Origin of the sequence: Schlesneria paludicola DSM 18645 (assembly GCF_000255655.1) — a bacterium.
GTDB classification, from domain to species: Bacteria; Planctomycetota; Planctomycetia; order Planctomycetales; family Planctomycetaceae; genus Schlesneria; species Schlesneria paludicola.
Window position 1 is genome coordinate 157307 of record NZ_JH636436.1, and the last position, 57671, is coordinate 214977.

The 57671-nt window shown below is 56.5% G+C and carries 46 protein-coding genes (1 of these 46 cut by a window edge); 24 read left to right on the forward strand and 22 right to left on the reverse strand.

Going from position 1 to position 57671, the window contains the following annotated elements; all coding sequences use genetic code 11:
• Window positions 1-62 carry the 5' portion of an endonuclease/exonuclease/phosphatase family protein gene (locus tag OSO_RS0133650; protein WP_157605840.1) on the reverse strand. Its footprint begins 814 nt before the window's first position, so 62 of the gene's 876 nt are visible here — the first part of the coding sequence; the start codon lies at window positions 60-62; the stop codon falls past the left edge of the window.
• Window positions 63-838: 776 nt separating this feature from the next.
• On the opposite strand from OSO_RS0133650, the gene OSO_RS0133660 reads away from it, so the two are divergent.
• The 5 genes from OSO_RS0133660 (at window position 839) to OSO_RS46175 (ending at window position 6794) form a co-directional block, all read left to right on the forward strand.
• Window positions 839-1144, forward strand: coding sequence for a hypothetical protein (locus OSO_RS0133660; protein ID WP_010587265.1), 306 nt, complete (start codon window positions 839-841; stop codon window positions 1142-1144).
• 417 nt (window positions 1145-1561) lie between these two features.
• Entirely contained in the window at window positions 1562-2500 is a 939-nt protein-coding gene (locus OSO_RS0133675) for a polyprenyl synthetase family protein (protein WP_010587266.1), read from the forward strand.
• A gap of 155 nt (window positions 2501-2655) precedes the next feature.
• Window positions 2656-4557 carry a 1-deoxy-D-xylulose-5-phosphate synthase gene (gene dxs / locus OSO_RS0133685; protein WP_010587267.1) on the forward strand — a complete coding sequence of 634 codons (1902 nt, stop codon included), beginning with the start codon at window positions 2656-2658 and terminating at the stop codon, window positions 4555-4557.
• A 126-nt stretch (window positions 4558-4683) separates the two neighbouring features.
• Window positions 4684-6033, forward strand: coding sequence for a hypothetical protein (locus OSO_RS0133690; RefSeq protein ID WP_010587268.1), 1350 nt, complete (start codon window positions 4684-4686; stop codon window positions 6031-6033).
• Window positions 6034-6068: 35 nt separating this feature from the next.
• Window positions 6069-6794: an alpha/beta fold hydrolase gene (locus OSO_RS46175; RefSeq protein WP_010587269.1), complete on the forward strand. Its 726-nt coding sequence runs from the start codon at window positions 6069-6071 to the stop codon at window positions 6792-6794.
• Between the two features lie 268 nt (window positions 6795-7062).
• Here OSO_RS46175 and OSO_RS46180 read toward each other — a convergent pair whose 3' ends face one another.
• Together OSO_RS46180 and OSO_RS46185 are read right to left on the reverse strand one after the other, a co-directional pair.
• Entirely contained in the window at window positions 7063-7884 is an 822-nt protein-coding gene (locus OSO_RS46180; protein ID WP_010587270.1) for an SDR family NAD(P)-dependent oxidoreductase, read from the reverse strand.
• Between the two features lie 46 nt (window positions 7885-7930).
• Entirely contained in the window at window positions 7931-8722 is a 792-nt protein-coding gene (locus tag OSO_RS46185; protein ID WP_157605843.1) for a hypothetical protein, read from the reverse strand.
• Between the two features lie 145 nt (window positions 8723-8867).
• Here OSO_RS46185 and OSO_RS0133710 point away from each other — a divergent pair, with 145 nt between their 5' ends.
• Entirely contained in the window at window positions 8868-9290 is a 423-nt protein-coding gene (locus OSO_RS0133710; RefSeq protein ID WP_010587272.1) for a secondary thiamine-phosphate synthase enzyme YjbQ, read from the forward strand.
• Window positions 9291-9455: 165 nt separating this feature from the next.
• Here OSO_RS0133710 and tnpA read toward each other — a convergent pair whose 3' ends face one another.
• Window positions 9456-9905, reverse strand: a complete 450-nt coding sequence (tnpA, locus tag OSO_RS52765; protein WP_010587273.1) for an IS200/IS605 family transposase — start codon at window positions 9903-9905, stop codon at window positions 9456-9458.
• Window positions 9906-10377: 472 nt separating this feature from the next.
• On the opposite strand from tnpA, the gene OSO_RS0133730 reads away from it, so the two are divergent.
• Both OSO_RS0133730 and OSO_RS46190 read left to right on the forward strand, forming a co-directional pair.
• Window positions 10378-11373, forward strand: coding sequence for an adenosine kinase (locus tag OSO_RS0133730; protein ID WP_010587274.1), 996 nt, complete (start codon window positions 10378-10380; stop codon window positions 11371-11373).
• A gap of 493 nt (window positions 11374-11866) precedes the next feature.
• Complete coding sequence (locus OSO_RS46190; protein WP_010587275.1) at window positions 11867-13933, forward strand: fused MFS/spermidine synthase; 2067 nt, start codon at window positions 11867-11869, stop codon at window positions 13931-13933.
• A 280-nt stretch (window positions 13934-14213) separates the two neighbouring features.
• Here the strand turns inward: OSO_RS46190 and mgtA are convergent, their stop codons facing one another.
• Both mgtA and OSO_RS46195 read right to left on the reverse strand, forming a co-directional pair.
• Complete coding sequence (gene mgtA, locus OSO_RS0133745) at window positions 14214-16739, reverse strand: magnesium-translocating P-type ATPase (RefSeq protein WP_010587276.1); 2526 nt, start codon at window positions 16737-16739, stop codon at window positions 14214-14216.
• 33 nt (window positions 16740-16772) lie between these two features.
• The gene (locus OSO_RS46195) at window positions 16773-17699 is read right to left on the reverse strand and encodes a PP2C family protein-serine/threonine phosphatase (RefSeq protein ID WP_010587277.1); all 927 of its coding nucleotides are present in this window, start codon (window positions 17697-17699) and stop codon (window positions 16773-16775) included.
• Between the two features lie 255 nt (window positions 17700-17954).
• On the opposite strand from OSO_RS46195, the gene OSO_RS0133755 reads away from it, so the two are divergent.
• Window positions 17955-18908, forward strand: coding sequence for a phosphotransferase family protein (locus tag OSO_RS0133755; RefSeq protein WP_010587278.1), 954 nt, complete (start codon window positions 17955-17957; stop codon window positions 18906-18908).
• A 10-nt stretch (window positions 18909-18918) separates the two neighbouring features.
• On the opposite strand, the gene OSO_RS50220 is transcribed toward OSO_RS0133755, so the two are convergent.
• Window positions 18919-19113 (reverse strand): YheU family protein, encoded by a 195-nt coding sequence (locus tag OSO_RS50220; protein WP_010587279.1) that lies wholly within the window; start codon window positions 19111-19113, stop codon window positions 18919-18921.
• A gap of 326 nt (window positions 19114-19439) precedes the next feature.
• Here OSO_RS50220 and OSO_RS0133765 point away from each other — a divergent pair, with 326 nt between their 5' ends.
• Window positions 19440-19745 (forward strand): hypothetical protein, encoded by a 306-nt coding sequence (locus OSO_RS0133765; protein WP_029247755.1) that lies wholly within the window; start codon window positions 19440-19442, stop codon window positions 19743-19745.
• 156 nt (window positions 19746-19901) lie between these two features.
• Here OSO_RS0133765 and OSO_RS0133775 read toward each other — a convergent pair whose 3' ends face one another.
• The 4 genes from OSO_RS0133775 to OSO_RS0133790 all read right to left on the reverse strand — a co-directional run bounded on the left by OSO_RS0133775 (window position 19902) and on the right by OSO_RS0133790 (window position 25693).
• Entirely contained in the window at window positions 19902-20840 is a 939-nt protein-coding gene (locus OSO_RS0133775; RefSeq protein ID WP_010587281.1) for a catalase family peroxidase, read from the reverse strand.
• Window positions 20841-21057: 217 nt separating this feature from the next.
• The gene (locus OSO_RS0133780; RefSeq protein WP_010587282.1) at window positions 21058-21654 is read right to left on the reverse strand and encodes a hypothetical protein; all 597 of its coding nucleotides are present in this window, start codon (window positions 21652-21654) and stop codon (window positions 21058-21060) included.
• Window positions 21655-22214: 560 nt separating this feature from the next.
• Window positions 22215-23651: a WD40 repeat domain-containing protein gene (locus OSO_RS0133785; protein WP_010587283.1), complete on the reverse strand. Its 1437-nt coding sequence runs from the start codon at window positions 23649-23651 to the stop codon at window positions 22215-22217.
• Between the two features lie 362 nt (window positions 23652-24013).
• Window positions 24014-25693 carry a GspE/PulE family protein gene (locus OSO_RS0133790; protein WP_010587284.1) on the reverse strand — a complete coding sequence of 560 codons (1680 nt, stop codon included), beginning with the start codon at window positions 25691-25693 and terminating at the stop codon, window positions 24014-24016.
• 444 nt (window positions 25694-26137) lie between these two features.
• On the opposite strand from OSO_RS0133790, the gene OSO_RS0133795 reads away from it, so the two are divergent.
• The 7 genes from OSO_RS0133795 to cysK all read left to right on the forward strand — a co-directional run bounded on the left by OSO_RS0133795 (window position 26138) and on the right by cysK (window position 34929).
• Window positions 26138-27436 carry a Trx7/PDZ domain-containing (seleno)protein gene (locus OSO_RS0133795; RefSeq protein WP_010587285.1) on the forward strand — a complete coding sequence of 433 codons (1299 nt, stop codon included), beginning with the start codon at window positions 26138-26140 and terminating at the stop codon, window positions 27434-27436.
• Between the two features lie 168 nt (window positions 27437-27604).
• Window positions 27605-28144, forward strand: a complete 540-nt coding sequence (locus OSO_RS0133800; RefSeq protein WP_010587286.1) for a nuclear transport factor 2 family protein — start codon at window positions 27605-27607, stop codon at window positions 28142-28144.
• A gap of 103 nt (window positions 28145-28247) precedes the next feature.
• Entirely contained in the window at window positions 28248-29639 is a 1392-nt protein-coding gene (locus OSO_RS0133805; RefSeq protein ID WP_040593560.1) for a hemolysin family protein, read from the forward strand.
• A gap of 133 nt (window positions 29640-29772) precedes the next feature.
• On the forward strand, window positions 29773-30936 hold the full coding sequence (gene truD, locus OSO_RS0133810; protein WP_010587288.1) for a tRNA pseudouridine(13) synthase TruD: 1164 nt from the start codon (window positions 29773-29775) through the stop codon (window positions 30934-30936).
• A 674-nt stretch (window positions 30937-31610) separates the two neighbouring features.
• On the forward strand, window positions 31611-32663 hold the full coding sequence (locus OSO_RS0133825) for a DUF1573 domain-containing protein (RefSeq protein WP_010587289.1): 1053 nt from the start codon (window positions 31611-31613) through the stop codon (window positions 32661-32663).
• A gap of 46 nt (window positions 32664-32709) precedes the next feature.
• Window positions 32710-33801: a DUF1573 domain-containing protein gene (locus tag OSO_RS0133830; protein ID WP_010587290.1), complete on the forward strand. Its 1092-nt coding sequence runs from the start codon at window positions 32710-32712 to the stop codon at window positions 33799-33801.
• A gap of 195 nt (window positions 33802-33996) precedes the next feature.
• Window positions 33997-34929 carry a cysteine synthase A gene (gene cysK, locus OSO_RS0133835; protein WP_010587292.1) on the forward strand — a complete coding sequence of 311 codons (933 nt, stop codon included), beginning with the start codon at window positions 33997-33999 and terminating at the stop codon, window positions 34927-34929.
• Window positions 34930-35105: 176 nt separating this feature from the next.
• Here the strand turns inward: cysK and rpe are convergent, their stop codons facing one another.
• The 3 genes from rpe to ftsY form a co-directional block, all read right to left on the reverse strand.
• Window positions 35106-35783, reverse strand: coding sequence for a ribulose-phosphate 3-epimerase (gene rpe / locus OSO_RS0133840; RefSeq protein WP_010587293.1), 678 nt, complete (start codon window positions 35781-35783; stop codon window positions 35106-35108).
• Window positions 35784-35973: 190 nt separating this feature from the next.
• Window positions 35974-36858, reverse strand: a complete 885-nt coding sequence (locus OSO_RS0133845; RefSeq protein WP_050986294.1) for a metallophosphoesterase — start codon at window positions 36856-36858, stop codon at window positions 35974-35976.
• Window positions 36859-37052: 194 nt separating this feature from the next.
• Window positions 37053-38000 (reverse strand): signal recognition particle-docking protein FtsY, encoded by a 948-nt coding sequence (ftsY, locus tag OSO_RS0133850; RefSeq protein ID WP_010587295.1) that lies wholly within the window; start codon window positions 37998-38000, stop codon window positions 37053-37055.
• 416 nt (window positions 38001-38416) lie between these two features.
• Here ftsY and typA point away from each other — a divergent pair, with 416 nt between their 5' ends.
• The 4 genes from typA (at window position 38417) to OSO_RS0133870 (ending at window position 43858) form a co-directional block, all read left to right on the forward strand.
• Window positions 38417-40252 carry a translational GTPase TypA gene (gene typA, locus OSO_RS0133855; protein ID WP_010587296.1) on the forward strand — a complete coding sequence of 612 codons (1836 nt, stop codon included), beginning with the start codon at window positions 38417-38419 and terminating at the stop codon, window positions 40250-40252.
• Between the two features lie 221 nt (window positions 40253-40473).
• A complete protein-coding gene (locus OSO_RS0133860; RefSeq protein WP_029247759.1) occupies window positions 40474-41394 on the forward strand; it encodes an NAD(P)-dependent oxidoreductase in 921 nt (306 codons plus the stop codon).
• Between the two features lie 177 nt (window positions 41395-41571).
• Window positions 41572-42459 (forward strand): 4-hydroxy-tetrahydrodipicolinate synthase, encoded by an 888-nt coding sequence (dapA, locus tag OSO_RS0133865; RefSeq protein WP_029247760.1) that lies wholly within the window; start codon window positions 41572-41574, stop codon window positions 42457-42459.
• 73 nt (window positions 42460-42532) lie between these two features.
• Window positions 42533-43858, forward strand: coding sequence for a GspE/PulE family protein (locus tag OSO_RS0133870; RefSeq protein ID WP_010587299.1), 1326 nt, complete (start codon window positions 42533-42535; stop codon window positions 43856-43858).
• A gap of 271 nt (window positions 43859-44129) precedes the next feature.
• On the opposite strand, the gene OSO_RS0133875 is transcribed toward OSO_RS0133870, so the two are convergent.
• The 5 genes from OSO_RS0133875 to OSO_RS0133910 form a co-directional block, all read right to left on the reverse strand.
• Entirely contained in the window at window positions 44130-45455 is a 1326-nt protein-coding gene (locus OSO_RS0133875; protein WP_010587300.1) for a nucleotide sugar dehydrogenase, read from the reverse strand.
• Between the two features lie 360 nt (window positions 45456-45815).
• Window positions 45816-46826 carry a 3-oxoacyl-ACP synthase III family protein gene (locus OSO_RS0133880; protein ID WP_010587301.1) on the reverse strand — a complete coding sequence of 337 codons (1011 nt, stop codon included), beginning with the start codon at window positions 46824-46826 and terminating at the stop codon, window positions 45816-45818.
• A gap of 450 nt (window positions 46827-47276) precedes the next feature.
• A complete protein-coding gene (locus OSO_RS46200) occupies window positions 47277-48068 on the reverse strand; it encodes an acetyltransferase (RefSeq protein ID WP_083843050.1) in 792 nt (263 codons plus the stop codon).
• Window positions 48069-48368: 300 nt separating this feature from the next.
• Entirely contained in the window at window positions 48369-48614 is a 246-nt protein-coding gene (locus tag OSO_RS0133900) for an acyl carrier protein (protein WP_010587303.1), read from the reverse strand.
• A 504-nt stretch (window positions 48615-49118) separates the two neighbouring features.
• Window positions 49119-50384, reverse strand: coding sequence for a Gfo/Idh/MocA family protein (locus OSO_RS0133910; RefSeq protein WP_010587304.1), 1266 nt, complete (start codon window positions 50382-50384; stop codon window positions 49119-49121).
• Between the two features lie 413 nt (window positions 50385-50797).
• Between OSO_RS0133910 and OSO_RS48955 the strand changes: the two genes are divergently transcribed.
• Window positions 50798-51808: a cyanophycinase gene (locus OSO_RS48955; protein WP_157605846.1), complete on the forward strand. Its 1011-nt coding sequence runs from the start codon at window positions 50798-50800 to the stop codon at window positions 51806-51808.
• A 258-nt stretch (window positions 51809-52066) separates the two neighbouring features.
• Here OSO_RS48955 and OSO_RS0133925 read toward each other — a convergent pair whose 3' ends face one another.
• Complete coding sequence (locus tag OSO_RS0133925) at window positions 52067-53188, reverse strand: peptidylprolyl isomerase (RefSeq protein ID WP_010587306.1); 1122 nt, start codon at window positions 53186-53188, stop codon at window positions 52067-52069.
• A 551-nt stretch (window positions 53189-53739) separates the two neighbouring features.
• Here OSO_RS0133925 and OSO_RS46210 point away from each other — a divergent pair.
• Together OSO_RS46210 and OSO_RS0133935 are read left to right on the forward strand one after the other, a co-directional pair.
• Window positions 53740-54222, forward strand: a complete 483-nt coding sequence (locus OSO_RS46210; RefSeq protein ID WP_010587307.1) for a hypothetical protein — start codon at window positions 53740-53742, stop codon at window positions 54220-54222.
• Between the two features lie 120 nt (window positions 54223-54342).
• Complete coding sequence (locus OSO_RS0133935) at window positions 54343-55731, forward strand: DUF1598 domain-containing protein (RefSeq protein WP_010587308.1); 1389 nt, start codon at window positions 54343-54345, stop codon at window positions 55729-55731.
• A gap of 34 nt (window positions 55732-55765) precedes the next feature.
• Here OSO_RS0133935 and OSO_RS0133940 read toward each other — a convergent pair whose 3' ends face one another.
• Both OSO_RS0133940 and OSO_RS0133945 read right to left on the reverse strand, forming a co-directional pair.
• Complete coding sequence (locus tag OSO_RS0133940; RefSeq protein WP_237729381.1) at window positions 55766-56485, reverse strand: PTS sugar transporter subunit IIA; 720 nt, start codon at window positions 56483-56485, stop codon at window positions 55766-55768.
• 147 nt (window positions 56486-56632) lie between these two features.
• Window positions 56633-57556 carry a sugar phosphate isomerase/epimerase family protein gene (locus OSO_RS0133945; RefSeq protein WP_010587310.1) on the reverse strand — a complete coding sequence of 308 codons (924 nt, stop codon included), beginning with the start codon at window positions 57554-57556 and terminating at the stop codon, window positions 56633-56635.
• Between the last annotated feature and the right edge of the window lie 115 nt (window positions 57557-57671).

Genomic DNA, 57671 nt, shown 5'->3' on the forward strand with positions numbered 1-57671 from the left:
CAGCGCGGTGAGGTGACAGTCGAGGCGGGTGTCATGGGAGTGTCTCGCATCTCTCGGGCCATCGCGGTTTTCTGTTCCTGTCGATGAACGCCATCGGCAGCGTTGGTTAGTCCAAATTCATTGCGACACGTTCGGTCGGGCACTGTGTCCCAAACTGGTTCTGGCCTGTCAACGTGGGTTGGATCGCCCGTCGTTGCATTGGGCAATCTCTTGCGTCTCGAAGAATGCGATGAGATCCGGTTCAGGTGAATGGTTGGCCTGGCAGGCGTTCACGAAAATTGGCGTGTTCGACCCGGCTCGTCGGGACGCGGAGGCCTTCTGGGGGTTGAGCTGGTGGAACGGCTGGGCCCTTCGGCTCGCAGGAAATACCACGGTTGGCTGACATTGGCATCCCCCGTACTTTCCTCTGACGAGCAGAAATCCGTCACGGCGTTGCTCGAGGGGGGGGAATGCCCGCTTTTGTCGGGTGGTTTCACTGTCGGAATTCCATGTTGCCCAATTGCCGCATCGCCACGGCCGCGGAGGTGCGCTGTAACGGTCTTGTGGGAAATGTTTTGCGTTGATCTGTGTCGCAAGGGCGTTGCGTTCGGGCATCATTGCGGGGCGGTGCGGTCAAGGTGTGTATCGGGCTCTTTACATTTTTCTTTTCGTATCACAAGTCTTTTTATGTCAGTCTGTTGCGTTCTAATTGTTGTTGTTTTCTTGCCCATTTTGTTCAGGTTCCGCAGCTTTGGCATTCAGTCTGCTTTACACCTGATCATCCTGCGAAACACCAAGCAACGACAACAAATAACGCAGACAACAGTTTCACTTGAGTCCTCAGAAAGGAACTCCCGCCATGAACGCACTATTTGTCAGCCTGATGAATGATGAAGCCGGTTTTGTGATCTCGGCCGAACTGGTGATCGTCGCCACGGTCGCGGTGTTGTCGATGATCGTCGGACTGTCGGAAGTCGGCATCAACGTGAATAACGAACTGGAAGACGTCGGGTCGTCGATCGGTGCCATGAATCAGACGTTCAATCTGCAAGGGACGACCGGACATCAGTCGATGGTTGGCGGCAGCATGTTCCAGGATCGTCTGGACTATTGCGATGAATCGTGCGACGTCGTCGCTGGCAGCCACATCGACTACGAACAGTAATCGATCTTGTTGGAACAGAACGGTTTATCTCTCTCTGGCTTTGCACTCAACGGTCTGTCACTGCACCTGACGACGCTTTCTGATCGCTAAGGCCTGCACCCGGCCTGGGGATCGGATCATCGAAAACGCACCGCCTGACCCACGAGGGCGACTGGAACTTTCCGGTCGCCCTCGTGGGCATTTCCTGCCATAAAAATCGAGGTTTGCGTCGCCGTCGACTGTTGGAAAGGGCCGGGACGCATTGAGTTGTGCAAACCCGAGATGCTTAAGAGCTGGACTTTTTTCGGGGTTGACGCTTTGCTGGACCAAGTGTTCTTGGTTAGCATATTCGACATTACAACCGCGCGTGGGGTGCTCGGCGTTCGGCGACAGTTGCATTCAACCCACGTGTTTGTCGCATGGATGCGGATGGACTAGATGTCTGTGCTTGGCCAACAGTTCGAATCAGATCTGGCAACGTTTCGCGATCGTGTGAATGCACGATTGGCAAACTACGTGGCTCCTGAAATCGACAGCCCGAGCAAACTGAGTGAGTCGATGGCGTACAGCCTCCTCGCTGGTGGTAAGCGACTGCGTCCGATTTTGGTTCTGCTGGCATGCGAAGCGTGCGGTGGCGATAGCGACGCGGCGCTTCCGGCCGCTTGTGCCATCGAAATGATCCATACGTATTCCTTGATTCATGACGACTTGCCCGCAATGGACGATGACGACTATCGCCGGGGGCGGCTGACGAATCACAAGGTGTATGGCGAGGCGATGGCAATTCTCGCCGGGGATGCGTTGTTGACGCTGGCCTTCGAAGTGATGGCGCGTGACATTCAGCCGGGGGGGGTTGCAGCGGCCTGTTGTGCCGATCTGGCGTCGGCGGCAGGCTGGTGCGGAATGGTTGGTGGACAGGTTGCGGACCTCGAAGCAGAACAGCAGTCGGCTGATCGACAGTTGGGTAGTGCCACGGACAATTCAGGGGAATCGGCAGGGCTTGCCCAGCTTGAAGCCATTCATCGACGTAAGACGGGGCGGTTGCTGATGTCGGCTGTCACGCTGGGAGCGCGCGTGGCCCAGGCGAAACCCGAACTGGTGAATCGACTGGAAGAGTTCGGAAAACGCGTTGGATTGGCGTTCCAAATTGCGGATGATCTATTAGACGTGACAGGCGACGCGACCAAGCTGGGGAAGAACGTTGGCAAAGATGCCACGCTTGGCAAGATGACGTATCCCGGTTTGTTGGGGATCGATGGAAGTCGCCGGAAGGCGGATGATTTGATTGATGAAGCCTGTCGATTGCTGGAACCGTTGGGTGAACGAGCCGCTCCGCTGATGGAGCTGGCCAGATTCGTGACACGACGAGATCACTGACCCATGGCAAACGAACGATTCATTTCTGGAATCCATAATTTTTGATGTTGGAAGTCGCGTCCGCGGCTCTTTTCCGACGGCCTTTGTTTTCTAATATTGCTCGAATTTTGCGATTCCGACATTTGCATATTTCTCGATCCTGACTGGAGTCGAAGATGAAGTTTGAACTGCTGCCTCGGATTCATTCACCTGCTGAATTGCGTGGTTTGACCGATCAGCAACTGGTGCAGTTGGGCGACGAGATCCGTGAGGCGCTGTGCAACGTGGTCCAGGAGCGATCCGCTCACTTCGCGAGCAACCTGGGCGTTGTGGAACTGTGTCTGGCACTGCACCTGGTTTACGATTTCTCCAAGGATCGCCTGATCTGGGACACCGGACATCAGATCTATCCTCACAAGCTGATTACGGGGCGATTCGATCGATTCTCGACGATTCGCACCAAGGGCGGACTGATGGGTTTCCCGAACCCGAATGAAAGTCCGTTCGACCTGTTCATGACTGGGCATGCGGGCGCCAGCGTTTCGACCGTTCTCGGAATGAAAGCCGGCGATGACTTGCTCGGTCAATCCGGACGGAAATCGGTCGCGGTGATTGGCGACGGGGCGTTGCCCTCGGGCGTGGTGTTCGAAGCGATGAATAACGCCGCCGAGTTGAAGAAAGACTTGCTGGTCATCCTGAACGACAACGAAATGGGCATCTGTCCGCGTGTCGGTGGCTTAGCCAAGTACCTGGATAAGGCGCGCACCGCCCCGTTCTACAATGGCTTGAAACGCGATGTAAACTGGTTGCTGAACAAGCTGCCGGTCGTCGGAAAGCCGTCACGCGACGCCATCGGCCAGATCAAGGACGCACTGAAAGGGTTCTTGCACGGCGGCATGTTGTTCGAGGAAATGGGTTTCCGCTACATCGGTCCGGTCGACGGTCACGATCTGTTTGCCCTGCGAAGCACGCTGGAAATGGTCAAGGAAGTCAGCGGACCTGTCTTGCTGCATGTCTTCACCAAGAAAGGGCATGGCTTCGAGCCGGCCTGCGAAGATCCGGTCATGTTCCATGCACCGCCGCCATTCGTGCGGAATAAGAACAACGAAGTGGTGTCGGTCAGCAAGTCCACATCGCGTGCCTATACGAACACGATGAGCGACGCGATCTATGACGCGATGCACCGTGATTCCAAGGTCTGTGTGCTGACGGCGGCCATGTGCGAAGGAAACAAGCTCGGCCGGGTCCGTCAGGAATTCCCCGATCGTTTCTTCGATACGGGCATCTGCGAAGCGCACACTGTTGCGTTTGCCGGCGGAATGGCGAAGAGTGGTCTGCGGCCGATTGTCAACATTTACAGCACATTCTTGCAACGTAGTTTCGACCACATCTTTCAGGAAGTCGCGCTGCAGAACCTGCCCGTCACGTTCTGTCTCGATCGCGGCGGTCTGGCCGGTCCGGATGGACCGACACATCACGGCGTGTTCGACAACAGCTATATGCGAATCTTCCCGAATATGACGGTGATGGCACCTGGTGACGAACTTGACGTCGCCCCAATGTTGGATTTCGCGCTCGCCCACAACGGGCCGACGTCGATTCGGTATCCCAAGGCCAATGTCGAGCATGTCGAACGACCGGAAGCACCGATCGAGCTCGGTAAAGCCGAAGTCTGGCGCTGGGGCGAAGACGGGATGTTCATTGCCTTCGGTTCAATGTTTACGACCTGTGTCGCCGCCGCCGAGCGTCTGCGAGTCGAAGAGGGGTTGGACGTGGGCGTCATCAATGCCCGCTTTGCCAAGCCGATCGATCGTGCCACAATTTTCCGCGCGATGGAAGAAACGGCATTCCAGATTACCGTCGAAGAAAATACCGTCTGCGGTGGTTTCGGTTCGGCCGTCCTGGAAGCGTGCAATGCGGCAGGCGTCAGCACGGCCAATTTGAAGGTGCTCGGAATTCCCGATCGCTTCATTGAGCACGGTGAACGCGACGAGCTGCTGGCAGACATTGGTTTGGACGTCGATAGCCTGATGGCAACGGCCGTTGCCATGTCCGATCGAGGAACGCTGGTCGAATAAGATGGATCAAGGGATGTTTGAATGGTTGCTGCGTGGGACGCGGCAACTTTCAAGCAAAGTGCCATTCGGACACGGTAGGCTTTGAACGCGTTTTGGTTTGAACAGCGTGCAAAAAGGATGTTGGCCATGTTTCAAGCGTTTCGTTGGCCGTCGATTGTGACAAGCGTGGTGCTGGTGATGGCCTCGGCCGTCGCACAATCCGACGACAAATATAAACTTGAAGAACCGGTCGATGACATCCGCGTGTTTGGTGTCGGCACGCGCGTCGATGTTTCGGGTAAGGTCCAGCCGGTTCCCAAGGGTGTCCAGCTTGCGCAGACCGTTTCCGCCGTGATTTCGTATCGCGAGCGTCGAATGCTGGGGCCAGGCAGCGAAGCGGAAGCCTTTCGCTCGGTTCGCGAGTATGAAACCGCGCAGGCGGATACCGATTTCGACGGCAATAAAAGTCAGATGCGGCTTCCCGATTCCTTGATGTTGATGGTCGCGCAGGGACGCCACGAAGGGGTCGAATTGCGTTCGATTCAAGGTTTGCTGACCTCGGACGAACTGGATTTGATTCGCTCGCCCGCCGACAGCCTGGCATTGATCGCGTTGTTGCCGCCCAACGAAGTTGCGGTCGGCGACAAGTGGACCGTGCCGAGTTGGGCCTTTCAGATGCTGACAGCTCTGGATGCGATCGCCAAAGGTGAGTTGGTTTGTACGCTCGATTCGGTCGACAAGGGAATTGCCAAAATCAAGATGAATGGAACCCTTGAGGGGGCCGCGGTCGCGTCGTCGACCGAAGTCAAAGTCACGGGCTTCTTCAAGTACAACCTCGAAGGCAAATACATCTCGGAAACGGACTTTGTTCAAACCGAACTTCGGGCATTCGGACCGATCAGCCCAGGGCTGGATATCACCGCCCGCGTCCGGCTGCTACGGGTTCCGTCGAAACCTCCAGGCCGACTGGGCGATCAGAAGATCGTCGATCTGGCCTCGCCCGAGCCGACTCCGGCCGCGATGCTGTTGAAGTTCGAATCGCCGTGGAACATCAGCCTGCAGCACAACCGTCACTGGCACTTCTTCCGCGTCGAAGAGGGGGTTGCCAAGTTCCGCCTGCTCGAAGAGGGCAATTTTATCGCGCAGTTCGACATGGCCCCGGTCGCTCAGGCCAAGCCCGGCGAACATAAGTCGATCGAGGTCTTTCAAGCCGATGTCCGCAAGGCGATCGGCGATTTGCTGAAGACGCTGGAGCAGGGGCAGGTGATTCCGTCCACCGATGGAAAGTTCGTCTATCGCGTCACGGCCAAGGGGGCCGTAAAGGATCGGGATATTACCTGGATCTGTTATCTCGTGGCCGACCCGACCGGACGTCAGGCCTCGCTGATGTTCATCGCCGACACACCGCTCGTCGAGAAGATCACGCGCTACGAACGTGAACTGATCGAATCGATCCGGTTCGGCCCGGCACCGCCGCCGCGCGCCGCAAACAAATAAGTCATGATGATCGTTGTCGAAGGGCACTCGCTTCCGTGGAACACACGTCACCGCCGCCTGACGATAGCCACGTTCCCGCCCACCGAGATTCTGCGCCACCGCTGATTTTGTTCCCCGGGTTGGGAGGCGATTCGCGGCTTTTCTCGACACAGCGTGCCGCGTTTCCCGATCTGATCGTTCCAAGCTGGATCGAACCCGAATGGGACGAACCGCTGGTGGACTATGCGGCACGCTTTGCAAAGACCATTGATCCTGGCGTCCCGTGTTTCCTTGGCGGGGTGTCGTTCGGGGGAGTGGTCGCTCTCGAAGTTGCATCGCGCTTGCTGAACTACGAATGCTATCTCATCGGTAGTGTTCGATCGCATTTGCATATCCCGCGGCGCCTGCGTGCCCTGCGTCCCGTGACGGATCTGATTTTCATTCCCAAATGGATTGGTTCTGCCGCGTTGTTCTCGGCCGGCCGCTGGATGCATCCGCTTCGGTGCGGGGCACTGCGTCAACTTCACGAAGCGGATCTGCGATTTTTGCGATGGGCGGCAAAAGCGATCCTGACGTGGATTCCTTCCGCGGGTGTCGAACAAGTGCGAGTGGCTCAGATCCACGGGGAACGTGATCTCATTTTTCCTGCCCGAAACGTGACGGCGGATTTGACGGTGCTGGGAGCCGGTCATCTCGTGTCGTTGACGCATTCATTACAGGTCAATCAGTTCCTGCGTGACCGAATGGAAAACGCTCTCGCCCAAGGCTGGCCGCCAATGTGATGTCGACCGGGATGTGATGTCGATGGGCTACCGAGGGTGGCCGGGGCTGGAGGGCTTTGCGGAAACCCCTGGGCGTCTTTCGTTCCACTCGTCGAGCGCCGGCCGCTTGATCTGTCCTCTTGTTTGCGACCAGGAAAGTATTCGTGACCAGGAAGTGGCTAACAGTCTCTTGAAGGAACGGGGACTGACTCCAGCCAGATTAAGATGCGCTATGACATCGTGAACATCAAGGTGCCCGTTCCCCGAACTTCAACAGGTTGTTCACGTGTCACGACTCGCGGGATGCGGCCAGCTTCAGGTAGCGTCGAGTTGTCGTGCGGACGATCCATTCACCGAGTCTCGGGAATGCCTGGCACAAGGCGAAGACCGGTCGCAATGCGGGGAAATTGACGACCAAGTCTGGTCGGTCCTGTTTGACCGCCTTGATGACGGCACGCGCGACCGCTTCGGCCGAGGTTGATCCCAGATACCACGGTGTGCTTTTTCCCGTTCGCGCTCTGATGACCTCGTAGATGCCGCCATCTCTGGCAAAACCGGGGCAGATGGCCGAGGCACTAACTCCGGTCTTATAGAGCTCACCGCGTAGCGATTGCGTGAACGCGATCATTCCGGATTTGGAGGCCCCGTAGGCGGCTCCATACGCCGGACCATACTTTCCGGCGGTCGACGCCATATTCACGATATGACCGCGACCGGCCTCCAGCATGTGGGGCAGCACGAAGCGTGTCAGCAGCAGGGTTGCGGTCAGGTTCACCTGCAGCGTTTCGATAATGTCGGCCGGTTCGATCAGGTGGAATGGACGGAACGCTTCGATGCCTGCGTTGTTGACCAGCAGATCAATCGTCCCGAATTCCTTCCGAGTCTGATCGACGAGATGTCTGAGATCCGATTCCTTGCTGACATCCGTGGGAATTGTCGTGACCTTAACGCCTAGCGTGCGAAGCTCGGCCGCGACTCGCTCGAGTGTCTCGGCGGAACGCGCGGCGAGCGCGAGATTCATCCCTTCACGTGCCAGAGACCGGGCGATGACCAGCCCCAGACCGCGCGACGCTCCTGTAATCAATGCTGTTCGTTCGCGAAGTTCTTTCACGCTGGTCTATCCTTATGATGTTGCTGATCGCAGCTGGCGATCCTGGTCATGAATGAGCCGCTGTCGAGTCTGGCGATTTCCCATCCGCGGTCGTGATTTGCTGCAGCTCGTCCGCGATCAGGCCGTTGAGTGTTTCTTCAAGTTCGATCAGACAATCGGCAACCGTCGAGCCGTCCATGAGTCGATGATCGTAAGACATCGTCACGCGACATCGATTTCGTTCATCCAGCGGCCCGTATGTCAGATTGCTGGTAAAGTAGGCCGGCGGGTCCTGAATTTCGACGCCTTTGGCGGCCAGTGTCGTGAAGAAGAACGTCCCGACACGCCGCGTGCGATCGCCAAGCGCGACATTCAACGTCCACCACCACAGGACGCGACGTACCAGGGTTGGCAGACCGCTCATCTGCCATTGCCGCCGGAAAATGCGATCGGGCGGATCATTCGTGTAACGATTCAAATCAATCTGCAAGAGCGGCAGCGGCCGCTCTTCTGGTCGTTCGAAGCGGCCATGAAAGACCCAGGGCTCGTCTTGATGAACGCGATGAATGGCCAGCATCGCGACATTGAATTCGTGAGTATAAATATGCGGCCAGGGCCAGGGCTGGTACGTCTGGCGCAGCACAGGTCGACGTGCCGCGACGATTCCGAAGGCTTTAAGGAACAGGATCGACCAGGAAATCCGTGACGGCAGCCGCGATCGAATCTCGGCGAGGCGACTGAGATCGAACCAGCGATCGTGCGCGCACGTATCGACCTTTCGATGGTAGTGCAGCACGTCGATCGCGAGTCGTCGACTACGTGGAATCGCATGGCGGCCGGGCCGATTGACGGAATGCACCTGCGAAATCCCTTTCATCCGTGAGTCTGACCTTGGTTGACTGAATTGATTTCCATCCAGCGGAATCACGGCGCAGAATATCAGCGAACCGCGTAAAGCGGGAGGGTCAGAATCGATACAAGGTGGCCAACGGAAGATTTGAACCATGAAATCGCATACCGAACACCTCACGATGAACGTTCCCGCCCGAATGGGATTCGTGAACATCACGCATCAAGTCGCCCAAGCCGTCGCGAAAAGTGGCATCCAGGAAGGGATGGTGCTGGTGAACGCGATGCACATCACGGCGAGTGTGTTCATCAACGACGATGAAACAGGCCTGCATCAAGACTATGTGCAATGGTTGGAAAAGCTGGCCCCGTTCAACGAGGACCCGACGGTCTACCACCATAACCGGACGGGCGAAGACAATGCCGACGCGCACATGAAGCGGCAGATCATGGGCCGCGAAGTTGTTGTCGCGATCACCAAAGGCGAACTCGACTTCGGCCCATGGGAGCAAATCTTCTACGGCGAGTTCGACGGCCGCCGAGCCAAGAAGGTGCTGATCAAGGTGATTGGAGAGTGATCGACGAGTGCAGTTTCCTCGGCCCCGCTGGGGCCGAAGTGTACCAGCCCAGGGGTGCGAGCGCTTCGATCGCTCCCCTGGGTTATGCGTTCCAGTTTTCCGTGCCCTGTCAGGGCACGCGGAACATCGACATCATGCCCACAAGTCGAAAGGAAAGCTAAAAACTCAGTCCCAGAGATGTTGCTCATCGAACGTCACCTCATGCCGAATCAAGAATTCGCGAAACTCCTCTTGGAACGACTTGTGTCGATGATGAGTCTCCTGCTGTTTGATGTAATCCGTAACAGCCTCAACTGCGGATTGACTGACTGAAAACGCGCCGAATCCTGCTTGCCAAATGCCTCCGTCAATTCGAGTTTGTTCTTTCATCCAGACTGAGGATGCTCGTTTGAGTTCCCTCACAATGTCGGAGAGCGATCTTGTGCGATGAAGATTGAAAAGCACGTGAACGTGATCGGAAACGGAATTCATGGCCATTGCTGGAGACTCCAGATCACGTAGTACCCCACATGCATAGCGATGAAGCTCCTCGCGCAGGTCAGACCGGATGAATGGTTCTCGATTCTTTGTACTGAAGATCAAATGGACCAGATTTCGTGCGAGTGATTGCGACATACTGAAAATCCGAGACAGGCTCTTCGTTCTCCAATTGCCCCTACAGGGCAATTTTCAGAAATCACCATAACCCAGGGGAGCGATCGAAACGATCGCACCCCTGGGCTTGTACACTTCGGCCCCGCTGGGGCCGAGGAAATTCGGATCGACGCAACGTGTCAAAATCGGAGATTTGTGATGCATCGCTCGCGACGCGACAAGAGCGGATCAGGACAATGTGGCACAGCCGCGAGATCAATCCGTTGTCCTGACCACGAAGGTTCTGGGGTATGGCGTTCCCAATGCTGGAAGGCTCCGAATTGCCAGAAGGCCGGGTCGACGCCGACTTTGCCGCTGGCAATGCGTGGCTGGTGGCAAGGTTTGTTGGCGTCTGCTAGATATGTGTTCAACAATGATCCCGGCCAGGCGGCGGAGTTGACGCTCGTCGCTGGTTCAGCGGGCTTATCACGTTTTCTGAGGAAGCGAATCTTTCATGTCCACCAGCTATGACGTCTACGGTGTCGGTAATTCTCTGGTCGATATTCAGGCCCAGATTGATGATTCGGTTCTGGAGACACTGCAGTTTCCCAAGGGGATCATGACGCTGGTGGATGAAGCGACGCAGAAACGCGTGCTTGAGACTATTCGCGGGGCGAAGATCACGCGCTGCGCTGGTGGCTCGGCGGCCAATACCATCGCCGGGCTGGCTGACTTTGGTGGCAAAGGAGCGTATGCCGGCAAGACGGGTGTCGACGAACTGGGCGAATTCTGGCTGAAGGATATGCGAGACCTGGGTGTCACGAACGAGGTTCCTCCCGCCGCGGGCCAGACCGGGGCTTGTGTGGTGCTGATCTCGGACGATGCCCAGCGAACCATGTTGACACACTTGGGCGTGTCCGCGACGCTCGGACCGGACGATATTTCGGAGGCGGAAATTCGCAAGGCGAAGTACGTCTATATCGAAGGCTATCTGTTCGCGGGTGACAGCACGAAGGTCGCCGCGATGAAGGCGATCGAACTGGCAAAGAAAAACAACGTGAAGGTGGCGTTCACCGTTTCTGATCCGTTCCTGATCAACATGCATCGGGACCTGTTCTGGAGCCTGATCCAGGATTCGGTCGATTTGCTGTTCTGTAATCTGGATGAAGCCCGCAGCCTGACCGGGCTCGTCGATCCGGTCGATTGTGCTCAGAAGATTCATCACCATGCCGCGGACGTGGCGCTCACTTTGGGCGCTGATGGTTCGCTGCTGATGACTGGCGGGGCTGCGATTCCCATCGAAGGGGTTACGACGAAAGCGGTCGATACGACGGGGGCCGGTGACATGTATGCCGCCGGTGTTCTGTACGGGATCACCAATGGGTTGACCTGGAAGCAGGCCGGCCATCTGGCTTCGCATGCCGCCGCCCGCGTGGTGGCTCAGTTGGGGGCTCGACTAGCAACTCCCTTCACGCGTGCTGAAGTGGCAAAGTTGATTGAGGGAGTTTGAGCGAGGCTGTGTGCTGGGGTTCGGAGCCTTGGTGGCTCCGCTTCTGCGGCGGTTCCGGTTGACGACGCGCTTTTCTTTGTAAATGATCTGAAGGACCGACCCCTCGATTTTCTGTTGCGAACCAATGCTTCGAAATCGACAGGTTGCCTGCCCATTGGGAATCGAAGTGACGATCCGGTCCTTCAGACCTCCGGATTTTTTGATTGTGGTCTGGTCCGGGGCCTACGGCGAGGACACCTCCGACCCTGGCTAGGAGACGGACCGGCCACGTTGGGCCTGAAGCGTACGACACAACTTGACGGCTTCGCCAGGGCCCAAAATCGAGCACAGCGTTGGGGTGAACGGGGTAGGGTGGTGCTCGCGTTGACTTTTCGCGACATCGCCTTTGTTTGAGAGCTATGTTGGGAATGTCCCCGAGTGCGAAGCGGTATTCCGTCGGAATAATCGGTGTTTTCGCTGTAACCTGAGCGGGGATTCCGACAGGGCGACGACGATGACCCAGCGACATGCCGAACGCGGATTGGCGATCGCCTATGCCGTGACGATCTTTCTGAGTGCATTTCTGCTCTTTCAGGTGCAGCCGCTCATCGGGAAGTACATTCTGCCCTGGTTCGGCGGCGGACCTGCTGTCTGGACGACCTGCATGCTTGTCTTTCAGATGCTGCTGTTTGCAGGTTATGCGTATGCGCATTTAACCAGCCGTTATCTCTCGCCGCGACACCAGGGATATCTGCATATCACGCTCTTGGTCACCGCGTTGGTTTGCTTGCCGATCACGCCTGATCCGTCGTGGAAGCCGACGAATAGCGATTGGCCGGCCTTCAAGATCATGCTGCTGACGGTTTCGAGCGTCGGGCTGCCCTATTTTATTCTGTCATCGACGGGACCATTGCTGCAGGGATGGTTCAGTCGGACACATACCGGACAGTCACCGTATCGGCTGTATTCGCTTTCCAATCTGGGCTCGCTGCTCGCGTTGTTGTCGTATCCCTTTGTCGTGGAACGCACGTTTTCGACTGCGACTCAGTCGATCCTGTGGTCGGTCCTCTTTGCAGGATTTGCGATCCTTTGTTCGGGTAGTGCGGTTGGGATGTGGCAGCGGGCAACGGCGGAATCGCCGGAACCAGTTGCGGCGAACAAATTCGTTGAGGCACCTCGTCCGTCGTGGAGCATGCTCGGAATCTGGTTCGGTCTGGCGATGGTGCCTTCCGTGATGCTGCTGGCGACGACGAATCAGGTCTGTCTGGATGTCGCCGTGATTCCCTTTTTGTGGGTTCTGCCGCTGGCGCTGTACCTGATTTCGTTCATCCTCTGTTTCGACAGTGATCGCTGGTATGTGCGGAAGCCGTATGTCACCGCATCGGCGGTCTTGCTGTTCGGGTCGATTTTGCTGGGCAACCTGGGTTCAAAGACACCGCTGATGTTGCAGGTGGCAATCTATTTTTCCGCGATGTTTTGCGTGTGCATGGTTTGTCATGGGGAACTCGTGGCACTCAAGCCCGCTCCGACGTCACTCACAACGTTCTTTCTGACGATCTCGGCGGGAGGAGCCGCAGGCGGCATCTTCGTCGGACTGATCGCTCCACTCATCTTCGTCTCGTACTACGAGCTGCATTTCGGCATGATCGGATTCATCCTGTTCTATCTCTGCCTGCGGATGCGCGAGGACCGGATGACGTTGCCGCTGCCGACGTGGCTTCAATCGGCACTCGTTCCCTTGGCGCTGCTTGCGTCGGTCGGAATCCTGTCGCAGTCGGGGCGTCACGCCGAAGGATCGGTGGCCGTGGCCCGCAACTTTTATGGCGTCTTGAAGGTCGAGCACCTTCCGAATTCTGAGCGTACGCTGGAGCGTGTGCGTCTGGCCCATGGGCGAATTGAACATGGCTCACAGTTCACAGCGGCCGAGAAGCGTCGCATTCCAACCGCGTATTACGCCGAATCGACCGGTGTCGGGCAGTTGATGCGGGGGCTGCGACCCGGTGAACCCAAGCATGTGGGAATTGTCGGGTTAGGGGTCGGCACGCTGGCGGCGTACGGTCAGCCTGGAGATCGTCTTCGACTGTACGAAATCAATCCCGATGTGATCACGATGGCGCGTGAGCATTTTACGTACGTCCGCGACTGCCCGGCCGAAGTAAGAATGGTCACTGGTGATGCGAGATTGGCTCTGGAGTTCGAACCGCCACAGCAGTTCGACGTGCTGGTCCTCGACGCGTTTTCAGGTGATGCGATCCCGGCGCACCTGTTGACCAAAGAGGCGATCGCGGTCTACCTGCGGCATCTGAAGCCGGACGGCGTGTTGGCCTGTCACATTTCTAATTTGCATTTTGACCTGCGGCCGCTCGTGATTGGGTTGGCTCATGAATTCGAGCTGGTAACACGGATTCGTGCCAACGACCCCAACGCGGAGATGGGATCGTTCCGGGCGGTCTGGGCGCTGATGTCGCGTCGGGCCGATGTGCTAAATGCGAGTGTCGGTACTGGCTCAGAAGAACCGCTCGGCCGAAAGCCAATCGTCTGGACCGACGATCGCAGCAATTTGTTTGAGGTCTTGCAGTAGTTGAAGGTCCTTCGGAAGTGTTTTCCCATCGTTCCCAAACTCCCGCTTTTCCTCGTTCCCAAGCTCCCGCTTGGGAACGCTTCCTCCACCTCGGAAATGTGTCCGTCGGTCCGAGGCTACTTTCCTTCTCGACAGAAGATCGAATCGCAAGAGGCGTTACCAAGCAGGAGCTTGGGAACGAGGTCCGAGGTAAACGAACGAGGTAAACGAATAAGAACGTCTCTGCCTTCGCGACGATTCCCTCTGGCGAACTGGGGCGAGCCGGCAACCGTGATGTCATTTATCGGGCAGTTCGCGGACCGCGATAGAAGAAACCTTTCGCGGTTTCCATTCCCAAAGCATACAGGCCGGAAATCGCGAAGACGGTGAGGATCATGGTCCAGGTGGGGGGCGTAAAGCCCAGTTCCTGATGGAGCGGCAAGTAGGGCAAGGACACGGCGACAATGGCGGCACCGCCGGTGGCAAGGGCCAGCCAGACGCTTGTCTGGCTCCGGAAAAACGGTCGTTGCGTGCGGACGATCAACAGGATCAGCAGGCCGGTCAGCAGCGATTCGATGAACCATAACGTGTGAAACAGTGTTTCATCCGCATGGAAGAGATACAGCACTGCTCCGAACGTGAGGAAATCGAATGTGGAACTCGTCAGACCAAACGTCAGCATGAATCGCGTCACGGTCGAAACGTCCCAGCGTCGCGGTCGGTCGATCAGTTCCGGATCAACGCTGTCCGTCGCGAGTGCCATGGCAGGGATATCGGCGAGCAGATTGATCAGCAGAATTTGTCCGGGCAGTAGCGGTTCAAACGGAAGGAACAACGATGCCACGGCGAGGCTGAACATGTAACCGAAGTTTCCACTGATCGCGACAAACACATATTTCAACGTATTGGCAAATGTTTTTCGACCTTCGCGAACTCCACGAATCAAGACGCTGAGATCGTGTTCCAGCAGGACCACCTGTGCTGCTTCGCGTGCGACATCCACCGCACTGGCCACAGAGATGCCGACGTCCGCCGCATGCAGTGCCGAGGCATCGTTGATGCCGTCTCCCATGAAGCCGACGACCTGTCCCGTTCGCTTGAGCGCCAGGATGATCTGTTCTTTCTGGTTCGGCTCGATTTCCGCAAACAAGTCGACGTGATTGACGCGATGGCGCAGTGCGTCATCGTTGAGCGTTCTCAATTCGCTGCCCGTCAACACGTCAGGATGATCGATACCCACTTGTCGACCGACCGCCGCGGCCACAACGCGGTTGTCGCCGGTGATGATTTTCAGAGAGATGCCAAGTCCGCGCAGTTGCCGAAGCGTCTCGGCAATGCCGGTTTTCGGAGGGTCGGCAAAGATCAGGAAGCCGACAAAAGTCATGTCGCGCTCATCAGACTTGGCAATCCGTTCAACCGCCATCGATCGTGACGCCAATCCGAGCACGCGATATCCCTGATTGCTGAGATCCAGGAAATGCCGCCGAAGTGATTCGACGTGCGGTGCGAGATGCTCAACTACCTGGTCCGGCAATGCCACGGACGTGCAGCAGGCCAGAATTTGCTCAAACATGCCCTTGGTGATCATCAAGCGTTGGCCGTTTTCGGAGACGAGCACGCTCAACCGTTTGCGAGCGAAGTCATAGGGAATCTCGTCCACGCACTCGAATCCAGCGGTGTCGAATGTCTGGTGGTCTCGGATGGCGCGGTCGATGGGATTGTTGAATCCGGCCTGGAACACCGAGTTGAAATAAGCGAGTCGCAAAACGCTGTCGCTGGGTTCACCATTCGCATCATGAGCGGCGTGCAGACGGACTTCACCTTCTGTCAGTGTGCCGGTTTTGTCGGAGCAAAGTACGGTCATGCTACCGAAGTTTTCGATGGCGATCAGTTGCTTCACGATCACCTTCTCGCGGGCCATGGTTTTGGCGCCCGTTGCCATGACGACACTGGTGATGGCGGGAAGAAGCTGCGGCGTCATCCCGACCGCCAACGCGAGAGAAAAGAGCAACGCATCGACCAGCGGCTGGTGTGTGGCGATCTTGACCGAGAACACCACGACGACGATGCAGAATGTGACTGTGATCAGCAAGTTTCCGAAATCGCGCAGGCCGCGTTCAAAGCCGCTTTCCGGCGGACGCTGTTGCAACCGGGCCGAGACTTTGCCGAATTCCGTGCCGGCACCGGTCTCGACGATCAGCGCGGTCCCTTTGCCGCTGATCACATGCGTACCAAGGAATACGGAGTTGATGCGATGGCTGAGCGGACAATGCGGATCGAGATCGGCGAGCGATTTTTCGGCGGGAAAGCTTTCTCCGGTCAGTGCCGCTTCGTTGACGTACAGGTCTCGTGATTCCAGCAGACGGCCATCACCGGGTATGACGTTCCCCGCGGAAAGCAGGATGACATCGCCTGGCACCACCGCATTGACGGGTACCTGGCAGGGCTGACCGCCGCGCAGGACAGTTGCCTCGGTTTGAATAACGGCGAGCAATTTCTCGACGGCATTTGCGGCACTCCACTCCTGAAAGAAGCTGAGCAGGGTGCTGGCGACGAGAATCACCAGAATGATGGTGGCATTTGTGTGATCCTGCAGCACATACGACAGCACGGCCGAGCCGAACAGCAAGAGAATAATTGGGCTTTTGAACTGGGCCGCCAAAATGGACCAGGGAGATGTTGGCTGACGCTTGAGATCTTTCCCTCGCATCTCGATGCGCTTCTGTTCCGCCGCGACAGTCGACAGGCCATTGGAGGACGAATTCAAATGCTGAAGAAGTTCGTCGGCGGGTGGTGACCAGAATGCCATTGCCGATTCATCGGTCATTTTCGTGCCATGAAAGATGAGTCAAAGTGAACTTTACATCGGCGTGCTGTTCGCGGGGAAACGATACCGGGCTAGGATCACCGTGACGTTGTCCTTTCCGCCCGCCTGCAGGGCTGCGTTGACGAGTGTTCGGCAAATCTTATCTGACGTGCCAGGCTGACGCAGCACTTCGGCCAAGGCCGCCTCCGAAATCATTTCGGTCAGCCCGTCAGTGCAAAGCAACACCTGGTCGCCATCGGCCAATTGAAAGCGACCGAATTCCACGGGAACTTTTCCTTTGCCTGTCGACAGAACACCGGTCAGCGCATGTCGCATGCGGTGCTGTGCCGCGTCTTCGACGGAAATGATTCCGGCATCCACCATCGCTTGGGCCACCGTTTGATCGTGAGTCAAGCGTCGAAGTTGTCCCTCACGCATCAAATAGGCGCGCGAGTCGCCAACATGCGCCACGAGAAGCTCGGCACCCACGCTGCAGGCGAGTGTGAGCGTCGTTCCCATTCCGGTCAGGCTCGCATGCTCTTTGGCGTCGTTTGTCAGGACTTCTTGAATGGCCTGAACGCGCTGCTCGGTACGTCGGAAGATTTGATCGGCCCATTGATCGTCAAGTCGCATAATCCAGTCGGGGGTTTGCAGCACCAAATCCAGCAGCACGCGAACCGCGGTACGACTCGCAACTTCACCGGCGGCATGTCCGCCCATACCATCCGCCACGACCATGCCGTATCCCGTTTCGTGACTCGTATCGGGATACTCTCCGAGTGGCAGGTTTGTCATGAGCGTCTGCATGGCGCGATCAAAGCGTGCGACGAAGAACGTATCTTCGTTGTTGGGTCTCGTTTTGCCCGGATCAGAAAGGCCACCGAGATCCACCTCAACCAGTGACGAGATCGTCGAGGTGGCTTTCTGGTTTGAAGTGGATGCTGGAAAGACCTCGGTGTCTGTCAAGCTGACGTTGTCCACGGAAGTTCTCCTGCGTTTCGCGCTTTAACAACCCTTATTCGCGTTGTGACCGGCTCGATCACATTCACGGTGAAAAGCGTACCCCGGCTGAAGCCGCCTTGCTATCGCCCGTTCGTCGAGAATCGGTTATTTCAACAGGTGGTCAGTTCGAGACATTCGAGAGACAAGACAAATTGACGCTCGGGGCGGCCGTTTGCCAGGTATGGGACAAGTTGTCGATTCGAATTCGACGTTTTTCATTCGGCAGGAAACCGCATGAACTCGCAGAATGCCTATCGCACGGATCTGCCGACGGACGAGCTGACGGCATGCGTCTCGCAGGCGCTGGGGCGGCAGTGTACGCTGAAAAAGATCAGTGGTTATCTGAACCGCACCGAAGTCTTCAACGTCAATGACAATGATGCTGTCGTGAAAATCTATCATCATGCGCCTCTGTCGAAATTCGCGCGCGAGCGATCGGCGTATCAGTTGCTTCGCGGAACCAACCTTCCGCTTGCTCGGTTTCTGGCACAGGGATTTTTGACGGATGGAACACCCTGGATTGCCCTCAGTTCTCTTCAAGGACAGTGTCCCGACGCCAGTGCAGAATTGATGACAGCTGAGCAATCGGTCGAGTTCTTCCGGCAGTGGGGGGGCATCGCGCGGACACTGCACGGTATCGCCGACGATCCCACACAAACGATCGACGCGATTATGAGACCTGAAGCGAGCTGTTTTCCAGAATCACTCCAGCGCTATCTCGATTGTCGCGATGCCGCTTTGCAGAGACCGGGGCCGTTTCATCAGCTCATGGTCAGTGCCGCGAACACGATGGATGCTGTGGTCAAACGGATCACGGGTCCGGCTGAACCCCGTTTCGTCCACGGTGATTTTTCCTCACGAAACGCTTTGGTCGATCTGCACGGCCAGGGTGTCACTGTCAGCGGTCTCTTGGACTTCGAGAGATGCCGATTCGGTGACCCGGCACAGGACCTAGCGGACATGTGGTTCAAGGATCTGTGTGGCGACAGGCATCGTCATGCGGCATTTGTTTGTGGTTACGGTCCGTTCGAAGTCGGTTTTGATGACCGTGTGCATTGGCACCTGCTGGGACTGATGTTTGAGATCGCCTCGTGGGCACCGGAACGTGATCCCGTCTACTTTCAGCGGGCAATGCAGATGCTGAAGGCGATTGCGATCGGTCGGCCCCTGTTTTTTGAATCGCGATGACCACGATCATTCAGTTCAAGGGCAGGATATTGCACGTATTGGACTCGTGTTCAAAGTGAAGTTCGAGTGTGCCGGCATCGAGTTGACGAAGCACGAGTGCAATCCGGGGCTCGACCAAAGAATGGTCCGTGCCATCGCGGGTGACAAACTCTTCCACGATCGCGCGAAGGGTAGCCGGGACCAATTGTCGATGTGGAATGCGCATGCAACCCGTCTCTTCCCTACCTGGACAGCGTGTCTGCCCTCGTTCCAAATCACCGGAATCGTGGTCTGATTTGATACACGTGGGAAATTGTAAGCTGAAGAGCCTCAATGAAATAGGGTGTTTCGCGGTGCAGGAACTGGGTATGATGTGTATTCCATGCCGCGTAATGGCGAGCAAATGGGTATGATAGTGTGTGGTGTCTGCTGTTCTTTGAGAGCGGCAGATCCGTTTGGAAATCCGTTTTGCGTGGTCCTTTTCGTGTCGCTGTCAGGCGACGGGGGGAAGGAACTGCGACGGGGTACGTGGCCAGGATCGAGCACAACTGGATGCCGACAACAAAGGAAGACGCCAAGATCAACATGATGAGTTATACGATGTTGACGGAGCGGGAAGAAAAGCATTTGACGACTCTGGAATCGGGAGTCCTCCGTTTCGTTGTCAAAGTGTTAGCGAGTACGCAAAGGCCCATTTGGACCGGCGGTACGGCTGGCGAAGGGCGAATGATTCGACTGGTCGTTCCCGGGCAGATGCCACCGGTGATCCTCGAATTGTCGCCGAGTGAGATTCCCAGTTTAACGGAGAGCTCACTCGCCGCGATGTTGAACGCACAGATCTCACGTCAGGTCAAATGACGAATGTCACTGTCAGTGACCAGTTCCTGACATCGATCGCTGACAGTCATTCGATGCCTGACAGGGGTCTTGTGATGACGATTTCGACGAACCCCTTCCACAGGCAAGTTGTTCTGCGGAAGGGCCGTTCATCGGTCTATTGATCCGGGATTGGGTCTACTCAATCTTGCCGCTCGTGCGTCTTCGTCGACCGCTGAGCAGGTAGATCTCGGATCGGACCGCGGTCAGGGGGTCGCCCGCCGAATCAATGCCATCGACACGGGGCACAGGGTCGAAGATGACTTTCCGTTGTTCAGGGGCCAACTCGTCCACGCGGGCGGTGATGGTCACTGTTCCAAGTTTAAGTTGTTTCCGACTTTCGGGCCAAACTTTTGTTGCGTCGGTGACGTCGTCCGTCGGCTCGGCCAATTGAACCATGACATCGAATTTCACCGGGCTCTGGGCGAGTCGCTGTGAGAATTCGGCAGACAGAAAATCGGTGGGCTTCTTGGCAGCTTCTTCGGCAGTCAAGACTTCAATGGCGGCATGGGGACGTATCTGGAAACGACCAAACTGGCTTTGGCCCCCAGCATTGGTGAATTGGAATGCCGTCATTGCGAAGTACTTCTGCGAGGCATAGCTTTTGGGAATCGGCTTGGGTGCCTCGGCGAACGCCTTTGCAGCGGGATGCGACGCGAGAAAGGCGGCGATCGGCGGCGGTTCTGGACTGCCGGGACCACTGGCAGCGACGGCTCGCAGAAATTCCAGAAACTCCTCACCCGTCCGTGCCGCGAATCCATTGTGCGAGTGTGCGACGATGTCGGTATGAACGTGATCGGCCAGATGGAATCGGATCGCCATTCCCTGGGGGCTCGATCCTTTCGCATCATTTTCGGCGATGGTGGGGACACCTGCCGACACGGAAAACCGAACTGTCACCGGAGTTGACTCTCGAACAGCGTGCGGGGCGCGTGTCAGCGTGGCCGCCTCGGGAGTGGGAGCGAACATACCGGAGTACATCACACCATGGGCATGCGCCGGCCGAAATCCCGCGTGAACACCACCCGCAAGCGTGTCGAGCACATCGAGCAAATCCGTAGTGAGTTTGGACGGCATTAGAAGAACTCCAAAATGGGGAACAGCTTCATTCCGTTTGGACTGAGCGCGCAATAATGATGATCTTAGTCGTTCAGCGTCGTCACACCAGAAAACTTGACCGTATGGGGTGAACGCATGAGCGCCCGATTGAAACCGAGGGGGCATTCACCGGATCATCACAACGTCATGGCGTTTTTTGAATCTCAGCCGAACGAGTCCCTGGGATATCCTCGTGTCAACGTGGTTCGATGGATTCCAGCACGACAGGTGGTTTTGATGATTTGGCGCGTCGTGGGGCCAGAAGAAGCCAAGCAGAGACCAGAGCCAGTGAAAGGACAATGAACCAGTAGGGGATGGTCCAAAATGACATCGTCACTCGTGGTTCTGTTTTCGCGTATTCCTCGAGGGTCGAGCCGACGACGCTGATGTTTCCGGGATTCAGCCCTTTTCGGCGCTGACCGAAATCGAACCCGCCCAGTTGCCACCGCCAGTGGTACTCGTCGAGGGATGCGAATGCGTCGTAGCGTGTTTCATGCCAAACCCTGGGATAGCAAAGCAGTGAATCAGGGTTCGTGGCTTCCAGCCGTCTCCAGGTGATTCCATCTCCGGATATCAGTTGCTGGAATGACTTCGCCTCAATGTGGCCCTTCGAGCTCATGCCAGGGACGTTGTAGAAGTTCTTGTAACGTGCAGTGGGATTCTGATCGCTGGGACCGAAGGCGATTTCCGTTGCGATGGCCCGGCCTCGAAGCCAGATTCCCATGACGATACACGCGATCAACAGCACCACGACGCCGATCGTTCGCCGCCCGCCGGGCAGGAAATTGGTCATGAATTGAATGCTCGCCAAGGTGAGGATACGGCTCGAAGGGCAAATATACCGTGAATGTCTTGCCTCGGGGAGGGGACTTTTCCAATTGCCGCGTCAGGATGGAGAAGCCGTTGTCGGTGAGAAGTCTCGCGTGAGGCTCAAATGCGTTTGTATCGGGTGCGTGTGTGGTGAAAGTTGGGGGACGGCGCGACGTGCTGATGGAATGGAAATTCCGCGAATCGAATTCGGTCGCGGGATTTTTAGCAATCATCCGGCGGTCGACCCGACAATCTTCTTATCGGGAACCATGGTTGAGCAGAAAGTTGCTCCTGCCGCCTGGTTCAGGGGGGAGATTCATCATGCCAGACGGAACACGAAAACGTCGCTTTTCTCTGAACCGCGCCCGCCGTCAGTGGTACGCCACTTACCGCGCCCTCCGATTCGCCACGCGACTAGGGTTCGGGCGATCCAACGCTTGAAGGAATGCCCCAGGCGATGATCGCCAGCTCCAGCGATTTTGAGCATCGTCGAGATGATCAGTCATCACTGTTCGGGAGCATTTCAGAAAGAATGGGAATCTATCAAGGGACAGCCCAAGTCTCGATGCGACGATCGGAGTGTTGAAGACGGCCACCGCCTGAAAATATCAATTTCGATCCATCAGGACTGAATCGGGCCGTGATGACCCACTCGGGAGCTTCGATTTCGCGTAACACTGACAAATCCGATGCGTCCCATAGCGTTACTGCCGCGTTGTGGCCAGCTGTAACCAGGACGCTGCCGTCAGGTGACCAATCGACGGAGTAGAGTTCTTCCGCCCAGGTCCGCAGGTCTTTCTTGAGTACTCCGCGCTCGACTTCCCATAGGGCGAGTCGCCCGCTGACGTACGCGACGGCCAACGTTTTACTGGACGGGTCGAAATTCAATCCCTGCGACTGCGCGATCGAAAAGCTGTGCAACCATTTCCCCGTAGCAGCCTCAAACAGGGACGTTATCGAATTGCGGTTGCCGACTGCTAACACAGACCCATCCGGGCTGAAGATTGCTCGCAGGCCCCCTTTCACTTCACCAACATCAAACTCCCGAAGCTGTTCCCCCGTGGCAACGGACCAGAGTTTGGCCTTCGTCCCGTACCCTCCCGTTACAAGGGTCTTTCCATCAGGGCTGAATCTAACACTCGGCTGAGGTTGCCCTGCCTGCAATGAAATCTCAGTACCTTTGGAAAGGTCCAAAATGGAGGCGACGTTCGAATTTTCGCCGATGGCAATTACATGGTTGTCAGGGGAGAAGTCAAAATGAACACAGCGTTTTCCTTCGCCCAAGACACGAAGAACTTCGCCTGTTGCCGACGAAGAGATCTCGATCTGTTTATCAAATTCCAGCAGCCCTAACTGGGTTCCATCGCGACTCCAGCCAATCTCAAAGACATTCTTTTGACACATCGAAACTTTCACCAGATCTTTTGCATTGGTGACAGAGATTGGCCGGTTAGAAGTCGTCGCCAGTCGTTGTCGTTCGCTGTATTTGGCCACCTGTTCGGGGGTGAGCACGGTTCGAAGTGTCTTGCCGTACAGCGAATCATCGCCAAAGGGACCCAATAGCAGCTCGGATCGCACGGCCTGTTGTTCCGAGACTTTGAACTTCATTGTCAGCCTGTTGTTCGGCTTGGGAATTTCATGCTTTGCCATCCGATCGAAAAGCTGTTTGATCGAAATTCGACCGACAAACTCCAGTTTTTTCTTTTGAGCATCACTCAGCCCATAAGCGCGATCGGCTGCATCGATTCGATGTTCGAGGATTTCGAACAGACGAGCTTTGACCGATTCGATCGGCATTTCCGTTCCATAGAGTGATTGCCAATCGATCTCCCGTTCTGGATCATTCTGATCGAGAATGATGCCCCGGCCATTTCCCTCGTCTCCTGCCGCAGGCAGCGGATTGGATGCGAGCAGCATCACCATGGGAACTATGGCGGCAACGATGCACCGGCAAGTCCACGTTCGAGCGAGATTTGTCATGATCGATCTCTCAAGTGGAGTGTGTCTCGACTGTGCCTGTCCCAGACACATCGACTTCGACCACCATTCCGAAGTCCGATCTGTCAACGGACCAATATCCTGGCAAGCACAGCTGATGTGTCCATGACGTGGACAGTATGTGTCTACGAATTGTTTGGAGGCAAGTGACAAACTGTCTCTGCAGATTCCGATCTGTTCTGTCAGACAGGTTTCTGCCCGCAACAGAATGTTGTGGCGAGGTCAATTCTCTTGTATGTCGACGGTGACACGAGCCGTTTCGGAAGTCCGCCATAAGGAGCGCACCGTACCGTCTGCAGAGGAATCGTGGCAGGCAATTGTGGCGGATGTGCAGCGCCTGTGGACTACAAGTCGCGTTTGGTGATGCGCAGGACTTCTTCCAGCGTGGTAATGCCGGAAACGACGCTTTGAAATCCGGACATCCGCAGGGATGTCATCCCTTTTTTCAAGGCGTATTCTCGGACTTCGGTACTACTGGCGCGTTGGATGCACAGGCGGCCGATTTCAGGGTCGGTGCGCAACAGTTCGAAGATCGCGCGGCGGCCCGCGAAGCCCGTGCCTTTGCACTCGCGGCAGCCGACCGGCTTCCACAACAGTGCCGGGGCGGGGTGAGGAAAATCCTCGGGCAGTTCGTCATCAGCGGGTGAATACTGTTCCTTGCAGTGCTTGCAGAGCACGCGGACCAGTCGCTGAGCGAGAACCCCTTCGACCGTGCTGGCGACGAGATACGGTTCGACGCCCATATCGACCAGACGCGCGAAGGCGCCGGGGGCATCGTTGGTGTGCAGCGTGCTGAAGACCAGGTGCCCGGTCAAGGATGCCTGGATCGCCGCTTCGGCCGTTTCGCCATCGCGGATTTCCCCGATCAGAATGACGTCGGGGTCGTGTCGCAAGATGCTTCTGAGTCCGGCAGCGAACGTCAATCCGACTTTCGAGTGCACCTGAATCTGACTGATGCCGGGGTTCTGGTATTCGACGGGATCTTCGACGGTAATGATTTTGATCGTCGGTTCTTTGATCTCGTTCAGAGCGCTATACAGAGTCGAGGTCTTACCGCTACCGGTGGGGCCGGTGACCAGAATGATGCCGTGCGGCAGAGCGATCAATTCGTGGAACGTCTTCGCCAGATGCTCGGGCATCCCGACATTTTTGAGGTTGAAGACCATGCGTCCTTTGTCGAGCAAACGCATGACCACGCCTTCGCCGTGGACCATCGGGATGATCGAAACACGCACGTCGATTTCACGCCCCGAGACTTTCAGTTTAATACGACCGTCTTGCGGCACGCGTTTTTCCGCGATGTTCAGCTTCGACATGATCTTCAGTCGCGTGACGATCGCGGCGAAGAAATGCGAGATCGATTCGGGGACCGGTTGCACACGCAGCAGGCCGTCGACGCGGTAGCGAATTGTCAGGCCGCCTTCTTGAGGCTCGATGTGCACGTCGCTTGCCTGTTGTTCCAACGCTTCAACGAGCAGTTCATTCACGAGCTTGATGACAGAGGCGTTTTCGGCTTGTTGCGCCAGGTCGGAATCGTCTCCCGAGATTTCCCCGATCAGTTCGATGCCTTCTGCCGAACGCTGTGCGACCAGTTCGTTCAGGGTGTCGCCGCCGACACCGAGGTGTTCTTTGATCAGCTCGATGACATCCAGGCGTCGGGCGAGGACCGGCTCAAGATGAAAGCCGCTGACAGACGACAGCTCTTCAATCGCTTCCAGGTTGAACGGGTCGCTAGTGGCGACGACGACGCTGCCGTTCCGGCGCGCCAGCGGCAAGAGCGCATGGCGAAACACGGCGGTCGTGGGAAACTGCATCAGCAGGCTGACGTCGATCTGTTCCTGTTTGACCTCGACAAAGTCCATGCCCAGTTCTTCGGCGAACGCGCGCAGGACGTCGTCCTCTTTCACCAGGCCCATTTCGATCAGAACTCGGTCGACACGTTTTCCGGCGGCCTTCGGCAGCGCGGACTCAATTTGCGGTTGGGTGACCAGTCCGTGACGAATGAGGGTTTGTGCGATGTCCATCGTGAAGTGTTGTTAATCCCGAGCAGCAGACCCGTGTTTGGTAGGCGATATCGGCATGTTGTCGACTGGATGATACTCATCCTGGACAATTCCGTCTTGGTGCGATGACGATTTGACGGGATGAGCGAATGGGCAGAGCGGTCAACCGGACGGTCGCAGACGATTGAAAACAGGGCAGGTCCCATGGTGCGATCGACGGCGTCGCGTTTCCGAGATCGGACGAGGCTGACCCTTCCCGCGCTTCCAACAGACTGCTGCTCGCTATTTTGACGACTTGTCCAGGCGTGTCGATGACACAATTCGGGTGATTCAGTCCATTTTCAGGTTCGCCTTCGAAGAAGGTCGGATTTCAGCAGAGTTTTGGTGTCATTTTCTGATTTGACAGGTGTTCCCTTCTCAGTCACAACGTGATTTCCACCACAAAACTTTTGAATCGAGAGACAGATGTGCAATCGGTCGGTTTCCTGCGTGATGCTGCTTCTCGTGATTGCCGGTCAGGCGATCGCCGAGGATTCGTTGCGAACCCGTTTGAATGATACGCATGCCGATCAGGCCGACGTTTGGGTCTACAACGATCTGCGGCAGGGGATGGCCGATGCGAAGAAACAGAATAAGCCGCTGTTCGTGACCTTTCGCTGTGTTCCGTGTAAGGACTGTGCCGCGTTCGATGCCGATGTGGCGAATGGCAACCAGGCGGTGCTCAAGCTGGCCCGAGACCGGTTCGTGTCGGTCCGCCAGGTTGAGATGAAAGGTGTCGACCTGTCGCTGTTTCAGTTTGACTATGACTTGAACTGGGCGGGGATCTTTTTGAATCCCGACGGCGTGATTTACGCCCGATATGGAACGCAAAGCAGCGAAGGGGCCGACGCGTATAACTCGATTGACGGATTACTCGCGACGATGAATCGAGTGCTCGAACTGCATGCGAATTATCCAGAAAATCGCGAAGAACTGGACGACAAGCGGGGTCCGGTCAAGCCCATTGCGAGTGCACTGGAACTTCCCGGACTGCGAAATCGACCGAAGTATGCCGAGCAGACGACGAAGCAGAATTGCATTCACTGCCACAACATTCACGATGCCGAACATCAGCAGGCTCTCGATGAAGGACGGTATTCCTGGAAGATGATGTGGAAGTATCCGCTGCCGGAACGAATCGGGGTGAAGATCGACCGGCGTGACGGCGTCAAAATTACCGAAGTGGTGGCCGGTTCGGCGGCCGCGACGGCGGGGCTTGTTGTGGGAGAAGACATTGTGCGAATGGAAGGTCAACGCGTGACCTCAATCGCCGACATCCAATGGGTACTCCATCACCGACCGGGAACCGCGACGCAGGTCATTGTGGAAACCAATCGATCGGGATCACACACGCTGAAGCTTGCCGACGATTGGAAACGCGATGATTTTTCCTGGCGTGCATCCATGTGGAATGCTCCACCACGTTTTCAGGCGTGGGCACCTGCCTTGCCCGATGCGGGACGGGCCAAGCTGGGAATCCCCGAATCCGATTCGGCGCTTGAAGTTCGCTGGATCAATCGCCCCAGTGCGGGTGGTCTGCAGGCGGTTGCGGATGGATTAAGGGAAAATGACGTGATTGTGGGGGTCGGGGGGAAAACGTTGCGATGGAACACGCGACAGTTCAACGCCGGTCTCAAACAGGAGTATCGCGTCGGTGATGTTTTGCCGCTGACCGTGCTCCGCGATGGCCGCCGAGAAGAGTTGATGATCAAGCTGGTTGAGTAGCCAGTCCGGAGTTCGTGAGACTTTTGGTAAGCGGTCGGCAGTTCAGGCTGCGGGGTTCTCATTCCACTGCCGATTCGCGGTGGATTGCTGTTGGCGGTTACTGGACACCGGCCTAGACTTAAAAATCACGTCTCAGACATCCCGTCTCCAATCTTGCGAGGAACGATCATGTGGTTCACGGAAAATCCCTGGCCTCCGATTGTGATTGCCGGTCTGTGTGCTTTGGTCAGTTTCGCGTTTTGGAATCGCGACCGGCGAAATCTGTATTTTGCGGTCGGTTTTCTGCTCTTGGCGGCGACGGGAGCCATTTACGCCGTTGAGCGGGCGATTGTGACGGAGGGGGAGCGGCTTCAAGGCGATGTGGCACTGATGTGCGACCAGTTCCGTCGACGTGACCCGCGGACTTTGGACCATTTCTCGGATACGTCGCCTGAATGGAAGGAGATCTGTCGGACCGCCATGGGGATGGTGGAAGTTCGTGATGATTTACGTCTGACCGACTTGCACACCACATTCACGAACGAGAAGTCCAGCGCGACGGTGCATTTTCGTGCGAATGCCACCATTTCTGCGATGGGAATGACTGCACATCACCCTTTTCGGTGCCTGCTGACGTATCAAAAAGAGGGCGGGCAGTGGAAAATTGTGAACGTGGAACGGCTCGATCCGATCAAAGGCGACAAAATGGAAGTCATGGAACATCGTTGATCGATCGCCTCTGAAATCGCAGAACAGCCTATCTGAGACTGGCTGTTCTGCCTCGTCTCGCCCATAATCACGGCTCCTGTCGGTTTCCCGGTCGGAGAAAGTCGTGCCGAGTTGGGTTGTAGAGTTTTGTGTGATCCTGCTGTTGGCGTTGTTGAACGGATTCTTCGCCGCCGCTGAGATTGCAATCCTGACAGCCCGTCGTGGACGCCTCGAACAGTGGGCGAACGATGGCGACAGTGCTTCTCTGGTAGCACTCAATCTGGCAAAGGATGCCGATCGATTCTTGCCGACGGTCCAAGTGGGGATCACGCTGGTCGGAACCTTTGCGTCGGCGTTTGCCGGGGCTCGGTTGCAGATTCCTTTGCAGACCTTGTTTGCGTCAGCCCCCCTTTCGTGGGCGCGCGATCACAGCGAAGGACTGGCGATCACAGCCGTCGTGTGCGGCGTCTCGTTTCTCCAACTGATTCTGGGCGAGCTGGTTCCCAAACGGATTGCGTTTCAGAACGCAGAGCCCCTGGCACGGTTCGTCGCCTATCCGATGATGTTTCTGCAGCGCGGATCACGACCGGTGATCTGGTTCCTGCAAGCGACCACGCGGCTGGTGCTGCGTGTGCTGGGACAACAGGTGGACCAGCAGCCAACGGTTTCGGTCGAAGATATTCAGCATTTGATTAGTGCCGGGACCGAAGCGGGCTTGCTGGAAGAATCCGAGCAAAAAGTCGCGATGGAGGCTTTGCGCCTGGGTGATCGCACGGTCAGTGAAATCCTGCGTCCACGCATCGACATTGATGCGCTGGATCTGGATACCCCCTCGAGCGAGGTGGTTGGGGCCCTGGCGATGTCGGGGTTCTCACGGATTCCCGTGTGCGAAGGAACGATCGACCACATCGTCGGCTTTGTCTACTTGAAGGATGTCTTCCTGCAGCAGTATCTGGGGCGTCCGATCGATTTACGCAGGATGATTCGAAAGCCGCTGTTCATTCCCAAATCGATCACCATCACCCGATTGCTCGAACTGTTCCGACAACACAAAACGCAATTGGCGATTGTATTGGACGAGTATGGTGGAACTCAGGGAATGGTGACACTGGAAGATGTGCTCGAAATGCTGGTAGGCGACATTCATGACGAACATCGTCATGGCAGGGATGGTGACGACCACGATCCCGATATTGTCGTACGAGAAGACGGCAGCCTGTCCGTGGATGGCTTGTCGAACCTGCACGAGCTCGAAAAGGCGCTGGATGTGTCTCGCTGGTCCGAACCGGTTCCGCGCGGCGTCGGCACCGTCTCGGGACTCGTGCTGGGACTGCTGAAGCGTCCGCCCAAAATCGGCGATGTGATGGAGTGGAACGATTTGCGGATTGAGATCGTGGATATGGACGGTCCGAAGATCGATCGACTGTTGATCCAGCAGCTCAATGAGAAAAAAGACGCGGAAAAGAAAGACAGCGAGAAGGAAAGCGACGAGACCGAATCCAAAATGGGGGAGTAACCCAAACGCGGAGCAATGTGCCAAAGCGTGTTCCGTGGTCTCTGTCGGAAACGACGCTCGTCAGCGGGCCGGTCGATCTTCTAAGATGGCGTCTTTCGTCTCTCTTGAAACTTGATCACGCGCCGGATGGTTCATGAAGCTCAAAAGCTTGCCCGAAGATTTCGAAGTCGAAGAACTCAGCGATTTTTCGTTGGATGGCGGGCAGTTCGCGGTCTACCTGCTCATTAAGCGGTCGCTGGGGACTCCCGAGGCGGTGACGGCGATCTCGGAACGCTGGAATATTCCCCGGCGGGCGATTGGATACGGCGGTCTCAAGGACAAGCACGCTACGACGCGGCAATGGATCACGATTCAACGGGGACCGCGGCGCGATCTGCGGGAAGAGAGCTTCTCGCTGGAGTACCAGGGGCAGGCCAGTCGTCACTTTGGCCCGCACGACATCTCGGCGAATCGCTTTTACATTGTCTTACGGAACCTGACGGAAGCGGCCGCACAGAAGATTGTCGGCGAGCGTGAGTTGGTTTCGCGGTTCGGTGTACCGAACTACTACGACGACCAGCGGTTCGGCTCACTGGGGGAATCCGGCGAGTTCATCGCGAAACCCTGGTGCCAGGGGAATTACGAACGAGCTCTCTGGCTGGCGATCGCCGAGCCGAATACGCACGATCGACCTCGTGATCGGGATGAAAAAGAGATTGTCAGGCGCTATTGGGGCGAGTGGCAGTCCTGTAAGTCACTACTCGACAAGTCGTCGCGACGCAGTGTCATTACCTATCTCGTTGATCATCCGACACGTTTCCGCGACGCCTTTGCCTTGCAGCGGCAGGATCTTCGCAGCATCTGGCTGGCGGCATTTCAAAGTGATCTGTGGAATCGGTGCCTTGCCGAAACACTTCGGGAGATCGTCCAGCCGGACAGGCTGTGGTCCGTGCCACTCGCTACGTCGAATGCGCCGTTCTTTGATGAACTGGCGGATGACGAAACAGCGATGCTCAGCGATTGCACGCTTCCGCTTCCGTCCGCCCGGCTGCATCTTGAGGAGGGGCGGTTGCTCGATCTTTACGAACGCGTGGCCGGTGAGCAGGGGTTGGCGCTGCGTGAGCTACGGGTGAAGTATCCGCGAGACAGCTTCTTCTCGAAGGGAGAACGATCCGCGGTCGTGAAGCCAGACCAGCTTCGAATCGACCTGTCTGGTCGTGATGAATTGAATGTCGGGCGGCAGCGAGTCACGCTGCAGTTCGTGCTTCCCCGAGGATCGTACGCGACCATTCTGGTGAAGCGTTTGACGCACACGTGAGTCGGATGACTGTCTTGTGTCTTGCGGTGTCTGCGTAAATCGCGAAGTGTGAGTGATATCGTGGTGCGGCCACTCTGCTCCGGCAGGTTCGCGTACGACCCGCAGGTTTGCCGCCTGCTCGGTGTCAATTCATCGACCTGTCAATTCTGGCTCGGGACGGCACGTGTCTATCGTTGTTTTGGTCGGATTTTTTTGAAATTTGCGGAACTTCCAAGCAACAATTGCGAGGTGGAGCAGACAATGATCACAGACGCTCGCGTTGTCCGTAACGATTGTTGTCACAGGGGCGACTGTTCCTGAATGAATAAGTCAAGTCGTGATGTCTTTGACGTTCCGCCGAAATGGCTCAACTGGCAAGTCAAGATCTCACAAACCAACTGTCAAATGAATCGACATGCGCACGTGGGCAGGGTTGGGTGAGTTTGTGGAACTGCGAAGGCAATTGGTTCTTGATGGGCGTAGAGCCTAGTTCGTGACGAATTGCGAAAACATCTTGAAATCAGCGGAAAAACTTCCGTTGACAGATTTTTCAAGCGCGCATAATGTCGCTAATGGAGGCTCGAAATGAAGGTTTGCAAACGAGTTGACGCGTAAAGTCCTCGTGCCCAGGCTGTGGAATGGCTGGGGCTCTTCTGTCGTTCAACCCTGTTTAGCTTCAACGAAGCGAGAGAACGATGTTTTCCCCTGCCTTAGTTCGACCGTTAAGTGCGTTATTGTTGGTGGTCTCTGCATCGTCGTTGTCTGCCCAAGACTACGACTGGGGTCGCAAGATGTTCGATCGGACGGAAGTCCGATTTGGATCGGTCGCGAAAAACGGCGATGTCGTATTCAAGTTCAATGTCAAGAATATCTACAAAGAGGATATTCTGATTACGAGCCTTTCGACGTCGTGTGGATGTATCTCATGGCAAGAACGTGACCGGACGCCGATTCGGCTGGCTTCGGGGCAAACGCAGGAACTGTCGATTCGGCTCGATACCGTTCGCCATCAGGGCGACAAGAACGTAACCGCGTTCGTGCAGCTTTCGGAACCGACCCGCGGTTCCACCGCGTCCATCTCGATTCCGGTTCAAGGCCGGATTCGTACTGACGTTGTGCTACAGACAAATTTGCTGAATTTTGGGCAAGTTGATCTGGGGCAGGCGATGGAGCATCGCCTGAATGTGTCTTACACCGGCGGTCGACCTGATTGGGCGATTACTCAGGCAAAAGTCAACAGCCCCTATTTGACGACAAAAGTCTTGGAAAAAGGTCGAGCGGGGGGAACCGCCAATTACGAGGTCGTCGTGACGCTAAAAGGCGATACCCCTGTTTCGAAGTTGCGGGATCAAATGCTGCTCGTCACAAATGACGTCGGTGACTCTGGTTACGCTGTGGCTGTCGAAGCGCAAGTCGAGCCAGATATTGTGGTTGCGGACGTTCAGTTCGGTCAGGTCGCTTCGGGTCAGTCCAAGACGATGAATATCGTCGTCCGGGGCAAAAAACCGTTCAAAATCGAGAAAATCGACCGAGCGAATCAGGACGATAATTTCAAGGTGAAGGCACCTGAATCGGTGTCGACGGTACATATGCTACCTATGACGTTTACTCCGACTGGTGAACACGGGTTGTTTGAAGAGGAATTCTTTCTTACTATCTCCGGCCGTGAGCAACGGGTGACCTTCAAGGCCAAGGGTCGCGTCATGGACCAGTCTGTTACCGTCGCAAAGCCGGTGACACAGCCGTAAAGTTGCTCCGCACGATCCATCGTCGTGTTTGCAGGAAGCGTGAGCAATGTTGAATGCGTTGGTAGTTCGGTGTTTGACGTCGATCGGAATGCTGCTGATTGCAGTGTCTGCATTGCCTGCCCAAGGCTTGCCCGCTGGGGAAGAAGATTGGGCCCGGGCGATGGTCGACAAAGAGATGTGGAACATCAACTATAAGAGCGTCGCGCGGGGGCAGGACGTTTCGTTCCGCATCCGCGTGACGAATCTGTATAAAGAAGAAATGCAGATCACCAGCCTCACGACATCGTGTGGTTGCATCTCGTGGGACGAAAGTCGCGGCGGGGTTCTTGCCGGGCCGATCGTGATTCCTAGTGGTCAGGAAAAGATCCTGACGCTTCGGTTGGATACGATCCGTCATCATGGCGAGCAGCGAAACAAACGCGGGATCATCACGCTGCTCAATACGGTCAATGGCCACGCCGCGACGGCAACCGTCGTCGCAGAAGGCTATATCCGAACGGATGTCGTGCTGCAGCCGGGCTCAGTCAATTTCGGATCTGTCGATCCTCAGAAAGAGACTGAACAGCGAATCCTGGTGAACTACGCTGGCCGGAACGACTGGCGATTGCTATCCGCGAAGTGTAGCGGACCGCATGTCACTGCAGAGATTGTCGAACGCGGTCGCGGCGGTGGTGCCGTCAGTTATGAATTGATCGTCAAGTTGCTGCCGACGGCACCGATCGGGACGCTACGAGATCAGTTGATCCTGGTCACCGACGATGCCAACAATCCGCAGATTCCGGTCCAGGTTGATGCCCGGATCGAGCCGGATATTGTCGTCACGAACGCCGACTTCGGGAAACTGATCGTCGGAAAGCCGAAGAAAATCTCGGTGGTGGTTCGATACACCAAACAGCCTCCGAAGCCGTTCAAGATCGAGAAGTTCGAACGAACACGGTCCGAGGAATCGATCAAGGTGGAAAAATCGCCCGACAGCAAGCCGTTCCATCAACTGCTGCTGACGTTCACTCCCCCGGATGAACCCGGGCCGTTTGAGGAAGAGTTCTTCTTGACTGTCAGCGGACATGAAGAACCAATTACGTTCAAAGCACGGGGCCGGATTGAGCCCGCTTCGCCGCAATCGGGGTCGGCTCCCTAAGGTCGACGCGTCGCCTTCCGTTGCATGGATGGCGCCCGAAGTCGTTCGATTCTGCTGTGTGGCGCTGGCGTCTGACGAATGCCATAAAACCGGTTCGCGGGATTGACGTAAGCGCTGACATTCTCGATGCTTCCCGCAATAGCCCGTCCAGGCGTGAAAACGGATTTCTTCGATTCAACGGAAGGAAATTGCAAGATGCCCATTTATAAGGACAACTCCGAGTCCATTGGCCGCACGCCGCTCGTGAAAATCAATCGATTGACACAAGGGTTGAACGCGACCGTGCTGGCCAAGATTGAAGGTCGAAATCCCGCCTACAGCGTGAAGTGCCGAATTGGCGCATCGATGATTTGGGATGCCGAAGCGTCGGGCAAGCTCAAGCCAGGCATGCATGTCGTCGAGCCGACGAGCGGCAATACTGGGATCGCGCTGGCCTATGTTTGTGCCGCACGCGGTTACCCACTGACGTTGACGATGCCCGAGACAATGTCCGTCGAACGACGAATGATGCTCAAGAGCTTCGGTGCAGAGTTGATCCTCACTCCCGGTGCCGATGGGATGAAAGGCGCGATTGCCAAGGCGGAAGAGCTGTCGAAGCAAGACGGCTGGTACATGCCGCAGCAGTTCAAGAACCCCGCCAATCCCGCGATTCACTTCAAGACCACGGGCCCTGAAATCTTCAACGATACCGAAGGCAAAGTCGACTTCTTCGTCGCGGGTGTCGGTACGGGGGGGACGATTACGGGTGTCTCGCGCTACCTGAAGAACGAAAAGAAGCTGCCGATCAAATCCATCGCCGTCGAGCCGTCCGCAAGCCCGGTGTTGTCCGGTGGCTTGCCGGGCAAGCATAAGATTCAGGGCATTGGCGCCGGTTTTATTCCTGAGATCCTGGATCGATCCATCATTGATGAAGTCATTCAAGTGACGGACGACGAGTCGATCGAGACCGCCAAGAAGCTGATGAAGCTGGAAGGCATCACCTGCGGGATCAGTTGTGGCGCTGCGATGGCTGCGGCATTGAAGATTGCGGCCCGTCCTGAAAACGCAGGCAAGGTTATCGTCACGATCCTGCCAGACAGTGGTGAACGCTATCTTTCGACGGCCTTGTTCGAAGATCTTCGAGCCTGATTCGCAGTCTCGCTTTGCAACCTCTTCGCGCTCTCGAAACGAGAGAGCACGAAGAGGTTTTTCATTTCGAGAGCGCGATTTGGTTTGGCCACATTGGCTCGAGGTCGACTGATTGTGTGCATGGCTACGCACGCCGGATTGCGGCAAGCAGGGCCTTTTTGTGACTGGTACGTGAATTAACCCGCATTGGCCGATTGGATCAGGTGCGTCATTGCGGCGCCATAATCCTGTTCGTCGAAGATCGCACTTCCCGCGACAAAGACCTGGCAGCCCGCCGCGGCGGCTGATCCGATCGTCGGTGCCGCGATCCCGCCATCGATCGAGAGCAGGGCTTCCTTCGGCATTTTGGCCCGGATGGTGCGTGCTTTGTCCAGCACTTGTGGCATGAACTTCTGTCCGCCAAAACCAGGCTCGACGCTCATCACCAGAACCAGGTCGCAATCTGCCAGAAAGGGTTCGATCTTATCGGCGGGCGTTCCAGGATTGATGGCCAACCCGGCCTGGCGGCCCGCTGCACGAATTCGTTTGAGGAGCTCTGTTGGTGCGGGGACGGCCTCGATGTGGAAGGTGATCGCATCGCATCCGGCTTTGATGTAGTCATCCAGATATTTTGCGGGATCGCTGATCATCAGGTGGGCATCGAAGAAGGCTTTGGTCAAAGGCCGAACGCTTTGGATCAGGAGCGCGCCATACGACAGGTTGGGGACGAAGTGACCGTCCATCACATCCCAGTGCGCCCAGTTTGAGCCCGCGGCGTCCAGGCGTGCCAGCTCGCCACGCAGGTCGCCAAAATCGCATTTCAACATTGAGGGTGCAATGATCGGGGGGCGGTGTGTTGTTTTGGAAATGGTCATGGTTTCTCTGGTCCCAGAAGGGTTTGGTTGCGTTACGAATGGTGTGTGATGTAAGCCTACCGTCGCCGTGAACTTTCGTGGAGCCATTTGCTGAAAACCGGCAGTCGGGCCGCACGGAGGTGGCTGCGTGGCCAGAGAGCCGAAGGTGTTTTTCGACCGTGGCCTGACGATTCTTCGTGGCAGGTGGTGGCTATCCCGGTGTGGAGTTCTGAGCCGGTTGGTCTGTGTGTTCTCGGTTCAATTGGAAGACCGTAATTTCAGGGCGAACATTGAAGCGGATTTGTAACGAGTGTCCCAGCGCGCGGTTGACATACAGGTGTCGGCCATCGGCGAGCGCAATTTCACCCGCGGCATAGTTTCGGTTCTTGACTGGCAATAGGGGGGGGCGGAGAAAGGGGGCTTTGCACTGACCGCCGTGCGTGTGGCCCGACAAGATCCAGCCTCGGTAGCCTCCCCAGATCGGTAGGTCCGCTGCATCGGGGTTGTGACACAGAGTGATGGTTGGTCGAGTGATGTCTGTTTCAGCAATCACCTTTTGGTGGCCAAAGTTTGGGCTCCACAAATCATCGAAGCCGACGATCTGCAGACCTGCGATCTCACAACGAGCATTGCGAAGCAGTTGGATTCCGACGTCGGTTGCCATTCCGGCAACCACATTTGCCACATGATTGTCCGTCCAGAACTTGCCGTAATCGTGGTTTCCCAGAACGCCAAGCGTCCCCAGTGTTCCTTGAGGGAAATGCTTTAGCACCCGCCTCATGGCGTTCAGTGGCAGGGAATTGTCTTCGCGAGTCGAGACGACGTCCCCCGTCATCACCACGAACTCGGGCTGCCATTGGGTGACGCGTTGAAACCAGTCGATCAGAAACGTCTCGGAAACGCGATCGCCGATATGGATATCGCTGATCTGGACCAGTGTTTTCCCTTCAAGTGACGCAGGCAGGCCTTCGATGGGAAGCGTTCGCCTGACGACTTCGACCCAGTGGGGTTCGAATGACCGGGAGTAGAGACCGATTCCGGCAGCACCGGCAGCGATCGCTGCGGCGCTACGCTTCAGCCAGGTGCGGCGTGACATCCCTGTCGTCATCGCGGGCGGGGCATTTGGTTCCAGCGATTCTTGAGGCGTTCCGTTCAAATCTGATGCTGCCTGGGAAAACGGTCTCGTGGCTCAGCCACTCTGGCTTGGCAGGTTCGCGAGCGTCGCCTGCAGGTGCGGTCGGCCTGCTCGCAGCGCGTTCGTCGACGTGCCAATTCAGGATTGAAGCTCCACTAGCTGGGTTGGTCGAAGAGCGCACTCACGAAGTTATCTGCATTGAAAAGTTGAAGGTCGTCGATCTGCTCACCGACACCGACGTACTTCACGGGGATTCCCATTTGCTGGCGGATGGCCACAGTCACTCCACCCTTGGCGGTTCCATCGAGTTTTGCCAGGACAATTCCGGTGCATTGAGCGGCTTCGCCAAAGTGCTGGGCCTGATTCAATCCGTTTTGGCCGGTGGTGGCGTCAATGACCAGCAGGCATTCGTGGGGGGCTCCTGGAATTTTCTTGTCGATGACGCGGCGGATCTTTTCGAGTTCCTTCATCAGGTTGGCCTGGTTATGCAGCCGCCCTGCGGTGTCGATAATCAGCACGTCGACGCCTGCTTTCAGGGCTTCTTCGCATCCGGCGAAGGCAACGCTGGCTGGGTCCGTGCCACTGGGGCGAGTGACGATTTCGCAGCCGAGCCGCTGGCTCCACATCGTCAATTGTTCGACGGCGGCGGCACGGAACGTGTCACCCGCGGCGAGCATGACTTTCTTACCAGAGGTCGTCAGCAGTTTGGCGAGTTTCGCGATCGACGTTGTCTTTCCCGTTCCGTTAACGCCCGTCACCAGGATGACGGTGGGGTTTGTTTCGGCGAATCGCAACGGTGACAGCGGTTGGTCGGGGTCCCAGACGGTGCCGTTTGTGCCCTTGAGCAAGCCTTTCACCGTGTCTTTGATCGAACCCCACAGCTCATCGACGACAACGGTTCGGCCGAGGTACTTCTCGCGCAGCTCGCCGACGATCAGTGATGATGCGGCGACACCCATGTCCGTTCGAATCAGACGGCCTTCGAACTGTTCCAGTTGTGATTCGCCAAGGATTTCGCCCGAACGGAAGATGTCGCGGACGTCGGTAAACAACAGTTGCTTGGTTCGCTGCAACCCTTGTTTCAGTTTGTCAAAAAAGCCCATAGTTCCCAGATCTCGATAAACGTGACGCGCGGCGCTGGTCGGGTCGGATCATAAGTATCATACCAGACGACATCAAATCCCTCCTGAGTGGGAACGGATGGCCGGATTGTGAAACAACGATCAAAAACTTCTCAAAACGACTCATATTTGGGATGAACAGGGATTCCGTTGATCGAGAATCCGTGCAAAACAGACCAGTCTAGGTCAAAAACGGGCTTCACTCGGGCTGTACGATTTGCTAGAATCCCAATGCTTCACTGCAACCTGCGCGCCAGCCCTGTGTGTGAAGAGCTGTGCCAGCCAGAGTCTGCCCGCCGTGAGTCTTCTTGCCACGACTTCCTTCCCCGGCTGATTTCTGAGCAATTTCCGTTTCCACTGGTCCGCTTCCTGCCCGGAAGCCCGCTCATCGAGTCGCTATGAATACCCGACGTTCAGACATCCGCAACATCGCCATTATCGCACACGTCGATCATGGAAAGACGACACTCGTTGACTGCCTGATCAAGGCCAGCGGGCAGTTTCGCGAATCGCAGGTTCAGCAGGACTGTATCCTGGATTCAAACGATCTAGAACGCGAACGCGGGATTACGATTCTTGCCAAAAACATTGCACTCAACTACATGGGTGTGAAGATTAATATTATCGACACGCCCGGCCACGCCGACTTCGGTGGCGAAGTCGAACGCGTGCTGCAAATGGCGGATGGGTGTCTCGTCCTGGTTGATGCCTTCGAAGGTCCCCGCCCTCAGACGCGTTTCGTGTTGCAGAAGGCGCTCGAAGTCGGTCTTCAGCCCATCGTCGTCGTCAACAAGATCGACCGATCCGACGCTCGACCCGACGACGTTCTTTCCGAAACGTTTGACCTGTTTGTCGAACTTGGTGCGGACGACGCAACGCTCGATTTTCCTTATATTTTCGCCAGTGGTCGCGCCGGATTCGCCACACACGATCCCGCCGTTTTCGGTGACACGATCAAGCCGTTGCTCGATATGATCATCGAGAAAGTGCCTGGTCCCGCGACGAACAGTGCTGGTCCCTTCCAGATGATGGTCACATCGCTGGCCTACTCCGAGTTCGTCGGCCGCATTGCGACGGGGCGAATCGTCGGTGGTTCGATCAAGCCGGGTCAAAAAGTCGTGCTGATGAAGGCCGACGGATCAAAGGTAAACGATCAGGTCGTCACGGTCGAGTTGTTTGACAAGCTGGGCCGGGCGGCGGTGGAAGAGGCGACGGCGGGTGACATTGTTGCCTTGACCGGTCTCGAAAAGCCTGAAATTGGCGATACCGTTGCCGATCCATTGAATCCGATTGCTCTGCCACGCATCAGCGTTGACGAGCCTACTCTGTCGATGCTTTTCACGATCAATTCGTCGCCTCTGGCGGGTCAGAATGGCGGCGGGAAGTACCTGACCAGTCGGCATATCCGGGCACGGTTGATGCGAGAGCTCGAATCCAACGTCGCGCTGCGAATCGAAGAGTTCGGAGAAAAAGATGCTTTCAAGGTCTCGGGCCGCGGCGTGTTGCACCTGGCAATTCTGATCGAAACGATGCGACGCGAAGGTTATGAGTTGTCCGTCGGAAAGCCGACCGTCATTCGTAAGCCGATCGACGGCAAGATGTGCGAGCCATTCGAAATTCTTGTGATCGACGTTCCAACCGACTACGTCGGTCCGGTCATGGAAATCGTGGGCAACCGTCGCGGCGAATTGGTCGAAATGACGGCCAACGATCACGGTTCGACTCACTTGGAGTTTTCGATCCCCTCACGCGGTCTGATCGGGATTCGAACCCGCATGCTGAACGCGACGAAGGGCGAAGCGGTCATCCATCACCGGTTCGAACAGTACAAGCCGGTTGAAGGCTCAGTGCCACATCGCCAGAACGGCGTGCTTGTTTCTCAAGAACGAGGTCGCGCGGTCGGGTTTTCATTGTTCAAGCTGCAAGAACGTGCCGAAATGTTCGTCGGCCCCGGCGATGACGTCTACGAAGGCATGATCGTTGGTGAGAACTCACGCGATAACGACATGGTTGTAAATCCCATCAAGGAAAAGCAGTTGACCAACATGCGTGCTTCAGGGTCGGATGAAAATATCCAACTGAAGCCGCCACGAAAGATGTCGCTGGAAGCGGCTCTCGAATACATCGAAGACGATGAATATGTCGAAGTGACCCCGCAGGTCATTCGGTTGCGTAAAATCCGCCTGACGGAACAAGAACGCAAACGGGAAGTTCGCAGTTCCGCGAACGCCTGATCACTGCGGTGTTCAATTTGAATCGATCCGGCCCCCAGCGCTCGATGCGTCTGGGGGTTGTTTTTTAGTTCATTGGGATCTCAACCGAGCGGCGTTGGACCGGCTGTTTAGGTGAAAAGGGGATAAAGGAGCGGTATACTTCTGCTTCCAGACGATGTGTGCCAAACGGGCCGCGAATGTCGAGCGACCTTGATTCCGGAATCAGCAACAGGACAGACACGATGATGCCAGCGGCGATCAAACCCGGTACGACTCGAATTGGTTGGATTGGGACCGGCGTCATGGGGTCAAGCATGGTCGGTCACCTGATCGGTGCCGGCTATTCTGCGACGGTGTTCACTCGATCGAAAAGCAAAGCCGAACCACTGATTTCGCGTGGTGCGGCTTGGGCGGAAACACCCAAGGCGGTGGCCGAGCAATCGGATGTGGTGTTTTCGATCGTGGGTTTTCCGAGCGACGTTCGCGAAGTAATGCTTGGGGCCGATGGGGCGCTGGCTGGGTCGAAACCCGGAAATATCCTGGTGGACATGACAACCAGCGAACCTTCCCTGGCGGTTGAGATCTATCAGGCGGCTCAGACGAAGAATGTGCATAGCGTCGACGCGCCGGTTTCGGGGGGAGATATCGGGGCAAAGAACGCCACGCTGTCGATCATGATTGGGGGCGACAAGCCGATTGTCGAAAACCTGATGCCGCTCTTTAACGCGATGGGAAAGACCCTTGTGTATCAAGGCGGTGCGGGGGCTGGGCAGCACACCAAGATGGCGAATCAGATTCTGATTGCCACAAACATGATCGGCGTCTGTGAGTCGCTGCTGTACGGTTATAAGGCGGGGCTTGACCTGCCCACGATGCTTCAATCGGTGGGACCCGGTGCCGCGGGAAGCTGGTCGCTTAGCAACCTTGGTCCCCGGATCATGAACAACAACTTTGATCCCGGTTTTTTCGTCGAACACTTCATTAAGGATATGGGAATCGCGTTGTCCGAAGCCAAGCGGATGGGGCTGAGTCTGCCCGGGCTGGCGCTCGGCGAGCAGTTGTACCTTTCGGTGAAAGCAAAGGGCTGGGGACGAAACGGGACCCATGCGCTCATGCTGGCCTTGGCGGAAATGGCGGGGATGGATTGGAAAAGTCGAAAATAATTCGGCTGAATCACAAATTCGCGATTCTCAGATGATGACGCCGCGGGGCAGAATGTCGCTGTATTGCGAACAATCGCCCCCTTGGAAATTCGACTCAGACAACTCGATTCAGCACAGAACGAGCTCCGAAATCATGGATCTCAATCGGGCTCAACTTCAGAACAGGAATTGCCGCAGATGACACGCAAGGGGGAACAATTCGCCGGGTTGACCGTCGCCATCGTGACACCGTTCAAGGACGGCAAGGTCGACGAGCCCGCGCTGAAGAAGATGGTCGATTGGCAAATCGCCCAGGGGACGAACGGTTTGTGCCCGGTGGGAACGACAGGCGAAAGCCCGACGCTTTCGACGGAAGAACACGAACGTGTGATCGCTGTCGTTTGCGAACACGCCGCCGGCCGCATCAAAGTCATGGCGGGAACGGGATCGAACAGCACTGCCGAAGCGATCAAGCTGACCAAGTTCGCGAAGTCGGTCGGAGCCGACGGCGCGATGATGGTGGCGCCGTACTACAACAAGCCAACGGGTGAAGGCTTCTATCAGCACTATCGCGCCGTTGCTGAAGCGGTCGAGATTCCGATTATTCTGTACAACATTCCGGGCCGGACGGCCAAGAATATGGAGCCCGACGTCGTGGCTCGGATTGCCGAGATTCCGTCCGTTGTTGCGATCAAAGAAGCGACCGGTTCGATGGACCAGGCTTCGCAAACTCTGGCTCAGACGAATTTGACCGTTCTCTCAGGCGACGACAGTCTGACGCTGCCATTGCTGGCGCTGGGCGGCAGCGGAATTGTGTCGGTCGTGGGGAACATCGTTCCGGGTGATATGGTTGAGCTCCTCAAGGCGTTCAAGGCCGGGAACATTGCCGAAGCCCAACGCTGGCATTTCAAGCTGTTCGCGCTCTGCCGCGACATGCTGGGAATCGCGACGAACCCCATTCCCGTGAAGATTGCGATGAAGATGCTCGGTCGCGACACGGGTGAACTGCGGTTGCCGCTCACGCCGCTGTCGGCTACGGAAGAGACGCGGCTGCGAAAGACGTTGACCGACTATGGTTTGATTTAATCCGCTGCGCTTGTCGGTCGTCGAAGGATCAGTGTCATCCAACGTGCGCGTCGATTGAGAAAGAGGTTTTGGAATGGCTTGGGGATTTGGAAAGAAGCAGCGCCAGCCCGACAAGGATGATGACGACGAAGATGAAGATGACGAGGATGTCGATCTTGTCAATTTTCAGGGGGCGATGTTCGATCGCACGACGGACATGGCAGCGAACGCGCGACTTGTGCAAGCGGCGCTGCGGCCCACGAAAGACCTGATCACCGACGCCCTGGAACGCCGCGCCGAAATTTTGCGGATGGAGATCAAGGGTGAAAAAGCCCAGGTGGCGCTGTCGATCGACGGTCTGCCCTATTCCGGCGGCCGAATGCCCAAATCGCAGGCGAACGCGATTATTCAGATGTTGAAAGTCTTGTGCGGCCTGGACGCACGACTGCGGGGCCGACCGCAATCGGGTGGGGTCAAAGCCGAATTCCAGGGCACGAAGTATGAACTCGCCGTGGAAGTTACGCCGCAGGCCGAAGGGACGGAACGGCTGACCGTCAGGATTCGCAATCTCAGCATCAAGCTGGAAACACCCAACGATCTGGGTTTCGGCGAGCCATTGCGGCAAAGCATCCGTGATCTGACCAGCAATCGACACGGGTTGGTGATCTGTTGCGGGATGCCCGGTACGGGTGTCACGACGACAACCTACGCCGTGCTGCGCGGGATTGATGTCTATCTGTACTCGATCTATTCGATCGCCAAGACTTCGCGCGAACTGCTGAATATCAAGCAGTTTGAAGTCAATGCAGGCGATAGCCTGACGCAGTCGATGATGCGTATGATGCGGGAAGAGGCCGACGTCATTTTTGTTGATCCGATCCGCGACGCCGAAACGACGAAAGAGCTGATGGGCGTTGCCAATCGCATCTGCATCGTCAGCGAGATGCAGGCGAAGGACTGTTCGCATGCGATTGCACAGCTAACCCAATGGTCCGGCGATCCTCAGCTGGCCAGCGAAACCATTGACGGTGTGTTCAGTCAGAAGCTGGTCCGATTGCTTTGTACCCAGTGCCGGGAAGCGTTCCGACCGAATCCGAAGCTGCTCGAGAAGGTGGGACTGCCGCCCGAAACAAAGATTCTCTATCGCAAGGGTGAGCCGATCGTCGACGAAAAAACCGGCGAAGAATCCGAGCCCTGTGACAAGTGTGGCGGCGTTGGGTTCTATGGTCGCGTCGCAATGATCGAAGCAATTCTCGTGACAGACCCGATTCGCAAACTGATTGCAACCGGGGCGCCACCCGATCAGATCAAGACGCTGGCTCGTGCGGAAGGATGCCTGACATTCCATCGTGACGGCCTGCGGCTCGTCGCCGAAGGGAAGACGTCTCTGGAAGAATTGCAGCGCGTGTTCAAGGGGTAGCGCAATTCCAGTTTCTTCTCGTTACCAAGCTCCTGCTTGGTAACGCTTCCTGCAGCCAAGAAGCGTGCGCAATGGTCGTCGCGACGCTTCTCGGCTACTGAAAGCGGAATCGCGAGAGGCGTTACCAAGCGGAGCTTGGTAACGAGGAGGCGAGGAGAAGTTCCCGCTTGGTAACGAGGAGAATCCTCGTCGTTACCACTCATGCTCAGCGATGAAATCAACCTGCCGTGACGCTCTCGCACCGCGGTGGTTGATCGACGTTCTGACGGAATCAGGCTTTGAAGATCTTTTCGCGACCCGCTTTGACGTTCTTCGTCGCGTTGCGGGTGTCCAGGACCATCTTGCTGTGTTTGACGATGAAGTCGTGGTCGTATGCCGAGTGATCGGTGGAGATCAACACGCAGTCCTGGGCTGCCAGATACTCGGGTGTCAGTGGCTGGCTGGTCATCGCCGGCAGGTCAGGATAGTGCCGCATTTTTGGCAATGACGGAACGTGGGGATCGTTGTACGACAACACGGCCCCACGTTTCAGCAGCAGCTTCATCAGTTCGAACGAGGGGCTTTCTCGTGGATCGTCGACATCCTTTTTATAGGCCGCACCCAGGATGCAGATCTTGCTGCCCTTGATCGGCTTGCCGGCGTCGTTCAAGAACTCGGCAAGCTGGCTGATCACGTAATGAGGCATGTGCGTGTTGATTTCCCCAGCCAGTTCGATGAAGCGGGTTTGTTCGCCCCATTTTCTTGCCAGCCAGGTCAAATAGAACGGGTCGATGGGGATGCAGTGACCACCGAGTCCCGGCCCGGGATAAAAGGCCTGGAATCCGAACGGCTTGGTCTTGGCCGCATCAATGACTTCCCAGACGTCGATGCCCATCTTGTCGTAAAGCATCTTGAGTTCGTTAACCATCGCGATATTGACGGCACGATAGGTGTTTTCAAGGATCTTCGCGGCTTCGGCGATCTCCATGCTCGACACGCGCACGACTTTGACCACGGCGTGGCCGTACATGGCGCAAGCCAGGTCCGTGCTCGTGGGATCATGACCGCCGACCACTTTGGGAATCGTCGACGCTTCGAAGTTGGGATTGCCCGGGTCTTCACGTTCAGGGCTGAATGCCAGGAAGTAATCCGCGCCGGCTTTCAGGCCCGTGGCGTTCAGCACGGGCAAAACGTTCTCACGCGTGGTGGTGGGATGGGTCGTGCTTTCGAGCACCACCAATTGACCCTTTCGCAGGGTCTTGGCGATGGAGTGAGCCGTTCCTTCAATGTAGCTCAGGTCGGGGTCACGGCTTTCGTTCAGCGGTGTCGGTACGCAAATGATGATGCAGTCGGCTTCGTTCAAACGCCCCATATCCGAGGTCGGTTCGAACTGTTTTTCCTGAATCAGCTTGGCGATCGCCACACTGTCAATGTGCTTGATGTAGCTTTGCCCGGCTTTCAGCTTGTCGACCTTTGACTGATCGACGTCGAATCCCATGGTCTTGAAGCCAGCCCGGACGAACGCTCGAATCAGAGGCAATCCGACATAGCCAAGTCCGATCACGCCGATCATCGCCTGCTTACTTGCAATCTTCTCTGCAAGTCCGTGTGTGGTCATTGTGAATCCGTTTCTAACAAGAGCCGTATGTGAAGCGGTTATCGATCGGGACGTCAGGACGAAATTCCGTTTCGTCAGACGATGTCTGATCAGGGAAGGGCGGAACCATGCGCGGCGGATTTTAGGAAAGCTGGTGCAACGCGCGAAGCGATCTTTCGCGAAACATCCTCGCCAGACCGCCTATCAGGCGTAGCGTGCCGTGTTGAAGTCGATTCGACACGCGTTTTTGGGGGTGTTTTCCGGTCTGTTCCTTCAGGAATCCGCAATTTGGCTGCTTGAATGGCCTCGTGTCCGAAGGACGCACTCCGCCACCCCTGGCGGGGCCCATTCGGATTGGCGGACTTCCGTCACTGCGATTCCTTAGTCGGGTTGGTATCGCAACAGGCATGCCCCCCATGAATAGCCCACGCCGAATCCGACCAGCATCACGCGCATGCCCGGGCGTAACTGTCCCTGGGCGAGTGCCGCGTGCAGGGCAATTGGAATCGTCGCCGAGACGGTGTTGCCGTAGTCTCGCATGGCGATCACAAATCGCTCTTTGGGGATGGCAAGTTTTGTTTGCAGGCGGTTCAGGATGTACTCGTTGGCCTGATGGAATACGTACAAGTCAACATCGTCGCGTTGCAACTGTGCCCGCTGCAACAATTCGTTAACGGCTTTAGGGACCGCCTCGATGGCGAAACTGAAAATCTCGGGGCCGTTCATGTACAGCGTTGCCGGATCATCGGACGAAACGGCCTCTTCGGAAGTGCTGAAATCTTCGGCAGCGCGCAAGGAGTGACGTTTCAAAATCAGATTTTCGGCTCCGCGTCCATCGGTTCCATAGACGTAGGGGCCCATCAATTGTTCCGGGCTGTCGACGCTTTTTAGAAGTGTGGCCGACCCGGCGTCTCCGAAGATCGATCTGACGCCAAAATCGGATTCACTCAGAAATTTGCTGTACGTTTCGCCCGTTAGCAACAACACGCGGGTGGCCTGTCCGGTCTCAATCAGTCCCTGGGCCAGCCCCAGTCCGTAGATGTAACCCGAGCAACCGAGATTGAAATCGAGGGCGCCGATCCCCGTTCTCAGTTTCAGTCGGTTCTGCAGCAGGCAGGCGGTCGTCGGAAGCAGATAATCGGGCGACTGAGTACAGAACAAGATGAAGTCGATTTCCTCTCGTACACAAACGCTGTTCGTGAACAGTTTCTCGGCGGCGTGAAAGGCAAGATCCGACGAGAGTTCGCCTTTCGCGGCGATCCGTCGTTCCGCGATGCCCGTTTTGTCGAGGATTTTTTGGGGAGTCCAGTTGATGGCGAAGCGGACGACTTCCTCGTTCGAGAGGCGGGTGTCGGGCAGTTGGAATTCGACGGCCGCCAACATCGCATGCATGGGATTCGTTCGCCTCAATGAGTTTCAACATTGCCGTCCGGGCCATCGGGGCTGACCCGGCTCACCGGCAATCCTGTGAGCCCCTCATGCGAGGATCCGGTTACGGTTATTTAACAGTCTGTCGGGCGGAAGGGAACAGGTCTCTCAATTCTGGAGATGCCAGAGCGAGCCCATGAGGTGAACTGCGTTCACGTTTGTCGCGTTTCGATGGCGAATTGCCATGCCGCTTCAAATCGGAATTCATGCGTTGATGAACCGCTCTTCAAGAGTAGGCCAACGAGGCTGCAGGCGATGCTCAAGACCTTGTCAGCCGCAATTCTCTGGGCCGCAAGTCCATTGTCATCCCTATAACGTCAGGTGGCCAGGGAAGGGATTGCCGAAACCTCAAGGGCTTCCGGTGCGGACTCGTCGAGCCTTCGCGACCTGACCCGCATTCGTCGTGACCAGGCACTACGCGGCCTTGGTTTCGCTCGCATCAGGATGTTTGGTCCAACTGACGCGTTTCGCGGGGACCCCTAACATGGTCGAATGCGAACGGACATGCCCGATGACTGAACTGCCGGCGCCGATTCGAGCAAACTCGCCCACATGCACTTTCGGTAGGATCACGGCCTGGCATCCGACGAAGACACCACGCTCCAGGACCGATTGGCCCGAGATGTTGGCGTGAGGAGACAACGTGCATCCATCGCTGATGATGGAATCATGGCCCACAACCGTCCCGAGATTCAGCGAAACGAAATCGCCGACTTGCACATTGCAGCAAACGACCGTCATCGGGCAGACAATACAGCCTGCGCCGAACTTGGCATCAGCGGTGATGACCGCTTTGGGGTGGATGTAAGTGGCAAATGTGGCCCCACGCTCCGTAAGCTGCTTTCCAAGCTGAAGCTTGATTGTCGGGTCTGCAATGGCCATCAGTAATCGATCGCCCTGACGCGGCACATAGTCCGATATGCGGTCGACCCAGTAGGGGGCGAGCGAAGGATACGCCTTCAAGCTGTCGCGATTGTCATCCAGAAATCCGATCGGAAAGTCTTGTCCGGTCGACTGAAGTTGCCCCTGCGTCCAATAGTAGATTTCCCGACCGAATCCACCTGCTCCGACGATCAACCAACGCTCGGCATGCATCGGCAAATGTGGCGATCGCTCGCCCGACGCAGACGTCAGGGAGCGACGGACGGCTTCCTGCTGCTGCTCGAACGTATTCGAGTCACCGGTAAAGATCTCGATCGCCATCATTCGAATCCGGGGAATGGATATTAGACTTAACTCACGTGCTTTGTTTTCGACAGCCCCAATTGAAAGTCGTCCAAACTTCGACTGTCGAGATCAAACACGAACCATTCCAGTAGGCAGTACACTGTCGTCTCACGCTCAGAAAAGTTCGAGTCCAGCTCGTATTCCCTTCCCGTCGGCCACATCGTAAATGACGGCAACGTAAGGAATTCGGCGGGGCTTCTAAGCGATCACAGACCGGCGACTAATTAGGAACATTCCGTGTTCTTGAAAAGCGTAGTTTCCACGTAATTCAGGTTTGGTTCAGGCCACCGCCATTGATGAGCTCAGACTTTGAACGAGTGAAAAAAGATTTGCCACAGTCGTGCATTCGTGGATCTGTCGCGGCTTGACGGTGATCCCATAGCAATCGTCGACAAACGCGATCAATTCCAGAAACATCAGCGAACTCCAGCCAGGAGTTTCTTCGACGATGGAACTCAGTTTGAGCGTCCCTACCGTCAGGCCAAACTGGTCTTCCAACTGTCTGAGAAATTCCGCGACGTCCATGTGTCGGATTCCATTCTTCTATCTAGGGAAACGTCTTGGTCAACAAGTCGTGGGCGTATCCTCGCCCCAAGCACTGTCCCAATGCTCCAGCAGTTCGCCGAGGACCTGACCCTTGAAGTCATTCCGTTTTTTGGTTGACTCTTTCGGTTACGGTGAATTTACTTCATCTGCCGTTTAAGTTAACTCGGTTGAATCTGATGACGAACTTGACATTAATGTCAGTCAAACGGCCTGGCCACTGCGCATCGTGCTGGGCTTGGCAAACGTAAATTCGTGATTTGCGAAGAGGTTACGAACTCTCAAGCAACTTTCTGGCTTAGCGGAATTCGCGGCGCCGTTGGTGCTTCGATGGAGTCAAAACGTCTTGATCGATGCGGGCACTTCGTGCCGATGGGTTTGCAAAGACCATCCGCAAACGCATTGGCCTGTCGCGTTCATTTCATCGACCAAGGCCGCTCCACGATGGGGCTTGGCCCCTCGTTTGGCTTGGACAGTGGTGGAGGCTCAATTCAAGAGAACAGGCTGGGCCTGTCCAGGGCGATAAAGGGCGAGCTTCCGGTCGTCGGTGACGCGGACGACACAATCGGGTTCACCCGCCGCATGGCGTTCGAGAATGGCCTCGAGCGCCTGAACCGCAGCCACGCTCTGCCAGTCGGCCTCCAGATCGTTGTAGGCGAGAGCCTGAATTTCCTGAAGGCGTTTGGACCGTTCACTTGCCGGGCCCCCGAACTTCACATAGCCCAGTTCACGTGCAAATCGTTCCAGCACTTCGATTCCGTAACCGCGTTGGGATCGTTCGCCCCATGGCTCGACGAACGTGCCGTTGTAATGGTTGTTCATCGTGATCTTACGAGAAATCGGGGTTTCACCTTCGACCGTGCATTCGACGCCACGTTTGCGTGAATGACCGTTCCAGACCCCGTTATCAAATCGGAACTGAACTTCTTGTTCGACGTATCCGGGGAAATTGTCCGGCGTCACCCACGAAGTGTGGATATCAAAGGCCGCCTCGCGGTGATCGGAATATTCGTAAATCAACCGTAATTGAGTGCTGTCCCAGGTTGGTCCGTCTTTCGGACCCACGATCCCGCGTTGTCCCGTGGCCGTCACCGTCTTCAAACGACCGCCGAACGTGAAGTCGATCAGCTTGATGTAGTGACAGGCGACATAGGTTCCCGGATTTCGCCCCGTAATCCACTCCGAGAACTGGCTGCCCGAGATTTGCTTGGGTTCAAGCAGCGAACAGTAGCCGTGATTGACATGCTTCAGCACCCCATCCACAACCAGCGTTCGCAGCTTCTTGTGGTCAGGATCAAGCAGTTTGTGGTAGACGACTTTCGCCACGAGATTCTGCTGTTTGGCCAGAGCCGTCAATTCTTCGAGTTCTTGCAGTCGCAGAACCGAGGGCTTTTCGATCAGGACGTTGATTCCGGCGTTCAGCAGCTTCCTGGCCACTCCAAAATGCCGATCATCGGGTGTCGCAACGCAGGCAAAGTCGAGTCCGGCGGCGATCAGGCGATCGACCGCGTCATCACCTGAAAAGCTTTCGAAGGGATGCACTTTCGATCCACAGGCCTTCCGATAGGCGCTGGCGCGCCCTCCCGTTTTCGACGCCACCGCGATCAGCGGGACGTCGAGAACTCCGAAACGGCGATCGAAAAGCAGTTCACTGTGGACGCGTTCGAAGAAGGGGCGATAGGTCTCGTCAAAAATCATCCCCATCCCAACCATGCCGGCTCGAAGCGAACGATCTGCAGCGGTCACGCTCATGAACAACTTCCCGAGAACTCAAGGTGCGAAGACAAGCTCAATAGTGCACGCGTCATCATGACTGCGCGAAGTTCGAATGACAAATGACAAGACCGCGCCGTACGGCCCGTGCGAAATAGTCGCTTAGGTTTGGGGCATGACATGAAGGGGCGACGATCGTGCTGCTCTGTGGCGGACAGTTCAACGAAGAGTTGTGATTCGGGGTCCGTTGCTTTGGGGCGGGTAAGCGCCCCATCCGTGTCCGGGCGATTCGGGTTTCTAAAATTCGCGAATTCGGCACTAGCCAGACCATGGTCTCGACGATATTAATTAAAGACAACACGTCATTTGTCGATTCTCTTCGATCTTCGTCGCCATTTCCCATTCGAATTCCGCGTTCGCGTGCAGTCTTGTCTATTCAACAAGGGAAAAAGATGAGCAAAGAGCAGAGATCGTTATGGGGCTCGACGTGGCGTCTGGTCTGCAGCGTGCCCTTGGTGGCGACGGTCGCTGCGAGCGATGGCTTGCCGGTGCGAACGTGCTTCCGCCGACGGGTCCTGTTCTGGTGTGTGATGTTCGTCGTCTCGACGGGAATCGGGGTCTTTGTTCGTGCCGAGATTCACCGTCGAGTGTCGCGCGTCAGCGACTCGTCGCACGGTGTTGCACCGCTTTCCGGAGGAACCTTGCTGATTGCCGGGGGCGGACAACTTCCCAATCAGATCCGTCGGCGGTTCGTCGAACTGGCGGGGGGAAAACATGCAAAATTGGTGATCGTTCCGGCACACGCGGTCGAGCCTTTCGAACTGGTTCAATACCGCGAAGACTGGTTGGACTTCGAAGTCGAATCGGTGGACGTCTTGCATGCGGACTCGCGGACACAGGCGGACGACCCCGAGTTCTCTCGCGTGCTGGAGACCGCAACCGGAGTCTGGTTGAGCGGCGGACAACAGACCTGGCTGGCGGCATGGTATGGCCGCACACGCGTGGAACAGAAATTGAAAGACGTTTTGGCCCGAAACGGCGTCATCGGGGGAACGTCCGCAGGGGCCGCCGTGATGTCGCGCGTCATGATTGCAGGCGGGCGTCGTCAGCCGATTTTGGGGGTGGGGTTTGACCTCATTCCCGGTGCGATCATCGATCAGCATTTTGTGAAACGCAATCGCCTGCATCGGCTGCAAGCGGCGATCGAACAACATCCGGAACGGATCGGGTTTGGGATCGATGAAGGAACCGCGTTGCAGTATGCGGTCACATCCGGTCGATTCTCGGTTGTCGGACAGTCGTGTGTCGCGATTGGAGTGAGTCTTGCGAATGCGGATCAGTCGCCAGAAGTTCGTTTCGAATTCATGAATGCCGGGGACGAATTTGATGTCGAACGTGTGCGCCGCGGCGACGTTCCCCCGCCAACCTATATCGATCTGGAAACGATTTTGATGGGGGATTAAATCGCAAAGTCGGGCCTTACTCGAGACGGATTGCTCGAGTTGTCGACCGGCATTCGAAGAGCTCGTGGGAGATGGATTGATTCGTTCCCACACAACCCGTGATCGCATTTTCAAAATGCGATGGACTCGAAATGCAGCGAACCGCTGACATCGTCAACGGTTCGCTGTGAATTCGACTGAGGACGAACGGCCCGATATTTCAACAGGCCGTGAAGCAGGGGGACTGGCTTCAAGACCAGCATCCCGTCACGTTGGCGTTCAGTTGCGGATTTCTTTCTGAGCGGCGCCGGCGGTCTTTGCGGGACGCGTGGGAGCGGGTTTGGTGCCAGATACAGGCTGAACACCGCCGGTTGGGCCGGCAATACCACCCGTTTTGTCTGCGCGGTTGGTCGTTTGAGTCAGGTAGTTGTCGACCGTGGTCTCTTTCTTGATCTGCTCGAACAGCTTGGCGACCTCGGCCTGAATCTTGGTTTCTTTCAGTTCGTCGTACAGCGTGTCCTTGACCTGTTCGATGTTCGTGACGACAGGCTCGGTGCGGCCTTCGAACTTCAGGATCACGAATCGGCTTGGCTCGACTTCAATCACGCCCGAGATCTCACCCGGTTTTTTCATCCCGAATGCGGCTTTTTCCAGCGTGGTGTTTCCGTTGTACTTGGCGATGGGGGGAATCTGGCCACCCAGAGCACGGCTGCTGGGGTCGATCGACAACTTCGCGGCTAACGATTCGAATTCGTCCGGGTTGGCGTCGAGTTTGTCCCAGCATTCTTGAGCACGTCGCTGATTATCAAACAGAATCATGCGGGCCTTCACGCGAGGTCCATAGTTTCGCACGAACGCTTCTTTCAGATCCTGTTCCGTGATTTCGACTTCTTCGCCAGCCAACTTCTTCAGGGCGATCATCGGGAAGATGACGCTTTGACGATACTGGTTCGGCGAGATGTTGCGTTCGGCCTGCAGCATCTGCAGCCATTGCGCCACATCGAGATTGAACTTCTTGGCGATCCGCGAAATCTCGTCGGTGATTTCTTGTTCGCTGACGGTGATTTTGTGCTTTTCGCAGGCTTGCTGGATGATCAGCCGATGGATCAGGTCGTCGAGTACTTCGCGGCCGAAGCGTTTCACCGCTTCATCGGCGACGGCGTCATAGGTAATTGGTTCATCACCAACTTTTGCCAGGACTTCTGGTTTTTTAACGGTCGAGGCAACTCGCGAAGTTCCCGCAGGGGAATCAGACGCTGCCTGGGTCGTCGAGCTGCGAACGTATTGCATCAGCAATCCGCATGAGACGACGGCGACAGCCGCGCCACCGACCAACCACGTCAAACGTCCTTTGGGCCGGCCGACAGCATTGGTCGTCGGCAGGTGATTCCCTTCACCCATGATCTATCTCCGAAGCGGAAGTGACACCGAACTGTAACGAAGGCCCGAACGGGCACCGCCATCCATAGCGAGCGGCGTTATAGAAATCGGCAAAAACTGCGTCAATACGATTTATTGACAAATGAACAGACGGACTACGGCCCGGAAGTCGAGAATCGGCTCATGAATGTGCTGAGACGTATGTTTTTCCTTCGTTTTTCTCTCGCACCTGATTCCCTCATTTTCTCCTCGATCCCAAGCTCCCCCTTGGGATCGACTTGTACACATTAGGAATGTGTCTCCCGGTCCGAGGCCACGTTCCTGCTCGCCTAAAAATCGAATCGTAAGAGGCGTTACCAAGCCGGAGCTTGGCAACGAGGGAACGGGGGAAATGGATGAACAAGACTCGAATGCTGACGCATCTCGGCTCACCTGAATTCATTTCTGTCGCGCTCCCAGGGGAATTGCACGGTGGCGGTCGCCCGCGACTTAGCGCCAGGGCTCACGTTTCGTAGAGTGATTGCTTACTGGCCGTCACGGTTCCTCGAACGTCAAAATAAGAAGTTCTCAAAATGGACAACCTGATTCCGTTTCTCTCTCGCTGGATTCACATCGTCACTGCGATCGTTCTGGTCGGGGGTACGATCTTTCTGCGATTCGTGCTGGCACCCGCCGCGGCACAGTTGTCGCAGCCCGAGCATGACAAGCTTCGAGAGCTGGTTATGAACAAGTGGAAGAAATTCGTGCATGGCGGTATCGCCTTGTTCATCATCAGCGGTTTCTATAATTTCATCTTCGTGCAAGTTCCGAAGCATCGCGGCGACGGCCTGTATCACGCCCTAATCGGAACCAAGATTCTGATCGCGTTTGCAATCTTCTTTATCGCGTCCGCCTTAGTCGGACGATCCCGTTCGTTTGAAGGGATGCGGAAGAACGCCAAGATGTGGCAGCTTCTGGTTGTGGTGCTCGCGTTGGTCATCGTGGGAATCTCGAGCTACGCGAAAATCAACCTGCCTGGTCGCGTGCTCGAACCGGTTGCGTCGGCGAAATTGTGAGCCGCGTGTTTTCGAGAATCGACGCCGGACAGAAATGTCTGTCGACTTGCCGTTTCTCGCGGTACGATCGACGAGTGCGGTGCGCTGTTCGCATGCACCATGCTCGTCAGGAGATCGTTCATGAACGCGATGTCGCGTTGGTGTCTGCTCGTCGTAATGCTGTTTCTGGTTCCTCGTCACTGTTGGGCGCAGAATGCGAACCAGGGCGGCGGTCAGAACAACGGCGGCAACAATCAGAATGCCGGTGGGATTGCGATTGATACTCAAGGAGTGCTCAGTCTGGTGGAGGTCGATGGAACCAACCAGACGTTGGACGCCAAGCGACGTCTGGCCGTGTCGCGGAACCGGCCCGCAGGGGATCTCAATCGCCGGTCCAAGCTTCGGTTTGTCTCACTTGTCGCACTCGAACGGGAAATTGATCAGCGTCTTGCCCGGAAAGAAGCGATCCCGGATGACCTGTTCTACCTGGCGGGGTTGCAGCGCATTGACCAATTGTTTGCGTTCCCGGCAGAACATGATCTGGTGATTGCCGGACCGGCGGATGGCTTTCTCGCTGACCCCGTCGGACGCATGGTGGGGATCGAGTCAGGGCACCCGACATTGCGATTGGACGATCTGGTCGTCGCACTGCGGACCGTTCGCACGTCGCGGCAACTAGGGTGTTCGATTGATCCGGTTCCTGAACGGATTGCCGAGCTGCAAAAATTTATTCGTCAGGGGGGCCCCGCGACGGCCGACGAAGTGGTTGCTCGATTTGAGCAGATGGATGACATCCTGGGGTTGCAGAACATTCGGATCGACGGCGTTCCACCCGATTCGCATTTTGCAACTGCGTTTGTCGAGGCCGACTATCGCATGAAACGGATTGCCAGTGGTCTCGAGAATCCGCAGGTGAAGGGTTTGAAGAGTCATCTGTCGATGATCGGAGCGAAAGGCAATACGATGCAGCGGTGGTGGTTCGTGCCCGCCTACGACCGCGTCGCGCGCAGCGAGGATGGTCTGGCGTATCAGTTGTCGGGACCACGGGCTCGCCTGCTGACCGAGGAAGAAGTGACCGATGCCAGCGGGAAGCGGTCGAGTTCGTCGACGATCAATCGTTCGGCGCAGGCGTTTGCCAAACAGTTCAGTGACGCCTTTCCGCGGTTGGCCGAACGTGCGCCGGTGTTCGGCGAGTTGCAAAATCTGATCGACTGGACGGTCGTCGCCGCGTTACTTCTCAACGAAAAGCTGGCCGAGCGCGTGGAATGGGACCAGTCGTTGTTTCTCGACGACACGCGAATGAGCTATCCGAAGTTTGACGTTCCCAAACAAGTCCCCTCACATGTGAGTTACAAGCGGAGCGGCGCGATGGTGGTGGGGCTGGTCTCCGGCGGTGTCGTGCTGAATCCGCGCGATGCCTATGAACACGCTCGAACGCTCGCGCAGGGTGAAGAACTCCAGGCCGCTCGGAAAAAAGCGACCGACGCGAATCGCCCGGCCGCACATCCATGGTGGTGGGACGCAGAATAAAGCGAGGCCGGGGCCACCGATTTGTTTCGAGTGTTCAAGCAATGATTTGCTGGTCGGCTTGCACGATGTACTCGTAGGAGCCCGCGCTGTCGTCGATGGCACGCAGGTCTTCGATGAAGCCGGGTGTTTGCAGCATGCGACCCAGGCGGGCCAGGACATGCAGATGCGTGCGTGAGTCGCGACAGACGACCAGGAAGAACATGTCCGTCATGACGCGATGCGGGGCACCAAACGCGATTCCACTGGGCAGTCTGCCGTAGGCGATCACAGATTGGCCCAAGGTGTCAGGGACGGGATTCCGCGGGTGAGGAATGGCAACCCCGTTTTCAAAGGCGGTGGAGAGCACCGTTTCACGCTCTTGAATCGCCGCCAGCAAGGCGGCGGGTTGCCAGACTTCCCAAGTTCGGCCAGCCAGTTCAACCAGGCTCTCTAGCACCGACCGCTTGGTACGGGCCTCGAGCGGAACCTGAACGGTTTCGGGGCGAAGTAGTGCGGCGACGGGATGGGCATCGGTGAACTCGGCCGAGCGATGTGTTTGCTCTAGCACCGCCAGCTCACGATCGGTGTACTCACGCATCTCTTGTTCGAGCCAATGCGTGATCTCGGTCGGGTGAAATTGCCATTCACCCGCCATTTTTCGTCCCGGGATACGACCCCGCTGAACGAGTTTCTCGATCTCGCGACGATCTCGTCCGAGTTGACGAGCCAGCTCATCAAGGCTGAACCACTCTCGCGACATTTTGCGGCCAGACATTCAAGGGCAGGATGATCGGGCGGATTTTTTGTGAACACTGTGTGTTGCAGTGTTAATCGAGGATCGCGACTCATCTTTTGACGTGGTCGAGAATCCTTCCCCTTACGCCTGAACACCAACTCCATGAGGGTCCGTCGTCGCGTCAGCTCAGGCGCTGGTCGCCTCGAGATGGCACATTGATTTGACGGTCGCGTGGCTTTGTTCGATCAGATGCGCGTAATTGGACTTCCATACATTACCCGACCACACCTGAATGTCAAAGTAACCCGCGAATCCGGCCGTTTGAAAGGCCTGAATCAGATTCGCCAGCGGAATGCTGCCTTCACCCGGCAGCCGACGATCATTTTCTGAAACGGGGGCCGATTTCGCGTCGCTCAACTGTACCACGCCGGTCAACGCGGCAATTTGGGGGATACGTTCGATCAGGCGGGGTTCCTGCCACAGGTGATAAGTGTCGAACGCCAGACAAACATGCGGGCGAGCGATCTCGTCGATGACTTCCAGGGTCAGATCGAGTGAATTCAAGAACGTCCAGCGTTTGCTGAAGTAGGGATGCATTGGCATGAGCGCCAATTTGGTTTGAGCCTCGTTGGCGTCGTCACCCAGTTCTCGCAGGGCATCGACAACCAGCCGGCGGCAATGACGTGCGGTGTGACCATTCTTCGAACCACCGACAACGATCACATTTTTGGCGCCGACGATTCCGGCTTCCTTGATCGCTTGCCGACTATCGGCGATCGCTTCGAGATAACTGAATCCGCATCCGCCTGTGAACCCACCGGCGAACGACAGCGATGAAACGGCCAGCCGTGCTTTTTGCAGCATTTCAGCTGAACGAGTTTCTCCGAACTCACTGACCTTCGGCCGCCAAAGGCCGATGCCATCGTATCCTGCCTGCTTCAATTGAACGACCTCGTCCAGCAACGACCACCGCAGGGTCGTCATCTGGCTGAGCGAGAGTTTCAAAGGAGCGACGGATTGTTGTGAACCGGCACTGTGGCCTAACGAACCAAATAGTCCGACATTCAAAGCGGCACTTTGAACGCCGTGCTGGGAGAACGGTTTGGTCACTCTGGGGGTCTCTCAAGACCTTTGGGTCAACGAGGAAGAAGGGACTGTCCTCGTAGGGATGATGGCCTGTTGCTGAAGTCCCAAGCCACATGGGGCAGGATTGTGTACAACCGAT

Bases quoted from the DNA above. Each gene is read 5' to 3' on its own strand.
- OSO_RS0133660 (WP_010587265.1), top strand. From the start codon at position 839: ATGAACGCACTATTTGTCAGCCTGATGAATGATGAAGCCGGTTTTGTG.
- OSO_RS0133675 (WP_010587266.1), top strand. From the start codon at position 1,562: ATGTCTGTGCTTGGCCAACAGTTCGAATCAGATCTGGCAACGTTTCGC.
- dxs (WP_010587267.1), top strand. From the start codon at position 2,656: ATGAAGTTTGAACTGCTGCCTCGGATTCATTCACCTGCTGAATTGCGT.
- OSO_RS0133690 (WP_010587268.1), top strand. From the start codon at position 4,684: ATGTTTCAAGCGTTTCGTTGGCCGTCGATTGTGACAAGCGTGGTGCTG.
- OSO_RS0133710 (WP_010587272.1), top strand. From the start codon at position 8,868: ATGAAATCGCATACCGAACACCTCACGATGAACGTTCCCGCCCGAATG.
- tnpA (WP_010587273.1), bottom strand. From the start codon at position 9,905: ATGTCGCAATCACTCGCACGAAATCTGGTCCATTTGATCTTCAGTACA.
- OSO_RS0133730 (WP_010587274.1), top strand. From the start codon at position 10,378: ATGTCCACCAGCTATGACGTCTACGGTGTCGGTAATTCTCTGGTCGAT.
- OSO_RS46190 (WP_010587275.1), top strand. From the start codon at position 11,867: ATGACCCAGCGACATGCCGAACGCGGATTGGCGATCGCCTATGCCGTG.
- mgtA (WP_010587276.1), bottom strand. From the start codon at position 16,739: ATGACCGATGAATCGGCAATGGCATTCTGGTCACCACCCGCCGACGAA.
- OSO_RS0133755 (WP_010587278.1), top strand. From the start codon at position 17,955: ATGAACTCGCAGAATGCCTATCGCACGGATCTGCCGACGGACGAGCTG.
- OSO_RS50220 (WP_010587279.1), bottom strand. From the start codon at position 19,113: ATGCGCATTCCACATCGACAATTGGTCCCGGCTACCCTTCGCGCGATC.
- OSO_RS0133765 (WP_029247755.1), top strand. From the start codon at position 19,440: ATGCCGACAACAAAGGAAGACGCCAAGATCAACATGATGAGTTATACG.
- OSO_RS0133775 (WP_010587281.1), bottom strand. From the start codon at position 20,840: ATGCCGTCCAAACTCACTACGGATTTGCTCGATGTGCTCGACACGCTT.
- OSO_RS0133780 (WP_010587282.1), bottom strand. From the start codon at position 21,654: ATGACCAATTTCCTGCCCGGCGGGCGGCGAACGATCGGCGTCGTGGTG.
- OSO_RS0133785 (WP_010587283.1), bottom strand. From the start codon at position 23,651: ATGACAAATCTCGCTCGAACGTGGACTTGCCGGTGCATCGTTGCCGCC.
- OSO_RS0133790 (WP_010587284.1), bottom strand. From the start codon at position 25,693: ATGGACATCGCACAAACCCTCATTCGTCACGGACTGGTCACCCAACCG.
- OSO_RS0133795 (WP_010587285.1), top strand. From the start codon at position 26,138: ATGTGCAATCGGTCGGTTTCCTGCGTGATGCTGCTTCTCGTGATTGCC.
- OSO_RS0133800 (WP_010587286.1), top strand. From the start codon at position 27,605: ATGTGGTTCACGGAAAATCCCTGGCCTCCGATTGTGATTGCCGGTCTG.
- truD (WP_010587288.1), top strand. From the start codon at position 29,773: ATGAAGCTCAAAAGCTTGCCCGAAGATTTCGAAGTCGAAGAACTCAGC.
- OSO_RS0133825 (WP_010587289.1), top strand. From the start codon at position 31,611: ATGTTTTCCCCTGCCTTAGTTCGACCGTTAAGTGCGTTATTGTTGGTG.
- OSO_RS0133830 (WP_010587290.1), top strand. From the start codon at position 32,710: ATGTTGAATGCGTTGGTAGTTCGGTGTTTGACGTCGATCGGAATGCTG.
- cysK (WP_010587292.1), top strand. From the start codon at position 33,997: ATGCCCATTTATAAGGACAACTCCGAGTCCATTGGCCGCACGCCGCTC.
- rpe (WP_010587293.1), bottom strand. From the start codon at position 35,783: ATGACCATTTCCAAAACAACACACCGCCCCCCGATCATTGCACCCTCA.
- OSO_RS0133845 (WP_050986294.1), bottom strand. From the start codon at position 36,858: ATGTCACGCCGCACCTGGCTGAAGCGTAGCGCCGCAGCGATCGCTGCC.
- ftsY (WP_010587295.1), bottom strand. From the start codon at position 38,000: ATGGGCTTTTTTGACAAACTGAAACAAGGGTTGCAGCGAACCAAGCAA.
- typA (WP_010587296.1), top strand. From the start codon at position 38,417: ATGAATACCCGACGTTCAGACATCCGCAACATCGCCATTATCGCACAC.
- OSO_RS0133860 (WP_029247759.1), top strand. From the start codon at position 40,474: ATGATGCCAGCGGCGATCAAACCCGGTACGACTCGAATTGGTTGGATT.
- dapA (WP_029247760.1), top strand. From the start codon at position 41,572: ATGACACGCAAGGGGGAACAATTCGCCGGGTTGACCGTCGCCATCGTG.
- OSO_RS0133870 (WP_010587299.1), top strand. From the start codon at position 42,533: ATGGCTTGGGGATTTGGAAAGAAGCAGCGCCAGCCCGACAAGGATGAT.
- OSO_RS0133875 (WP_010587300.1), bottom strand. From the start codon at position 45,455: ATGACCACACACGGACTTGCAGAGAAGATTGCAAGTAAGCAGGCGATG.
- OSO_RS0133880 (WP_010587301.1), bottom strand. From the start codon at position 46,826: ATGCATGCGATGTTGGCGGCCGTCGAATTCCAACTGCCCGACACCCGC.
- OSO_RS46200 (WP_083843050.1), bottom strand. From the start codon at position 48,068: ATGATGGCGATCGAGATCTTTACCGGTGACTCGAATACGTTCGAGCAG.
- OSO_RS0133900 (WP_010587303.1), bottom strand. From the start codon at position 48,614: ATGGACGTCGCGGAATTTCTCAGACAGTTGGAAGACCAGTTTGGCCTG.
- OSO_RS0133910 (WP_010587304.1), bottom strand. From the start codon at position 50,384: ATGAGCGTGACCGCTGCAGATCGTTCGCTTCGAGCCGGCATGGTTGGG.
- OSO_RS48955 (WP_157605846.1), top strand. From the start codon at position 50,798: ATGAGCAAAGAGCAGAGATCGTTATGGGGCTCGACGTGGCGTCTGGTC.
- OSO_RS0133925 (WP_010587306.1), bottom strand. From the start codon at position 53,188: ATGGGTGAAGGGAATCACCTGCCGACGACCAATGCTGTCGGCCGGCCC.
- OSO_RS46210 (WP_010587307.1), top strand. From the start codon at position 53,740: ATGGACAACCTGATTCCGTTTCTCTCTCGCTGGATTCACATCGTCACT.
- OSO_RS0133935 (WP_010587308.1), top strand. From the start codon at position 54,343: ATGAACGCGATGTCGCGTTGGTGTCTGCTCGTCGTAATGCTGTTTCTG.
- OSO_RS0133940 (WP_237729381.1), bottom strand. From the start codon at position 56,485: ATGTCTGGCCGCAAAATGTCGCGAGAGTGGTTCAGCCTTGATGAGCTG.